The sequence below is a fragment of the Parasphingopyxis marina genome, assembly GCF_014237875.1.
GTDB lineage: Bacteria > Pseudomonadota > Alphaproteobacteria > Sphingomonadales > Sphingomonadaceae > Parasphingopyxis > Parasphingopyxis marina.
In genome coordinates this window covers 678,629-733,309 of record NZ_JACJVJ010000002.1, presented here as the reverse complement: position 1 = coordinate 733,309, position 54,681 = coordinate 678,629, and the positions used below count along the sequence as shown (strand labels likewise).

The 54,681-nt window shown below is 64.2% G+C and carries 57 protein-coding genes and 2 tRNA genes (2 of these 59 only partly in view); 37 read left to right on the top strand and 22 right to left on the bottom strand.

The window, feature by feature from the left end:
• The 3 genes from H6P80_RS12355 to H6P80_RS12345 form a co-directional block, all read right to left on the bottom strand.
• Positions 1-503: the 5' portion of a PQQ-dependent dehydrogenase, methanol/ethanol family gene (locus H6P80_RS12355; protein ID WP_185801665.1), read on the bottom strand. Its footprint begins 1,669 nt before the window's first position; the window shows 503 of its 2,172 coding nt (coding positions 1-503); it begins with the start codon at positions 501-503; its stop codon lies off the left edge, out of view.
• Positions 504-578: 75 nt separating this feature from the next.
• Complete coding sequence (gene map, locus H6P80_RS12350) at positions 579-1,406, bottom strand: type I methionyl aminopeptidase (RefSeq protein WP_185801664.1); 828 nt, start codon at positions 1,404-1,406, stop codon at positions 579-581.
• A 56-nt stretch (positions 1,407-1,462) separates the two neighbouring features.
• The gene (locus H6P80_RS12345) at positions 1,463-2,386 is read right to left on the bottom strand and encodes a methylenetetrahydrofolate reductase (RefSeq protein WP_185801663.1); all 924 of its coding nucleotides are present in this window, start codon (positions 2,384-2,386) and stop codon (positions 1,463-1,465) included.
• A 235-nt stretch (positions 2,387-2,621) separates the two neighbouring features.
• On the opposite strand from H6P80_RS12345, the gene ligM reads away from it, so the two are divergent.
• A complete protein-coding gene (gene ligM / locus H6P80_RS12340; protein WP_185801662.1) occupies positions 2,622-4,022 on the top strand; it encodes a vanillate/3-O-methylgallate O-demethylase in 1,401 nt (466 codons plus the stop codon).
• A 158-nt stretch (positions 4,023-4,180) separates the two neighbouring features.
• Here ligM and H6P80_RS12335 read toward each other — a convergent pair whose 3' ends face one another.
• A complete protein-coding gene (locus tag H6P80_RS12335) occupies positions 4,181-6,622 on the bottom strand; it encodes a TonB-dependent receptor (protein ID WP_185801661.1) in 2,442 nt (813 codons plus the stop codon).
• 447 nt (positions 6,623-7,069) lie between these two features.
• Between H6P80_RS12335 and H6P80_RS12330 the strand changes: the two genes are divergently transcribed.
• Positions 7,070-7,828 carry a competence/damage-inducible protein A gene (locus H6P80_RS12330; RefSeq protein WP_185801660.1) on the top strand — a complete coding sequence of 253 codons (759 nt, stop codon included), beginning with the start codon at positions 7,070-7,072 and terminating at the stop codon, positions 7,826-7,828.
• 6 nt (positions 7,829-7,834) lie between these two features.
• Here the strand turns inward: H6P80_RS12330 and H6P80_RS12325 are convergent, their stop codons facing one another.
• Entirely contained in the window at positions 7,835-9,409 is a 1,575-nt protein-coding gene (locus H6P80_RS12325; protein WP_185801659.1) for an alpha/beta hydrolase, read from the bottom strand.
• Positions 9,410-9,595: 186 nt separating this feature from the next.
• Positions 9,596-9,669 (bottom strand) — tRNA-Gly (locus H6P80_RS12320).
• 143 nt (positions 9,670-9,812) lie between these two features.
• On the opposite strand from H6P80_RS12320, the gene H6P80_RS12315 reads away from it, so the two are divergent.
• Complete coding sequence (locus H6P80_RS12315; protein ID WP_185801658.1) at positions 9,813-10,628, top strand: DUF1499 domain-containing protein; 816 nt, start codon at positions 9,813-9,815, stop codon at positions 10,626-10,628.
• Between the two features lie 21 nt (positions 10,629-10,649).
• On the opposite strand, the gene H6P80_RS12310 is transcribed toward H6P80_RS12315, so the two are convergent.
• The 7 genes from H6P80_RS12310 to H6P80_RS12280 form a co-directional block, all read right to left on the bottom strand.
• Positions 10,650-12,212, bottom strand: coding sequence for a methyl-accepting chemotaxis protein (locus H6P80_RS12310; protein ID WP_185801657.1), 1,563 nt, complete (start codon positions 12,210-12,212; stop codon positions 10,650-10,652).
• Between the two features lie 132 nt (positions 12,213-12,344).
• Positions 12,345-13,550: a threonine synthase gene (locus H6P80_RS12305; protein ID WP_328805006.1), complete on the bottom strand. Its 1,206-nt coding sequence runs from the start codon at positions 13,548-13,550 to the stop codon at positions 12,345-12,347.
• 116 nt (positions 13,551-13,666) lie between these two features.
• Complete coding sequence (gene rpsI, locus H6P80_RS12300; protein WP_235973879.1) at positions 13,667-14,230, bottom strand: 30S ribosomal protein S9; 564 nt, start codon at positions 14,228-14,230, stop codon at positions 13,667-13,669.
• Positions 14,230-14,709: a 50S ribosomal protein L13 gene (gene rplM, locus H6P80_RS12295; RefSeq protein ID WP_185801656.1), complete on the bottom strand. Its 480-nt coding sequence runs from the start codon at positions 14,707-14,709 to the stop codon at positions 14,230-14,232. The genes rpsI and rplM overlap by 1 nt, the downstream gene beginning before the upstream one ends.
• Positions 14,710-14,864: 155 nt before the next feature.
• On the bottom strand, positions 14,865-15,731 hold the full coding sequence (locus H6P80_RS12290) for a hypothetical protein (protein WP_185801655.1): 867 nt from the start codon (positions 15,729-15,731) through the stop codon (positions 14,865-14,867).
• Entirely contained in the window at positions 15,731-16,051 is a 321-nt protein-coding gene (gene cutA, locus H6P80_RS12285; protein WP_185801654.1) for a divalent-cation tolerance protein CutA, read from the bottom strand. Before cutA ends, H6P80_RS12290 begins: the two co-directional genes overlap by 1 nt.
• Positions 16,048-17,112 (bottom strand): COX15/CtaA family protein, encoded by a 1,065-nt coding sequence (locus tag H6P80_RS12280; RefSeq protein ID WP_185801653.1) that lies wholly within the window; start codon positions 17,110-17,112, stop codon positions 16,048-16,050. Before H6P80_RS12280 ends, cutA begins: the two co-directional genes overlap by 4 nt.
• A gap of 155 nt (positions 17,113-17,267) precedes the next feature.
• Here H6P80_RS12280 and H6P80_RS12275 point away from each other — a divergent pair, with 155 nt between their 5' ends.
• The 5 genes from H6P80_RS12275 (at position 17,268) to H6P80_RS12255 (ending at position 21,152) form a co-directional block, all read left to right on the top strand.
• Positions 17,268-17,636: a MerC domain-containing protein gene (locus H6P80_RS12275; protein ID WP_185801652.1), complete on the top strand. Its 369-nt coding sequence runs from the start codon at positions 17,268-17,270 to the stop codon at positions 17,634-17,636.
• 63 nt (positions 17,637-17,699) lie between these two features.
• The gene (locus tag H6P80_RS12270; RefSeq protein ID WP_185801651.1) at positions 17,700-18,167 is read left to right on the top strand and encodes a Fur family transcriptional regulator; all 468 of its coding nucleotides are present in this window, start codon (positions 17,700-17,702) and stop codon (positions 18,165-18,167) included.
• 65 nt (positions 18,168-18,232) lie between these two features.
• Positions 18,233-20,164: a 1-deoxy-D-xylulose-5-phosphate synthase gene (gene dxs / locus H6P80_RS12265; protein ID WP_185801650.1), complete on the top strand. Its 1,932-nt coding sequence runs from the start codon at positions 18,233-18,235 to the stop codon at positions 20,162-20,164.
• The gene (locus H6P80_RS12260; RefSeq protein ID WP_185801649.1) at positions 20,161-20,382 is read left to right on the top strand and encodes a toxin-antitoxin system YwqK family antitoxin; all 222 of its coding nucleotides are present in this window, start codon (positions 20,161-20,163) and stop codon (positions 20,380-20,382) included. Before dxs ends, H6P80_RS12260 begins: the two co-directional genes overlap by 4 nt.
• Positions 20,383-20,390: 8 nt before the next feature.
• Positions 20,391-21,152 carry an ion transporter gene (locus H6P80_RS12255; RefSeq protein WP_185801648.1) on the top strand — a complete coding sequence of 254 codons (762 nt, stop codon included), beginning with the start codon at positions 20,391-20,393 and terminating at the stop codon, positions 21,150-21,152.
• A gap of 2 nt (positions 21,153-21,154) precedes the next feature.
• Here H6P80_RS12255 and H6P80_RS12250 read toward each other — a convergent pair whose 3' ends face one another.
• Positions 21,155-22,012, bottom strand: coding sequence for a hypothetical protein (locus tag H6P80_RS12250; protein ID WP_185801647.1), 858 nt, complete (start codon positions 22,010-22,012; stop codon positions 21,155-21,157).
• A 75-nt stretch (positions 22,013-22,087) separates the two neighbouring features.
• On the opposite strand from H6P80_RS12250, the gene H6P80_RS12245 reads away from it, so the two are divergent.
• The 5 genes from H6P80_RS12245 (at position 22,088) to H6P80_RS12225 (ending at position 25,199) form a co-directional block, all read left to right on the top strand.
• Positions 22,088-22,840, top strand: a complete 753-nt coding sequence (locus H6P80_RS12245) for a TlyA family RNA methyltransferase (protein WP_185801646.1) — start codon at positions 22,088-22,090, stop codon at positions 22,838-22,840.
• Between the two features lie 41 nt (positions 22,841-22,881).
• Positions 22,882-23,427, top strand: a complete 546-nt coding sequence (locus tag H6P80_RS12240; RefSeq protein WP_185801645.1) for a TspO/MBR family protein — start codon at positions 22,882-22,884, stop codon at positions 23,425-23,427.
• Positions 23,428-23,462: 35 nt separating this feature from the next.
• Positions 23,463-23,765: an accessory factor UbiK family protein gene (locus H6P80_RS12235; protein WP_185801644.1), complete on the top strand. Its 303-nt coding sequence runs from the start codon at positions 23,463-23,465 to the stop codon at positions 23,763-23,765.
• 107 nt (positions 23,766-23,872) lie between these two features.
• Positions 23,873-24,388, top strand: coding sequence for a type III secretion system chaperone family protein (locus tag H6P80_RS12230; protein WP_185801643.1), 516 nt, complete (start codon positions 23,873-23,875; stop codon positions 24,386-24,388).
• 4 nt (positions 24,389-24,392) lie between these two features.
• On the top strand, positions 24,393-25,199 hold the full coding sequence (locus tag H6P80_RS12225) for a pyrroline-5-carboxylate reductase family protein (protein ID WP_328805004.1): 807 nt from the start codon (positions 24,393-24,395) through the stop codon (positions 25,197-25,199).
• Here the strand turns inward: H6P80_RS12225 and H6P80_RS12220 are convergent.
• The gene (locus tag H6P80_RS12220; protein WP_185801642.1) at positions 25,196-25,702 is read right to left on the bottom strand and encodes a MarR family winged helix-turn-helix transcriptional regulator; all 507 of its coding nucleotides are present in this window, start codon (positions 25,700-25,702) and stop codon (positions 25,196-25,198) included. The two genes, H6P80_RS12225 and H6P80_RS12220, sit on opposite strands and share 4 nt — an antisense overlap.
• A gap of 327 nt (positions 25,703-26,029) precedes the next feature.
• On the opposite strand from H6P80_RS12220, the gene H6P80_RS12215 reads away from it, so the two are divergent.
• Positions 26,030-26,914, top strand: a complete 885-nt coding sequence (locus H6P80_RS12215) for a branched-chain amino acid aminotransferase (RefSeq protein ID WP_185801641.1) — start codon at positions 26,030-26,032, stop codon at positions 26,912-26,914.
• Between the two features lie 174 nt (positions 26,915-27,088).
• Here H6P80_RS12215 and H6P80_RS12210 read toward each other — a convergent pair whose 3' ends face one another.
• The gene (locus H6P80_RS12210; RefSeq protein ID WP_185801640.1) at positions 27,089-28,087 is read right to left on the bottom strand and encodes an NAD-dependent epimerase/dehydratase family protein; all 999 of its coding nucleotides are present in this window, start codon (positions 28,085-28,087) and stop codon (positions 27,089-27,091) included.
• A gap of 118 nt (positions 28,088-28,205) precedes the next feature.
• On the opposite strand from H6P80_RS12210, the gene H6P80_RS12205 reads away from it, so the two are divergent.
• The 4 genes from H6P80_RS12205 (at position 28,206) to msrA (ending at position 30,531) form a co-directional block, all read left to right on the top strand.
• Positions 28,206-28,280, top strand: a tRNA-Gln gene (locus tag H6P80_RS12205).
• Between the two features lie 91 nt (positions 28,281-28,371).
• Positions 28,372-29,190, top strand: a complete 819-nt coding sequence (locus H6P80_RS12200) for an SDR family NAD(P)-dependent oxidoreductase (protein ID WP_185801639.1) — start codon at positions 28,372-28,374, stop codon at positions 29,188-29,190.
• The gene (locus H6P80_RS12195; protein WP_185801638.1) at positions 29,187-29,906 is read left to right on the top strand and encodes a nuclear transport factor 2 family protein; all 720 of its coding nucleotides are present in this window, start codon (positions 29,187-29,189) and stop codon (positions 29,904-29,906) included. Before H6P80_RS12200 ends, H6P80_RS12195 begins: the two co-directional genes overlap by 4 nt.
• 79 nt (positions 29,907-29,985) lie before the next feature.
• Positions 29,986-30,531 carry a peptide-methionine (S)-S-oxide reductase MsrA gene (gene msrA / locus H6P80_RS12190; RefSeq protein WP_185801637.1) on the top strand — a complete coding sequence of 182 codons (546 nt, stop codon included), beginning with the start codon at positions 29,986-29,988 and terminating at the stop codon, positions 30,529-30,531.
• Here the strand turns inward: msrA and H6P80_RS12185 are convergent.
• Positions 30,528-31,481 carry an L-threonylcarbamoyladenylate synthase gene (locus H6P80_RS12185; RefSeq protein WP_185801636.1) on the bottom strand — a complete coding sequence of 318 codons (954 nt, stop codon included), beginning with the start codon at positions 31,479-31,481 and terminating at the stop codon, positions 30,528-30,530. The genes msrA and H6P80_RS12185 overlap by 4 nt on opposite strands.
• 62 nt (positions 31,482-31,543) lie before the next feature.
• Here H6P80_RS12185 and H6P80_RS12180 point away from each other — a divergent pair, with 62 nt between their 5' ends.
• From H6P80_RS12180 to H6P80_RS12170, 3 genes are read left to right on the top strand one after another with little or no spacing between them, the layout of a single operon-like run.
• Positions 31,544-33,283, top strand: coding sequence for an acyl-CoA dehydrogenase (locus tag H6P80_RS12180; RefSeq protein WP_185801635.1), 1,740 nt, complete (start codon positions 31,544-31,546; stop codon positions 33,281-33,283).
• Positions 33,284-33,339: 56 nt separating this feature from the next.
• On the top strand, positions 33,340-34,305 hold the full coding sequence (locus H6P80_RS12175) for a Vgb family protein (RefSeq protein WP_185801634.1): 966 nt from the start codon (positions 33,340-33,342) through the stop codon (positions 34,303-34,305).
• Positions 34,302-34,697: a c-type cytochrome gene (locus H6P80_RS12170; protein WP_185801633.1), complete on the top strand. Its 396-nt coding sequence runs from the start codon at positions 34,302-34,304 to the stop codon at positions 34,695-34,697. Before H6P80_RS12175 ends, H6P80_RS12170 begins: the two co-directional genes overlap by 4 nt.
• Here H6P80_RS12170 and H6P80_RS12165 read toward each other — a convergent pair.
• A complete protein-coding gene (locus tag H6P80_RS12165) occupies positions 34,694-35,041 on the bottom strand; it encodes a GntR family transcriptional regulator (RefSeq protein WP_185801632.1) in 348 nt (115 codons plus the stop codon). The two genes, H6P80_RS12170 and H6P80_RS12165, sit on opposite strands and share 4 nt — an antisense overlap.
• Positions 35,042-35,132: 91 nt before the next feature.
• Positions 35,133-35,714 (bottom strand): nitroreductase family protein, encoded by a 582-nt coding sequence (locus tag H6P80_RS12160; RefSeq protein ID WP_185801631.1) that lies wholly within the window; start codon positions 35,712-35,714, stop codon positions 35,133-35,135.
• A gap of 129 nt (positions 35,715-35,843) precedes the next feature.
• Here H6P80_RS12160 and H6P80_RS12155 point away from each other — a divergent pair, with 129 nt between their 5' ends.
• The 4 genes from H6P80_RS12155 to H6P80_RS12140 are packed head-to-tail and all read left to right on the top strand — an operon-like array spanning position 35,844 to position 41,083.
• A complete protein-coding gene (locus tag H6P80_RS12155) occupies positions 35,844-37,676 on the top strand; it encodes a peptide MFS transporter (protein ID WP_185801630.1) in 1,833 nt (610 codons plus the stop codon).
• On the top strand, positions 37,676-39,088 hold the full coding sequence (locus H6P80_RS12150; protein ID WP_185802129.1) for an amidohydrolase: 1,413 nt from the start codon (positions 37,676-37,678) through the stop codon (positions 39,086-39,088). The genes H6P80_RS12155 and H6P80_RS12150 overlap by 1 nt, the downstream gene beginning before the upstream one ends.
• On the top strand, positions 39,085-40,386 hold the full coding sequence (locus H6P80_RS12145) for an amidohydrolase family protein (protein WP_185801629.1): 1,302 nt from the start codon (positions 39,085-39,087) through the stop codon (positions 40,384-40,386). Before H6P80_RS12150 ends, H6P80_RS12145 begins: the two co-directional genes overlap by 4 nt.
• Before the next feature lie 7 nt (positions 40,387-40,393).
• Positions 40,394-41,083 (top strand): NnrU family protein, encoded by a 690-nt coding sequence (locus H6P80_RS12140; protein ID WP_185801628.1) that lies wholly within the window; start codon positions 40,394-40,396, stop codon positions 41,081-41,083.
• Here the strand turns inward: H6P80_RS12140 and H6P80_RS12135 are convergent.
• Both H6P80_RS12135 and H6P80_RS12130 read right to left on the bottom strand, forming a co-directional pair.
• Positions 41,080-42,072 carry an aldo/keto reductase gene (locus H6P80_RS12135; RefSeq protein ID WP_185801627.1) on the bottom strand — a complete coding sequence of 331 codons (993 nt, stop codon included), beginning with the start codon at positions 42,070-42,072 and terminating at the stop codon, positions 41,080-41,082. The genes H6P80_RS12140 and H6P80_RS12135 overlap by 4 nt on opposite strands.
• A complete protein-coding gene (locus H6P80_RS12130) occupies positions 42,069-43,316 on the bottom strand; it encodes a dicarboxylate/amino acid:cation symporter (protein WP_185801626.1) in 1,248 nt (415 codons plus the stop codon). The genes H6P80_RS12135 and H6P80_RS12130 overlap by 4 nt, the downstream gene beginning before the upstream one ends.
• A gap of 147 nt (positions 43,317-43,463) precedes the next feature.
• Here H6P80_RS12130 and glmM point away from each other — a divergent pair, with 147 nt between their 5' ends.
• From glmM to folP, 6 genes are all read left to right on the top strand, one after another.
• Positions 43,464-44,801 carry a phosphoglucosamine mutase gene (glmM, locus tag H6P80_RS12125; protein ID WP_185801625.1) on the top strand — a complete coding sequence of 446 codons (1,338 nt, stop codon included), beginning with the start codon at positions 43,464-43,466 and terminating at the stop codon, positions 44,799-44,801.
• Positions 44,801-45,034 carry a DUF1272 domain-containing protein gene (locus H6P80_RS12120; protein ID WP_185801624.1) on the top strand — a complete coding sequence of 78 codons (234 nt, stop codon included), beginning with the start codon at positions 44,801-44,803 and terminating at the stop codon, positions 45,032-45,034. The genes glmM and H6P80_RS12120 overlap by 1 nt, the downstream gene beginning before the upstream one ends.
• Positions 45,031-45,831, top strand: coding sequence for a bifunctional hydroxymethylpyrimidine kinase/phosphomethylpyrimidine kinase (thiD, locus tag H6P80_RS12115; RefSeq protein WP_185801623.1), 801 nt, complete (start codon positions 45,031-45,033; stop codon positions 45,829-45,831). The genes H6P80_RS12120 and thiD overlap by 4 nt, the downstream gene beginning before the upstream one ends.
• Positions 45,828-46,388, top strand: a complete 561-nt coding sequence (locus tag H6P80_RS12110) for a ribonuclease HII (protein ID WP_185801622.1) — start codon at positions 45,828-45,830, stop codon at positions 46,386-46,388. The genes thiD and H6P80_RS12110 overlap by 4 nt, the downstream gene beginning before the upstream one ends.
• Before the next feature lie 184 nt (positions 46,389-46,572).
• Positions 46,573-47,712 carry a site-specific DNA-methyltransferase gene (locus H6P80_RS12105; protein WP_185801621.1) on the top strand — a complete coding sequence of 380 codons (1,140 nt, stop codon included), beginning with the start codon at positions 46,573-46,575 and terminating at the stop codon, positions 47,710-47,712.
• Positions 47,713-47,731: 19 nt separating this feature from the next.
• The gene (gene folP, locus H6P80_RS12100; protein ID WP_185801620.1) at positions 47,732-48,847 is read left to right on the top strand and encodes a dihydropteroate synthase; all 1,116 of its coding nucleotides are present in this window, start codon (positions 47,732-47,734) and stop codon (positions 48,845-48,847) included.
• Here folP and H6P80_RS12095 read toward each other — a convergent pair.
• Positions 48,844-50,283 (bottom strand): sigma-54-dependent transcriptional regulator, encoded by a 1,440-nt coding sequence (locus H6P80_RS12095; protein WP_185801619.1) that lies wholly within the window; start codon positions 50,281-50,283, stop codon positions 48,844-48,846. The two genes, folP and H6P80_RS12095, sit on opposite strands and share 4 nt — an antisense overlap.
• 170 nt (positions 50,284-50,453) lie before the next feature.
• Here H6P80_RS12095 and H6P80_RS12090 point away from each other — a divergent pair, with 170 nt between their 5' ends.
• The 6 genes from H6P80_RS12090 to H6P80_RS12065 form a co-directional block, all read left to right on the top strand.
• On the top strand, positions 50,454-50,597 hold the full coding sequence (locus H6P80_RS12090) for an aa3-type cytochrome c oxidase subunit IV (RefSeq protein WP_185801618.1): 144 nt from the start codon (positions 50,454-50,456) through the stop codon (positions 50,595-50,597).
• 16 nt (positions 50,598-50,613) lie between these two features.
• On the top strand, positions 50,614-51,744 hold the full coding sequence (locus H6P80_RS12085; RefSeq protein ID WP_185801617.1) for a Re/Si-specific NAD(P)(+) transhydrogenase subunit alpha: 1,131 nt from the start codon (positions 50,614-50,616) through the stop codon (positions 51,742-51,744).
• Between the two features lie 10 nt (positions 51,745-51,754).
• On the top strand, positions 51,755-52,048 hold the full coding sequence (locus H6P80_RS12080; protein WP_185801616.1) for a proton-translocating transhydrogenase family protein: 294 nt from the start codon (positions 51,755-51,757) through the stop codon (positions 52,046-52,048).
• Positions 52,048-53,475 (top strand): NAD(P)(+) transhydrogenase (Re/Si-specific) subunit beta, encoded by a 1,428-nt coding sequence (locus H6P80_RS12075; protein WP_185801615.1) that lies wholly within the window; start codon positions 52,048-52,050, stop codon positions 53,473-53,475. The genes H6P80_RS12080 and H6P80_RS12075 overlap by 1 nt, the downstream gene beginning before the upstream one ends.
• Positions 53,476-53,607: 132 nt before the next feature.
• Entirely contained in the window at positions 53,608-54,333 is a 726-nt protein-coding gene (locus tag H6P80_RS12070) for an aspartate/glutamate racemase family protein (RefSeq protein WP_185801614.1), read from the top strand.
• A 203-nt stretch (positions 54,334-54,536) separates the two neighbouring features.
• Positions 54,537-54,681, top strand: partial view of a winged helix DNA-binding protein gene (locus H6P80_RS12065; protein ID WP_185801613.1) — the beginning only. It continues 785 nt past the right edge of the window; 145 of the gene's 930 nt are visible here — the first part of the coding sequence; the start codon lies at positions 54,537-54,539; its stop codon lies beyond the right edge, outside the window.

The window sequence follows — 54,681 nt, the reverse complement described above, 5'->3', positions numbered from 1 at the left end:
GCGCCGGTGATCGCGTCGAGCGCGATCAGCCGTCCGTCGAGCGTGCCGACATAAAGCTTGCCGCGCCACACGGCGATGCCGCGATTGACTGCGTCGCAACAGGCATCGGGCAGGGTGGAGCGGGGGACGTCGGGATCGAAGGACCAGAGCGGTTCGCCGTTGCGCGCATCATAGGCGAAGACTTTCGACCAGGGCCCCGTGATATACATGACCCCGTCGACAACGACCGGCGTGGCCTCCTGCGCGCGCGCGTCGGGCAGCTCGGCATACCAGGCGATGCCGAGCTGGCCGACATTGTCGCGGTTGACCTGCTGGAGCGGGCTGAAGCGCTGCTCGGCATAGCTGTAGTTGACGGCCGGCCAGTCGCTGCCGTCGCCGCCGGTGGAGAGATAGTCGCCGTCGATCTTGGCCGCGCCCTGGGCGGTGCTGGAAGAGCCGGGATTATTTCCGGACGAACAGGCCGCGATGCCCAAGGCCAGTGCCAGGCCGATCCATGTGCGCATAGCGATTCCTCTCCCTGTCGCGCCAATATTGGCGCAGGAGCGGTGGCGTTGCAATTGGTACGGCGAAGGAGATGCTCAGGCGTATGGCGGTTTGTCGAGGCCGGTCGGGCTTTTCGTGAAAATCTCGACGCCGTCTTCGGTCACCCCGACCGAATGTTCGAACTGGGCGGAGAGGGACTTGTCACGCGTTACCGCGGTCCAGCCGTCTTCGAGCACCTTTACCGCCGCCTTGCCGACATTGACCATCGGTTCGATGGTGAAGAACATGCCGGGCCGCAATTCGGGGCCGGTGCCGGGAGTGCCGGCATGGACGACTTCCGGGGCGTCGTGGAACAGGCGGCCAAGGCCGTGGCCGCAGAAATCGCGCACCACGCCATAGCGCTGCGCCTCGGCATGGGTCTGGATGGCGTGGGAAATGTCGCCCAGCCGTGCGCCGGGCTTCACCTGCTCGATGCCGAGCATCATCGCTTCATAGGTCACGTCGATCAGCCGCTGCGCTTTGATCGGCACCTTGCCGACCGTGTACATGCGGCTGGTATCGCCGTGCCAGCCGTCGAGGATCGGCGTCACGTCGATATTGACGATATCGCCTTCCTTCAGCGCCTTGTCCGCGGGGATGCCGTGGCACACGACATGGTTGATCGAGGTGCAACAGCTTTTGGTATAACCGCGATAGCCGAGCGTCGCTGGGATGCCGCCGCCCGCCTTCATCCGTTCGAACACGAAATCGTCGAGTTCCTCGGTCGTGACGCCGGGAACGACATGGGGGACAAGCGCGTCGAGAATTTCGGCGGCGAGCCTTCCGGCCGCGCGCATGCCGGCAAAGCCGGCCTCGTCATGGAGCTTGATGGTGCCGTCGCGCACTACGGAATCGGCGGCGGTGATTGTCTGATAGTCGTTCATGCGCAGCTATATAACCATTGGATCGCGATTTCGCCATGCCGCATCGGCATCGTTCGCTAGCCCGTGAATTTGAGTCCGGCACCGCGCGCGGCCATCGCGAATTTTCCGTCGGCCAGCGCGTTCACCCATTTCGCCGATTTGGCAAGGCCGCCAAAGGGGAAGATATGCAGATCGGTAGGGCCGGCCTCGAGCGCTTCGGGCCTTTCCGCGAGCGCCCGGATGACGGGATCGGGGCCGGTTTCGCCCAGCAGCTTGATCAGCGAACTGCCCAGCGTCTTGCGGCCACGCCGCGATGCTTCCACGCCGCACAGCGCGGCATAGCGCAGGAGCGTCCTGACAGTGGCAGGGCCGGCAAGGCCGATGCGGATAGGCAGGTCGGGTTCGTCGCGGCGAACGTCGCCCAGCCAGTCGGCGATCGGTTCGGCATGAAAGGCGAACTGGGTCAGCACCAGCGGCTTCATGCCCGCGGCGCGGACGAGCGCGAGCTTGGCCTTCATGTCCCCGACCAGCACCGGGGCGGCGATCCGCGGATGGCCCTCGGGATAGCCGGGCAGGCCGATCTCGCGGAAGCGGTGCCGCGCGAAATGCCCCGTCGCGAGGGCGTCATATCCGCTGGATAGCGGCCCGCGCCGCTGACAATCGCCGCCGATGACGAAGGCGCGGGTAACGCCGGCTTCGTCCGCCAGGCGCCCGAGCAGCCTGTCAAGGGCGGCGTCGCTTTCGAAATGACGGGCGCCGATATGCGGAAACGGCCGGTAACCGGCGTCGGTCAGCGCGCGGGCCATCGCCACCCGCTCGTCGTCGCTGTCCCGGGGCGTCCAGATGATCGCGACCATCGTGCCGGGCGGCAGGGCAGGGCGGGCGAGATCCAGCCCGGCGAAATCGCGCGCCGATATCTCGTAGGAACAGGATGATGCCAAACGCGCGATTCGAGTCTTGGCTTCGGCTTCGGCCGGCCGCGCCATCGTCAGCGTGTCCATCGCATTACGCCCTCCGATCGTCGCATCGGGCCGGAAAATCGACGGCCCGCGCGCGGCATCCTCTAAAGTCCAGAACTTATAATTTGTATGTAACACTGCATAATGCTAACCGGGTGCCCGAGCAAGCCATTTGGGTCCGTTCGGATTCGGAGCTTTGCCGAAAGTTTTGAGCAGATTTTAGTCAACGATAACAATGCTTTGAATGGGCATGTTGTTAGGAAAGGAGCGGATTGCCATGGCGGCATCGAATCTCGAAGAAGTGCTTCAACAGTCAGGTAACACCGTCGAAATGCTGCGGAATTCGCAGCTCGGCGCCTATGTTTATCCCGTCGTCGGATCGGAATTTTCGAACTGGCGGAGCGAGCAGGCGGCATGGCGCGACAGCGCGGTCCTCTTCGACCAGTCTCACCATATGGTGAACATCTTCGCCAAGGGTCCGGACGCCGTCCGCCTGATGAGCGAGCTGTCGATCAACAGCTTCTCCAACTTCCCGATCAACCGCGCCAAGCAGATGGTGCCGTGTTCCTATGACGGCCATGTCATCGGTGACGGCATCCTGTTCCATCTCGGCGAAGAGGAAGTCGTTTTCGTCGGCCGCAACCCGACCGCGAACTGGATCCAGTTCAACGCCGAAACCGGCGGCTATGATGTCGAGATCATCTACGATAACCGCTCGCCCTCGATCCCCGACGGCAAGGCGGTTTCGCGCACCGAATATCGCTTTCAGATCCAGGGCCCCAACGCCTGGGACGTGATCGAGAAGCTGCACGGCGGCACGCTGGAGCGCCTGAAATTCTTCCACATGTCGTCGATGAATATCGGCGGCAAGGAAGTCCGCACGCTGCGTCACGGCATGGCCGGCGCGCCGGGCCTCGAAATCTGGGGTCCGTATGAGGACAAGGATTTCATCCGCGACACGATCCTGAAGGAAGGCGCCGAGTTCGGCATCATCCCCGTCGGTTCGCGCGCCTATCCGTCGAACACGCTGGAATCGGGCTGGATCCCGTCGCCGCTTCCCGCCGTCTATACCGGCGAGAAGATGAAGCCGTATCGCGAATGGCTCGGTGCCGACAGCTATGAGGCGGTCGGTTCGATCGGTGGCAGCTATGTCTCCGACAATATCGAGGATTATTACGTCACGCCTTATGCGCTCGGCTATGGTCCGTTCATCAAGTTCGACCATGATTTCATCGGCCGCGAGGCGCTCGAGGCGATGAACCCGGAAACCGAACGCAAGAAGGTCACCCTGGCCTGGAACCCCGAGGACGTCGCCAAGATCTTCGCCTCGATGGTCCATCCGGAAGGCCCGCATTACAAATATTTCGACCTGCCGCTCGCCAACTATGCCTCGTCCAACTACGACAAGGTCTCGGCGGACGGCCACGATGTCGGCTTCTCGATGTTCACCGGCTACAGCTATAACGAGAAGACCTGTCTCTCGCTGGCGACCGTCGATCCGGACGTCCAGGAAGGCCATGAGGTCATCGTGACCTGGGGCGAGCCCGATGGCGGCACCTCCAAGAAAACGGTCGAGCCGCACGAGCAGCTTCAGGTTCGCGCGATTGTCAGCCCCGTGCCGTATTCGACGACGGCGCGCGAAGAATATGCCGAGGGCTGGCGCACCGGCAAAGCCTAGGGGTCAGTATTTATTTCCCCGAAAAGGGGCGGGCGAGCGATCGTCCGCCCCTTTTTTGTGTCGGGCCCCGGGTCGCCGACAGGCAAACGGCGGCACCCAAGGGGCGCCGCCGCTGCTCTCGCCCCGCGCGTTTGCGCAGGGCCCTGTTGGCGTGGCTCCTAGAAGCCGACGATCAGCGAAATGCTGCCGGCGCGGGGCGGGCCGATCTGCACGAAGGGCGAGCTCGATGCGGAAAGCGACCCGCCGAAGCTGCCGACATAGAGTTCGTCGAACAGGTTGGTCAGGTTGAGCTGCACCGACATGTTGCCGCCGGTGGGCAGTTCCATGATGTCGTAGCGCATGTCGAAATCGACCAGCGTATAGCCGCCGACGGTCGCGCTCGGATAACCCGCGATCGGCAGGTTCTCGTCGTTGATATAGCGCTCGCCGGTATGTTTGGCCTGTAGCCCGATCTGCAGGTTGCCGAACCGGATTTCTCCGCGCGCGCCGTAAGTCAGCTGCGGCGAACCGCTTTCGCGGCGGCCGGCGGTATCGAGAAAGGTGCCCACGCCGTTCTGGATGTCGTCCTGGATTTCGGATTCGGTGTAGGATCCGAACAGGTAGAGCAGCGTGTTGGGCGTCGGGTGCCAGGCGATCGATCCGTCGATGCCATATTTGTCGACCACGCCGAGATTGCGATAGACGGTTGTGTCGAGGATCGGATCATAGGCGGAGGCGAGGCGGTTCTCGTAGCGGGTGTACCAGGCCGCGATCTGGCCCTGGAAGGTCGGGCCCTGGAAACGCATGCCGAGATCGAAACTGTCGGTGGTTTCCGGTGCGGGGCGCGCCGCGTCCGGATCGGCAAAGAACAGCGAATTATACAGCGGATCGGTCCCGGGCACCGAAAGGCCCTGCGCATAGTTGAAGAAGATCGAGGCGACGTCCGAAACGTCGTAGACGAAGCCGACATTGGGCAGCAGCCGATCGTAATTATAGGTGCGTGACTGCGGCGCGGCGGCGTTAGGATTGGCCGCTTCATAGGCGGTCGGATCCTGGGTGCCGATGCAATCGAGAAAGCCCCCGGCCGAGGTCGTGTAGCAATATTGGTTCAGGCGACGGGTGAAGAAGGGTGCGCGCAGGCCGAGCGAAACGGTGAGCGCCTCGTCGAAAAACTGGCCGCGATACTCGGCCGAAACCTGGTGCAGGATGGCGTAGGACAGGCGATCGCGCTTGTTGAGCACGAAGCCGTCGGCGGTCACCAGCGGGTCGTTGATCGGGAAGACGTCGGCGATCTCGCCGTCGGGCAGTGCCACCGAGGTCGCGCCCGTCTGGCGGTGACGGGCCCGGTCCCAGGTATAGGCGAGCCGCAGCCGGTGCCAGTCGTTGATGTCATAGGCGAGCGAGGAGATGACGCCGAACCGGTGCGTTTGCGTCTGGCTGGGATCGTGGCCGGTGACCTCGTCGAGCACATCGCCGTCGCCATTGAGATCCCGGCCGAAATAATAGCCGCCGCGGATGAAGCCGGTATAGGGCGTGCCGTTGATATCGAACGTCTGTTCGAGCAGCTCCTCGTCGCCGCCGCCATTGGCCTTCACATATTGATAGCTGGGATCGACGGTGAGGACGAGGCCCTCGGCGAGCGTGAAGCGGGAGGCACCGCGGATATTGCCGGTGTTGGACGGGTTGAAGCGGCGATCGAATTCGGCGCCGCAATTATTGTCGATATCGGCAACCCCCGAGGTCGGGGCATCGACCGTGCAGGGAAAGTTGATGTCGTAGAAGCGGTCTTCGCGCGTCGTCGGGAAGGCCTGCAGCGAGAAGGACCCGAAGAAATTGTTGCGGTTCTGGTTATAATGGCCGGCGACCGAGACGAAATCGCCATTGGTTCCGATCCGCTGATAGATACGGGCATTATATTGCTGCTTGTCGACGACGCCGTAATTGTTGAACGGATTGTCGTAATGGACATAGCTTGCCGAGAAGAAGGCGCTGGTGCCGATGCCGGTGATGTCGCCGCTGTCGACCATGCCGAAGATGCGGTAATAGGGGCGGTCGCCCGATCCCTCGGCGAGGATGTTGCCATAGCTGCCCGACGCCAGGATCGCGAAATCGTCGCTCGGCACGCGGGTGCGCAGGTTGATCGTTCCGCCGACGGCCGAAGCGGTTGGGCTGTCGACATCGGTCACGCCCAGATTGACGCTGACCGATTCGAGGATTTCGGGATCGACCTGCTGGTTGGTGTAGAGCGCGTAATTGCCCGAATCGTTGAGCGGCAATCCGTCCAGCGTCTGCGAGATACGGTCCGAGGTGAAGCCGCGGATCGTGAAGCCGCCGCCCGAAGATCCCCAGGGGTCGTTGTTCTGGAAGCTGACGCCGGGGATCAGGTTGATGATGTCGTTGATCGTCTGGCCGGGGCGCTGGGCGCGGATCGCTTCGGCGTCGAGAACCTGGCGGGCTTTGGGCGTCTCGGGAATTTCGAAGCCGCTGATCGACGTCGCGCGCGCGCCGGTGACGACGATCGGCGGCTGATCGAACTCGATCGAGCCGGTCGATTGCGCCTGGACGGTGACGGGGATGGCCAGCGCGAAGAGCGCCGTGCCGCGAAGGAGAGTGGTTTTCATATTTCAAATTCCCTGCGATCGGACGAATTTCAAGGCGATGAGCCAGCCCGCGCCGCCGCTCTTGTGCGACGCAGCAAATTTCTGGCTTCGGAACGCGGGGCTAAGGTTTGGCTGTTACACGGCCATGACAAACGGGTTAGAAAAATGCCCATAAAATATTGAATTTATTATATATTATTGCGAGTGACGCCAGAAATCGCTTTGCCCTTCGCGATCTTGCGAAAGGACAAGGAAATTGTGCGGCGCACGATATTCTGGCGGGCCCCTGCACACGATATTGCCGCCAAGCCTTACCGCCCTGCTGTGACAGGCGGGGGTAGCGGCGATGACTCCGGCTTGACCGTTTCGCGAAAACGGATCGACGCTTTGATGAAAGTTGGAAGACTCGGCGCGTGCCTCCGCAAGGCCGCTTTACCTGCCGAGCGCCGCCACGCTATGGCCGTCGCCATGAGCGAAAAACGAATCTGGACTGCCGGGATGCTCGTCATCGGCGACGAGATCCTGTCCGGCCGCACCCAGGACAAGAATGTTGCGACGCTCGCAAAATGGCTGAACGTGCAGGGCATTCGCCTCGCCGAAGTGCGTATCGTGCCCGACATTCTCGAGAGGATCGTGGAGGCGGTGAACGAGGTGCGGGCCAGCGTCGACTATCTGTTCACGACCGGCGGGATCGGGCCGACCCATGACGATATCACGGTCGATGCGGTTTCCGCCGCGCTCGGCGTCGATGTGATCGTCCATCCGCGCGCGCGAGCGGTGCTCGAAGCCTATTATGAAACGCGCGGCGGGCTCAACGAGGCGCGGCTCAGAATGGCGCGGGTGCCCGAGGGCGGCGAGCTGATCGAGAACCGCATGTCGGGCGCGCCCGGCATCCGCCACGGCAATATCTTCATCATGGCCGGCATCCCGCATATCGCGGCGCAGATGCTCGACGCGCTGACCGGCCAGCTGGAAGGCGGCGATCCCGTCATTTCCGAAACCATCGGCTGCTGGACGGCGGAGAGCGAGGTCGCCGATACGCTGGGCGCGATCGAAAAGGCCCATCCCGACTGCCAGATCGGCAGCTATCCCTTTTTCCGGGAAGGGAAGGTCGGTGCCAATTTCGTCATTCGCTCGACCGAGCGGGATGCGCTCGATGCCTGTCTTGCGGCGCTTTGCGAGGCGCTTGGAACGGCCGGCTTCGAAACCTTCGCCGGCGGTATCTAGCGGCGCTTAGCGGACGAGAAATTCGCGGATCGCCTCGACGAAGGTTTCCCCGGCGGGTTCGCCCTCGATCAGCAGATGGTTGTCGCTTTCCAGCGTGACCAGGCTCGCATCGGGAATGGCGGCCGCGATATCCCGGCCGACTTCCCAGGGGATGCGCTTGTCGCCGCGCGAATGGAGCACCAGCGTTTCGGTGCGGATTTCGGCGAGCCGGTGGCGCACGTCGATCACCGAGAAAGCCTCCAGGAAGCGCACGGCATTTTCGGCGCAGGCGGTCTGGCGCTGGAAATCGTCGAACCAGGCGAGCTGTTCGGCCTTGGCGCTCGGCATGAAGGTCGCCGAGAAGATGTGGCGATAGGCGGGGTTGTCCTGGCCCCAGCCGGATTTGGTGAGGGTGATGATGGCTTCGCGCTCGGCGGCCTGTTCCGGCGTTGCCGTCAGTCGCCAGCCGGCGGGATAGCCGCCGAACAGGATCAGTTTCGAAACGCGTTCGGGATGGCGCGCGGCATATTCGATGGACACCGCCGCGCCCTGCGAAATGCCGAGCAGGGGAAAGCGCTCTATGCCCAGCGTATCGACCACGGTTTCGAGATCGGTGACGAAGGTGTCGAGCGAAAGATCCTCGACATTCCAGTCGGACAGGCCGTTGCCGCGTTCGTCGTAGCGGATGAAGCGATGGTCCTGCGCGAGTTCCCGGAACAGCGGGCTCCACGGCGCCTCCCAGTCATATTCGAGATGCGAAAGCCAGTTGGCCGCCTTGATCAGGGGCGGGCCTTCGCCGACCGTGGCATAGGCGATATTCACCCCGTCCGGCGCCTTGCAGAAATTGATCGTCTGGCGTTCGAGCAACGCGCGGCCGCGCTCGCGGGTCGTGGCGGGTTCGGCGTCCGGGGCCGGCTCTTCGGGCGCCCATTCGATATCGGCGTCCGCGAAACGGCTCTTGATCTCGCGTATCAGGTGTGAGGCTTCGCGGTCCCGCCCCATTTGCCGATAGGCGGCGATCAGCGCATTGGCGGCGTCGCGGCTGAAAGGGCTGATCTCGATCCAGCGTTCGGCATAGTCGATCGCCCGGTCGGGCGGCATGTCCGGATGTTCGAGCAGTCGCTTGACCGCCTTTCCACGCAGCCGCTCGACCCGTTCGCGCTCATAGGAGAGCCAGGCGGCGAAATCGGGCTGGTCGGGCAGGTCGATGCCGGTCAGCAGTTCCTCGCCGAGCAGCCGCGCGCAGGTGGTGAGCGCATCGGCGCTGGCGGTGGGGTCGGCAAGCCGCGCCTCGATACGCGACAGGTCTATTTCCGTGTCGATCGCTTCGAAGCCGGCGCGCTCCCGGTCTGCCACCAGACGGACGATATCCGCCTCGTTGACGATCGGGCGCAGCTTGCTCAGCGACCAGCGGAGCGCAGCGCGGGGATCGTCGGGCAGGTCCCAGAAAATCTCGCACAGTCGTTCGCGCCGTTGCGGCCGTTCTGTGACGATCAGGAAGGCGAGCAGCGCGCGCGTCTTGCGCGAGGCGGGCAGGGCGAGGGGTTCGCCGTCGCGGGCAAGTTCGAAATCTCCCAACAAGCGGATGTCCAGCCTGGACATGGCTTCCCCCAAAAACGCTTCGCGACTCGATTTTGATACTGGCGCTCGTTTCAGCGCGGCCCTGCGCCATACCCCCTGGTGCCCGGCGATGTGCAGCCTGCGCACCAAAGGTGCCCGGGACGCCTGGCAGATTCGAAGCAGAACCCCTGTCGCATACCATCAACGCGCCGGGCGGGGGAGGGGGAATGGAGCGGGTGAAGGGAATCGAACCCTCGTCACTTGCTTGGGAAGCAAAAGCTCTACCATTGAGCTACACCCGCCCGCGCTTTGCGCCGGTGCTCCGGGCGGCGCTGTTTTGCAGATGCGGGCCGCCATGTCCATGCCCCGCCGATGGCCATGAAGCTCCCGCTATGCGCGCTGCCTCGCCGGTGGTAGAAAGGCGGCTTCTGGGAGGAGAGGGGCCATGGCCGAGAATGAGAGCATAGCCGCGACTGGCGCGCCGGAAAGCGGCGTGCGGACACCGCATCCGGCGGTCCGCTGGATCGCGAGAATCGGCGTATTGCTCGGTATCGGCGCGCCGCTTGCCGCGCTCGCCATGGCGCTGATGACCGGGGCCGGCTGGCTCGGCTGGCAGATCAGCCTCATGTCGCTCTTTTATCTGCCCTGGGTGGCGATGGCGGGCGGGCTGCTCTGCACCATTGCGCTGATCTTCCTGATGATCGGCAAGCATTGGCGGCGTGCGCTCTGGCCGGTCGTCGGCATCGTCGTGGCCGCCGCGTTCGTCGGCATCGTCTCCTACACCTTCGGCAAGGCGGCGACCGTGCCGCCGATCCACGATATCACGACCGATCTTTCCAACCCGCCGGCCTTCGAAACGCTCACCCTGCGTGCCGACAACCGCACCGCGATGCCGCCGGTTGAAGGCGATCCGGCGATGGCATGGCGGGAATGGCATGAAACGGCCTATCCGGACATCCAGCCGATCATCGTTCCGGTATCGGTGCCCGAAACGATCGCTGCGGCCGAACGGCTGGTTGAGGAGCGCGGCTGGGAACTCGCCGCCGCCGATCCCGCGACCGGCCGGCTGGAGGCGACCGAAACCGTGTCGATCTACCGGTTCAAGGACGATGTCGTGCTGCGCGTGACACCCAACCCCAACGGCCCGGGGAGCGTGGTGAACATGCGCTCGGTGAGCCGGGTCGGGATCAGCGATCTCGGCGTCAATGCGGAGCGGGTGCGGGCGTTTCTCGCCGATCTCTCGGCTGCGACGGCAGGCTAGCCCGGCTCCAGCCGTTCGCCGCTAGGCGGCGCGCAGCGCTTCGAGAAAGGCCTCGGTCGCGGTGCGCAGCGCATCGGCCTGTTCGGCCAGGCTTTCGGCGGTACGGCTGACATCGGCGCTCAGGCTGCCGGTGGTCTTGGCGGCGCTGGCGACGCGCTGAATATTCTGCTGAACCTCGTCCGTGTCCTGCGCGGCGCGGATGCTGTTGTCGCCGATATTCCGCGTTGCCTCGCGCTGTTCCATAACCGCCGAGGCGATCGAGTTGGAGATATCGGTCATGCCGTCGATCTCGCTGGTCGCCTTGGACATGGCGCTGACCGCAAGCTCGACCGCTTCCTCGATCTCGCGCAGCTGGCGGCCGACATTTTCGGTGGCGTTGGTGGTTTGCTGGGCGAGCGATTTCACTTCCTGCGCGACGACGCTGAAGCCGCGGCCGGCTTCGCCGGCGCGCGCCGCCTCGATCGTGGCGTTGAGCGCGAGCAGGTTGGTCTGTCCGGCGATCTCGGAAATCAGCGAGACGATCTGGCCGATCCCCTGGGTGCGTTCGCGCAGCATGTCCATGGCGCTGTCGCTCTGGCGCGCCGCTTCCTCGACCGTACGGTTGAGCGAAAGGCTGCTGCCGATCTGGTCGGAAATCTCGCCGACCGACGTTTCAAGTTGCTGGACCGCGGTGGCGACGTGCTGGACGGCGGTGTTCGCGCCTTCCGCGCGCTGGGAAACCGCCGCTGCGTCGGCGCCGGCTTCGCCCGATACCCGGGCAAGATCGGTGGAGGAAAGATCGAGATTGGCGATTGCCGCGCTCAGGCTGCCGGCGATCTTGACGACCGTTTCCTTGAATTGCGCCCCTAGGGCGACGAGTTCCTCATGCTGGAGCTCGGAGAGCTTTTCGCGTTCGGCGAGCAGCGCCTGCGCGCGCTCGGCCTCCAGGTTGCGGGTGTCGCTCTTCAGCGCCTCGCGATCGGCTTCGGCTTGGACCAGTTTTTCGGCCGCCATGTTCGCTTCGACCAGCTGGACGGTCTGGTCCACCACGGTCCGCCCCAGCAGCACGAGCAGGACGAGGAGGAGAGGATACATGATCCAGGGCGTGCCGCTTTCCCGGGCGGCGAGGTTGACGACAAGGTCCACCGCGATCGGCAGCGAAAAACTCAGATAGCCGGCGGGCAGGTTGATGAACATCAGTCCGCCCACCGCGATCAGCCCCACCTGCATGCACAGCACGAACAGCCGGACCTCTTCGGTTCCCTCCAGGAACAGCCCGCTGAGGAACAGGCTCCAGCCGATCGCGCCCAGAAAGGTCGTCAGGCACAGCGATATGGCGAATGTGCTGGCCCGGTCGATATTGCGCCTGATGCTCCAGTCCGAAAAATGAACGATACCGAAAAGCGCCGCGCCGCATATGAAGGCGGTACCCAGGATCAGCAGCGTGGGTTCGCCGATATCCCAGAACAGATAGGCGAGCAGCGGGGTGACCACGAGCGCGACGGGCAGCAGGTCCCGATAGGCCCGGCTCGCCGAACGCACCTGGTTCTGGAAAGACCGGTAGCGGAACGACCCTTTCTGGGCCGAAATCCGGACGGTCTCCATCAGATAAACGCGAATCGTTTCGGACAGCGTCCGGGATGGCGTTATGTGGCTGGTTTCTTGCACTGGGGGCCCTCGGCTATTGTGGCTGCCACGCTAGCTTTGGGAGGTGAAAAAGCTGTTAACCAACGGTAATCAGGCGAAGCTTTCCCAGTCGATCGGCGCATGCATATCGAGCGTGCGGGAATGGTCGGGCATCGGATATTTGAGCCCGTTGCCGCAATTGAAGATTATTGTGCGCTCGTCCTTGCCGATCAGCCCGTTTTCCAGGGCTTTCAGATAGGCCGCAACCGGCGCCGCGCCTTCGGGACAGAGCAGCAATCCTTCCTCGCCGGCGATCCGCGCGCGCGCATCGAAGATTTCCTCCTCCTCGACGGCAATCGCGAACCCGCCCGATTCCCGCAACGCGCGGAGGATGAGGAAATCGCCGATTGCCGCGGGAACGCGGATGCCTGCGGCCGCGGTCGAGGCGTTTTCCCAGCGCTCCGCACGATCCTCGCCCGCGGCGAAGGCGCGGACGATCGGCGCGCATCCGGCGGCCTGGACCGCTATCATGCGCGGGCGCTTCGGGCCGATCAGGCCGACCGCTTCCAGTTCGTCGAACGCCTTCCACATGCCGATCAGCCCAGTGCCGCCGCCGGTCGGATAGAAGATCGCGTCGGGCAATTCCCAGCCCAGCTGTTCGGCGAGTTCGAAGCCCATCGTCTTCTTGCCCTCGACGCGATAGGGTTCGCGCAGCGTGGCGACGTTGAACCAGCCCATGGCCTCTTCGCCCTGGTGCACGATCTTCCCGCAATCGTCGATCATGCCGTTGACGCGCCAGACCTTCCCGCCCTGGAGCGCGGTTTCGCGGACATTGGTTTGCGGCGTATCGTCCGGGCAGAAGACATAGCTCTCGATGCCCGCGCGCGTCGCATAGGCGGCGGTCGCGGCGCCGGCATTGCCGTTGGTGGGTATCGCGATGCGGGTAACGCCGAGTTCCTTGGCCATCGAAATCGCAACGCCCAGCCCGCGGGCCTTGAAGGACCCGGTCGGCAGCCGGCCCTCGTCTTTCACGACAACGGTGCCGCTGCCGATCCCGCGGAGCGGGACCAGTGGCGTAAAGACTTCGCCGAGGCTCGCGATATTGGCGGCATCGCGGACCGGCAGCAATTCGCGATAACGCCAGAAACCGGCGTCGCGCCCGGCGAAACTATCCGGGGTCAGTCTGCCCTTGAGCGCATCCAGGTTGTAGCGCGCGAAAAGCGGCGATCCGGCGGGCGAAAGATTGTGGAGCGTGCCGGCTTCCACTTTTTCCCCCGTCGTCGTGCATTCGAGGTGGGTAATATGGCTTGCCGTCACTATCGCGTCCCGAAATCGTTTTTAGGGCCTTAACGCCTGTCGCCGGAATAAAAAAGAACGCTCTCCCGCCGATGGGGCGAGAGAGCGTTCGAATAGCGACGAATTGAAGCTTGGCCTTAGCGCTTCGAGAACTGGAAGCTCTTGCGGGCCTTGGCCTTGCCGTATTTCTTGCGTTCCACGACGCGGCTGTCGCGGGTCAGGAAGCCGGCGGATTTCATCGTGCCGCGCAGCTTCGGTTCGAAGCGGGACAGCGCCTGGCTGATGCCGTGCTTGACGGCGCCGGCCTGGCCCGAAAGCCCGCCGCCCTTCACCGTGGCGAAGATGTCGTACTGGCCGCGGCGGTCCGAAATATCGAACGGCTGGTTGATCACGAGGCGCAGCGAAGGCCGCGCAAAATAGGCGGATTGATCGCGACCGTTGATCGTGATCGCACCCTTGCCCGGCTTCAGCCAGACGCGGGCGACCGCGTCCTTGCGGCGGCCGGTGGCATAGGCGCGGCCATGCTCGTCGATTTCCTGTTCGCGCAGCGGCACGGTTTCCACCGGCGGCTCCATCACGGCGACATCGGCCGGCGCTTCGGCTTCCGCAGGCGCTTCGGCGGTTTCGGCCGCCGGCGTTTCTTCGGTAGCGGTTTCGGTCAGTTCCTTGAGATCGGAAAGATCTTTCTTCTCGTCGGCCATTATGCGCCCACCTTGTTCTTGCGATTGCGGGAAGCGAGGTCGATGACCTCGGGCTTCAGGGCTTCGTGCGGATGCTCGGTCCCGGCGAAGATGCGCAGGTTGCGCATCTGCTGACGGCCCAGCGGGCCGCGCGGGATCATGCGCTCGACGGCCTTTTCAAGGACGCGTTCGGGAAAACGGCCCTCGAGAACCTTGTCGGCCGTCACTTCCTTCAGGCCGCCCGGATAGCCGGTATGCTTGTAATAGGTCTGCTGGGCGCGCTTGTTGCCCGTGAAGCGGACCTTCTCCGCGTTGATGACGATGACATTGTCACCGCAATCGACATGCGGGGTGAAAGTCGGCTTGTGCTTGCCGCGCAGGATCTTGGCGATCTCGGCAGCGGCGCGTCCGACGACGAGACCGTCGGCGTCGATCAGCACCCATTTCTTGTCCACATCGAACTTGTTTGCCGAGCGGGTGGTTTTCGTGAGCGCCTTCATGGCCTCAACCTCCATAGGGGGCCTGGGCCCCGGCTTGCGTTTAAAACAGAAAGACGCCGCCCATCGGGACAGCGTTTCGCCGGGCCTATTGGCGGCAAAATCCCGCTACGTCAAGCAGAGAGGGGCTTTGCTGACGGGTATTGAGATACCATGCCCTATTGCACACCATCGGCGACGGCCGCCGTATCGCGCATTTCGTGCAGCAGGCGCAGGCTGTGCGTTTCCCGATAGGCATCTTCGGCGGCGCCGTCTTCCGAGGCGATTATCCGCGTCCGTTCCATTCTGTGCACGAGGCCGCTGGAAGGCGCGGCGCGATAAACGACGCTTTCCCGTACGCCCGTGCCGTCCGTTCCCGGCGAGGAGGCGTCGAGTTCGACGCGCGCCAGGTCGTCGGAAACGATCCGGGCGGTCATCGCGGCGGCGACCGGCATCGGCCCGGCCTCGATATCGCCCGCAATTTCGGCGCGGACGGACTGGCCGGCGAGCGCCAGCATATCGCGAACGACGACGAGAAGGGTTTCGCGCTGACCGGCCTCGCCCTTGTTCTGCATCTCGGCGATGATGGCGGCCATCTGTTCGCGCTCGGCATCCGAAAAATCGTCATTCCCGGCATAATAGCCGCCAATCAGGGCGACGCCTTCGAGCACGCGCTGCCAGACGCCGCGCTGATCGCGAATGGCGCCGGGCGTGCCGTTCGGGCCGATCTCGATGGCGTAGCGCACGCCGATCATCGGCGCGGCGATGGCTTCCATGAGGCCCGCATTGTCTCCGGCGTCCAGCGGCTCCGCCGAGCGCAGCTCGACCCACAGCAGATAGCCCCCGCTGTCGCGTTCGAACCGATAGTCCCTGACGAAACGCATGCCGGCCCGCCGCTCACCGAGCGCGCTGGCGCGAACGATCTCATAGGAGAGGGTGGAACCGATGGGCGGCGCGAAGCCGAAATCGATGGTGTCGGATTGCGCGGCGGCTGGCGTCGCGATCAGGGCGAAGGCCGCGATTATGGCCGCGAAGAAAGCGCGCATCACCGGCCCTCCACCGTTTCGGCGACGATCCAGTCGATATAGGGCGGGTGGCCTTGCTCGATCGGCCAGGCGCAGATCGCCGGGACATCATAGCTGTGCAGTGCGGCGATGGCAGCGATCAAGGCCTCGGCCTTTGCCGTCTTGAACAGGGCGGGGATCTCTTCGCCGGTTTCGATTGCGCCGTCCCAGCGATAGACGGAGCGCATCGGCGCAAGGATGTTGACGCAGGCCGCCAGCCGCTTTTCGACCATCGCGCGGGCTATCCTGTCGGCCTCTTCCCGCGAGCCGAATACGGCATAGACGGTCGCGGCCGCGCTCATGGCGTGACCGTTTCACCCTGGCGGCGGCCGATCAGGTGGATGCCCCAGACCATGGTCGCGACGACGAGCGCGCCGACCCCCTGGTGCGCGGTGGCGACGACGATATTCACGCCGGTAAGCAGGGTCGCGATGCCGAGCAGGAATTGCGTGCCGAAGGCGCTGTGGATGGCGACCGAGGCGAGGCGGCGCTGTTTGCGCGCCTGCCGTGCCAGCCAGATAAGCGCGATCACCGTGACGACCGCCCACCAGCGGTGCGCGAACTGCACGACAATCGGATTGTCGGCGAAATTGCTCCACCAGGGCGAGAGCATCGGTGTGCCGCTCGGAAACCATTCGCTGCCCATTTTCGGCCAGCTGTTGAAGGCGAAGCCGGCATCGAGCCCGGCGACGAACGCGCCGAGCTTGATCTGCCCGGCGACGATGGCGAGCACGATAACCCCGCCCCATGTGAGGCGCGCGGGCCGGGCGGCGGGATCGCGATCGAGCGCGAACAGGTCGAGCGCGGTCCAGATAAGGCCACCGAAGATGAACAGCGCGGCCATCAGGTGAACCGCGAGCCGGATATGGCTGACATCGGGCCGGTCCACCAGGCCCGAGGCGACCATCCACCAGCCGATCGCGCCCTGCATCCCGCCCAGTGCCAGCAGCGCCACGAGCCGCCAGTGATAAGCTTGCGGGATCGCCTTGCGGATCCAGAACCACAGCAGCGGCAGCGCAAAGGCGAGGCCGATCAGCCGCCCGAGCGCCCGGTGCAGATATTCCCAGAAGAAGATCGTCTGGAACTGGGCGAGCGACATGCCGCGATTGACCTGCTGATATTCGGGGCTTGCCTGATAGGCGGCGAATTCGGCCTGCCATTGCTCGGCATTCAGCGGCGGAATGATCCCCGAAATCGGCTCCCAGCGGACCATCGACAGGCCCGATTCGGTGAGCCGCGTGATCCCGCCGACCACGACCATCAGGAAAACCAGCCCGGCGACCGCCATCAGCCACACGGCGATCGCGCGCGGGCGGGATTGACGTAGTGCATCCGGGGTGGCGGGGATCGACGTGCTGGTCATCGTGCTGACGCCCATATGCCTCCGAAAAGCGAAAGCCAAGCAGCCGGCTTTACGATTTGTGATATTGTATCATTGCATATTTCGTGTAATATCATATCTAGCACGCAGTCGCGCGGCGGTGATTCGCCTGCGCAAGGAAGGATTCGCACCGGGAAATGCTAGGTTTTGCGACGGAAAACGGACGGATAGACCGCTGGGCGATAGGCCTGTCGGGCCTGTGTCTCGTCCATTGCCTGTCCGGGGCGATATTCTTCGCGATCGCGGCATCGGCGGGCGGCCTGCTGCTCGATCCGATCTTTCATGAGGTCGGGCTCGTCATCGCGATCATCTTCGGCGTCATCGCCATCGGCCGCGGCGCCTGGCTGCACGGCTATATGCTGCCCGTGGCGATCAGTTCCCTGGGGGTCGGTACGATGGCCGGGGCGCTCAGCCTGCAGCATGGCGAGATGGAAATGATCTACACGATCCTCGGCGTCGCGCTGCTCGCGCTCGGCCACGACCTTAACCGCCGGGCTTTTCGCTAGGCCTCTGCCGCCGGGCTTTTCGCCGGGATTGCGAAGCGGCGCGCCTGCGCCTATTTTCAGGCTATGGCTCATCATTCGCACCATCACCACGAACTCCATGACGGCAAGGCCCTGGTCTCGGCCGCGCAAACCGCGCTCGAAGCTTCGGGCGAGCAATGGACCAAGATGCGCGCCGCCGTGTTCGATGCGCTGGCGACCTTCGAGCGTCCGGCCTCGGCCTATGATATCGCCGAAGCCGTCTCCAACGCCCAGGAACGCCGCGTGGCGGCCAACAGCGTCTACCGCATCCTCGATCTGTTCACCGCCGCCAATGTCGCGCGCCGGATCGAGAGCGCCAACGCCTATCTCGCCAACCGCCATCCCGAATGCCTGCACGACTGCATCTTCCTGGTGTGCGACGCCTGCGGGGAAACCACCCATCTCGACGATGACAGCCTGACCGAAGGCGTGCGCGCCGCCGCCAAGAAGAAGGGTTTCAACCCCGAACGCCCGGTGATCGAGGTGCGCGGACTATGCTCAGCCTGCAGCTAGGGCGGGGGTTCGACAGGCGCTTCGCCGGGGCCTATTAAGGGCGAATCCAGAAAGGTTTACCCTTGATGTCAGAGCGTCCGACCACACCCCTACTCGATACGGTCACCTATCCGGCCGATCTTAGAAAACTCAAACCCGAACAGCTGCGCGCGTTCGCCGATGAGCTGCGCGAGGAAGTCATCTCCGCGGTCTCGGTAACCGGCGGGCATCTCGGCGCCGGGCTCGGCGTCGTCGAGCTGGCGACCGCAATCCATTATGTGTTCGACACGCCGAAGGACCGGCTGGTCTGGGATGTCGGCCATCAATGCTATCCGCACAAGATCCTTACCGGCCGACGCGATCGTATCCGCACGCTTCGGCAGGGCGGCGGGCTTTCCGGCTTCACCAAGCGTTCGGAAAGCGAATATGATCCGTTCGGCGCGGCGCACAGTTCGACCTCGATCTCTTCCGCCCTCGGTTTCGCCATCGCCAACAAGATGGCGGACAAGCCGGGCAAGGGGATCGCGGTGATCGGCGACGGCGCGATGAGCGCCGGCATGGCCTATGAGGCGATGAACAATGCCGAGGCCGCGGGCAACCGGCTGGTCGTCATCCTCAACGATAACGACATGTCGATCGCACCGCCGGTCGGCGGGCTTTCGGCCTATCTTTCGCGGATCGTGTCGTCGCGCAAATTCCTCTCGCTGCGGGATATCGCCCGCAAGTTCGCGCGCGCCTTGCCGAAGCCGCTTCACGATGCGGCGCGCAAGACCGACGAGTTCGCGCGCGGCATGGCGATGGGCGGCACGCTCTTCGAAGAGCTTGGCTTCTACTATGTCGGCCCGATCGACGGCCATAATCTCGATCACCTGATCCCGGTGCTCGAAAATGTCCGCGATGCCGAGGAAGGCCCGATCCTCGTCCATGTCGTGACGCAAAAGGGCAAGGGCTATGCCCCGGCCGAAGCCGCAGCGGACAAATATCACGGCGTCGCCAAGTTCGACGTGGTCACCGGCAAGCAGGACAAGGGATCGGGCGGCGGTCCGCCCAGCTATACCGGCGTCTTCGCCAACGCGCTGATCGCCGAGGCGAAGCGCGACGAGCGTGTCTGCGCGATCACCGCGGCGATGCCGGGCGGCACCGGCGTCGATAAATTTTCCGAAGCCTTTCCCGACCGCTCCTTCGATGTCGGCATCGCCGAGCAGCATGCCGTCACCTTCGCCGCCGGGCTTGCCGCGCAGGGGATGCGGCCGTTCGCGGTCATCTATTCCACCTTCCTCCAGCGCGCCTATGACCAGGTCGTCCATGACGTGGCGATCCAGAACCTGCCTGTGCGCTTCGCGATGGACCGGGCCGGCTTCGTCGGCGCCGACGGTTCGACCCATGCCGGCAGCTTCGACATCGCCTATCTCTCGACCCTGCCCAATTTCGTGGTGATGGCGGCGTCGGACGAGGCCGAACTGACCAACATGGTCCACACCATGGCCGAATATGATGCCGGTCCCATTGCCGTCCGCTATCCGCGCGGCGCGGGCACGGGCGTTACCATTCCCGAAACGCCCGAGCTGCTGGAAATCGGCAAGGGGCGGATCGTGCGCGAGGGCAGCAAGGTCGCGATCCTTTCGCTGGGGGCGCGGCTGGAAGAGGCGAAAAAGGCCGCCGACCGGCTCGACGCGATGGGCCTGTCGACGACGGTCGCCGATCTGCGCTTTGCAAAGCCGCTCGACACCGCGCTGATCCGCAAGTTGCTGACCAGCCATGAAGTCGCGGTGACGATCGAAGAGGGCAGCGCCGGCGGCTTCGGCGCCTATGTGCTGACCATGGCGAGCGACGAAGGCATCACCGATAACGGCCTCACCATCCGCACCATGCGGATGCCCGATGCCTTCATCGATCAGGACAAGCCCGAAAAGCAATATGCGATGGCGGGGCTCGATGCCGACGGTATCGTGGAGACGGCGCTGAAGGCGCTCCGCCATAACAGCGCGGGCGTGGAGGAAGCGGGCGCGAGGGCGTGAGCAAGCCTGAGCCTTACGTCAAGAAGCACAAGGACGGCAGCCTCTGGGCGACGGGGCAGGTGATCGGCGAAGCGCCGACCGGCTATTGGGAATGGTTCCGCAAGGATGGCACGAAATTGCGGTCGGGCCATTTCGACAAGGGCGAGCAGGTTGGCGAATGGACGACCTATGACCGGGAAGGCGCTCCCTACAAGGTAACGCAGATGAAGGCGCGATAGCGGCGCTCATGGCGATCCGATCGATCCGCGCCACCGTCTATTATCATCTCGAACCGCGGGCGCGGCCGCGCGGCCTGTCGCTCGCCAACAAGTTGATCGCGCTGGTGATCCTCACCGCCGCCTTCCTCGCCATTCTCGAAACCGAAGATTCGCTGCGCGAGCCGCATGAAACGCTTTTCGTTTCGATCCAGCTCGGCTTCGGCGTCTTCTTCCTGATCGAATATGTGCTGCGCATCTGGGCGGCGGCGGACGATCCGCGCTTCCAGGGCAAAAGGCTGGGCCGCCTGCACTGGATGCTCACCCCTTCGGCGATCATCGATCTCGTCGCGCTGGCGCCGCTGTTCGTCACCTTCGCCTCGACCGGACTCTACTGGGTGCGGTTCGCGCGCATATTGCGGATCCTGCGCATCGTACGGCTGGGCCGGATGAGCCGCGCCTTCGACAGCATCATACACGCGCTCTACGAGCGCCGGTTCGAACTGTTCATCGCCTTCATCATCGCCTTCCTGCTGATGCTGTTCAGCGCGACCTTGCTTTATTTTGCGGAAGGCGAGGCACAGCCGGAAGCCTTCGGATCGATCCCGCGCTCGATGTGGTGGGCGATCGTGACGCTGACGACGATCGGCTATGGCGACGTTTATCCGGTCACCTTTCTCGGCAAGGCCTGCGCGGCGCTGATCGCGATCAGCGGGATCGGCGTGATCGCCATGCCGACCGGTATCCTCGCCGCCGCCTTTTCCGATGCGATGCAGAAGCGGGACGACGAATAGGGCTAGCCGAGCAGGCGCGCGAAGAAACCCTTTTTCGGCCCCAGCATCCGCTCCACCTCTTCCGCCACGATCGCCTGCTGCACGTCGGAGGGCGGCGGGATATGGCCCTTGCCCCAATCGCCGAGGATCAGTTTGAAGCGGCCGTCATCGCCCGGCTCGGTGGAGACGCCCAGCGTCTCGGCGAGCGGCGCGAGCTGCAGCGTCACATGGTCGTCGTGCAAATTCTGACAATAGACGATCCGGCCCTTGGGCGGCGTCTTGCGCAGATCGCCGATCTCGTCGACGAAAAACCAGGTCGAATCATGATCGGGCCTGTCCCAGCCATGCTGCGTCCAGGGGCGGATCCGGCCGAAGGTGAAATTTATGAGCACCGTCTGCGGGTTCATGACGACGCTGACATCCTCGTCTCGCGCATAGCGCAGCGCGGCCGTGCCGCCGGCGCTGTTGCCCCAGAGCAGGCGGCGGCTCGCGCCCGTCAGCGCGTCGATCTTGTCCATGATCTTCGGCAGGTCCTCGGTCAGCGGGCAATATTTGTTGCCGAGAAACCAGCCGACCCGGACGTCCTCGTGCAGATAGAGCGAGGGATCGGAAACCAGCACCTGGTTCAGCCGCTTGGGCGCGACGCGCCGTCCCTGGAAATAGGGCACGGGCTGGCGGGTGACCGGGCTTTGCGCGGCGTGGAAGCCGTAAAATGTCGCTTCGGCGTTGCGGTTCTTCACGAGCAGTGCGAGCTCGACCTCGCCATAGTCGATGATGACGAGGCCCGATTTCAGGCGGTCGAGCGCGAGAAATTCGTCGAGCGTGTGGCGCATGCAGCGCCGGCCCCAGCGGCCATAGTCGGTCTCGACCGGAAAATTCATGCTGTTCCCTTGCCCGGATTGCGCCTGCGCAGGCAATGGCTTGCGCTAAGCGCCTGTGAATCGGAAAGAGGGGCCATGGCAGGAAAGATGCGAGCGGATCAGGCACTGGTCGAACGCGGATTGGTGGAGAGCCGTTCGCGCGCCCAGGCCCTGATTCTCGCCGGGGCGGTTTTTTCCGGGGAAATGCGGATCCAGAAGGCGGGCCAGCCGGTGAAGGAGGAAGCGCCGCTGGAGGTGCGCGGGCGCGACCATCCCTGGGTATCGCGCGGCGGCGTGAAGCTGGCCCATGGCCTCGACCATTTCGGCTGGGACGTGGCGGGCGCGGTGGCGGTCGACGTCGGCAGCTCGACCGGCGGCTTTACCGATGTGCTGCTCACCAACGGCGCGGCGAAAGTCTATGCCGTCGATTCGGGCACCAACCAGCTCGCCTGGAAACTGCGCGACGACGATCGGGTCGTGGTGCTGGAGCAGACCAACGCCCGCCACCTGACGGCAGAGCAGATTCCCGAGGCCATCGATATCGTGGTTTGCGATGCGAGTTTCATTTCGCTCGCCAAGGTGCTGGAAACGCCGTTGAAATTTGCGAAGGCCGGCGCGCGGCTGGTGGCGCTGGTCAAGCCGCAATTCGAAGCCGGGCGCGGCGAGGTGGGCAAGGGCGGCGTCGTGCGCGATGCGGCGATCCATGCGCGCGTCTGCGAAGAGGCGCGCGCCTGGCTGGAAGGGCAGGGCTGGGCCGTCGCCGGAGTGACGCAAAGTCCCATTACGGGACCGCAGGGGAATGTAGAATTTCTGATCGGCGCGGAACGGTTGGAAAGCGCCGCGGGTTAAGGCTAACGATAGGGGCGAAAGCCAAAAACAGGAGTCGCAATATGGTCGGCATCGCCACCAAGGGGCAGCTGCGAATGTCCTTCCTGCGATGGGCGCTGGTTCTCGTGCCGCTCATCCTTCTGGCCGGCCTGCTGTCGGGCGCGGTTTCGGGTTCGGGCGAAAGCCCCTGGTACGAAGCGCTCGCCAAGCCCTCCTTCCAGCCGCCGGGCTATCTGTTCGGCATCGTCTGGCCGATCCTCTACATCATGATGGGCCTTGCGCTGGTGATCGCGATCCAGGCGCGCGGTTCGGGAAAGCGCGGGCTCGCCATCGGGCTGTTCGCGGCCCAGCTGGTCGCCAATCTGCTCTGGTCGCCGATCTTTTTCGGGATGCACCAGGTGAGTTTCGCCTTTTGGTGGCTGTTGCTGACCCTGGCGCTCGCACTCGCCACGACCTACGCTTTCTGGCGGGTTCGCCCGTCGGCGGCCTGGCTGATGGTGCCCTATCTCGCCTGGCTGTGTTTCGCGGCGATGCTGAATTTTTCGATAGACCGTCAAAATCCCGACGCCGAAACCCTTGTCGTCGAGGGTGCCTATACCCAGATATAGCTGTGTTAGGCAAATAAAGCACCTTGGAGGGTGATATGCAGACCGATAACAAGCTGATCGACGATTTCGTCAAGATGATAAACAGCGCCGCGGGCACGCTCGCCGGCATGGGCCGGGAGGCCGAATCCTCGCTGCGTGACAAGGCGAAGGATTTCATGGGCGGCATGGATTTCGTCAGCCGCGAGGAATTCGAGGCGGTGAAGGAAATGGCCGCTGCGGCGCGCGAGGAAGCCGACGCGCTCAAAGCCCGGGTCGACACGCTCGAAGGCGGCGGGAAAAGCCCGGCGCGCAAGCCGGCGGCTTCAAAAACGGCAAAGAAATCAACGCCTTCCAAGTAAGCTGAAGGGGCGAGCGCGGCTGCGCTCGTCCACAGCTTTCTGGCCCGCTTGGTTGCGCGAAGGCCGCCGATTCTTCACTTCGCCCGCATGACCGAAAGCGGGACGCCATGGGCATAAACGTTGACGAACTGGACGACGGCAGACTGGCTTCCGCTCCGCTCGACGTGCTCGAAGACTATTTCACGGCGCATGGCTGGCAGTCCGAGCGCAATGGCGACGAAGAGATCGTCACCGCGGTCAAGGGCAGCTGGGCCCAATATGAGATGCGCGCCGTCTGGCGCCGCGAGGACCGCGTCCTCCAGTTTCTCGCCCTTCCCGATATCCGCGTTCCCGAAGAAAAGCGCGCGCTGGTCTACGAGACGTTCGGCCTCGTCAACGAACAGCTGTGGCTCGGCCATTTCGAAATGTGGGCGGCATCGGGGATGATCCTGTTCCGCCACGCCGCCTTGCTGGATCCCACCAACCAGGCCGGGCTTTCGCTCGAACAGGCCGAGATGCTGATCGAGGCCGCGCTCGACGAATGCGAGCGTTTCTACCCCGTTTTCCAGTTCGTCCTGTGGGGCGACAAGAGCCCGCAGGAAGCGATCGAGGCCGCGCTGATCGATACCGCGGGCGAGGCCTGAGGCCGTGACCGGACGTCCGATCTGGCTGATCGGCTGCGGCAATATGGCCGGGGCGATGCTGAAGGGCTGGATCGGCGCGGGCGAAGCGCCGGGCCGTTTCCAGGTCGTCGATCCTTCGCACCCCGATCTTCCCCCCGGCGTAAACTGGCATGAAGGCCCACCTGGCGAAGGCTTTGGCGACGCCGTCGTCCAGCTCGGTTTCAAGCCGCAGATGCTCGGCGATATCGCGCCCGGCCTTGCCGGCGCCGTGGGAGCGGAAACCACGCTGACCTCGATCATGGCCGGCGTCGAACTGGCCAGCCTGCGCGCGGCCTTTCCGGATGCCGGCGCGATCGTGCGCGTCATGCCCAACATGCCCGTGGCGATCGGCAAGGGCGCGGTCGGCCTGATCGCCGAAGACCGCGCCGCGCCCGGCGTCGAGGAGATCGGCGCGCTGGCCGGCAAGCTCGGCACCGCCGAATGGGTGGCGGACGAAGCGCTCATTCATGTGCTGACGGCGCTGGTCGGCAGCGGCCCGGCCTTCGTCTATCGCTATATCGACGCGCTGGCGCGCGGCGGGGAAAGGCTGGGGCTCGATGCCGATGTCTCGCGCCGCCTGTCGCTGGCGATGGCCGAGGGGGCATCGGCGCTGGCCGCCGGTTCCGGCGAGAGCCCTGCCGCGCTGGCCGATCGTGTGGCCAGCCCCGGCGGCACGACCCGCAAGGGGCTGGACGTTCTCGACGATGGCGAAGCGCTGGCGGGCGTCATAGGCGCGGCGCTCGATGCGGCGACAGCGCGGGCGCGCGAAATGGCCGAGGAAGCGAAGCGCTAGCGGTCGTCCCGGGTCAGCGCGCGGGCGCGTTCGAGCGCGTCCTCCGGCAGCAATTTTTCCAGCACCGTCCAGAATCCGCCGACCGCGCCGGGACCGGCTTCGTTATAGGCCTCGATCATCCGCGTGCGGAAGGCGGCGAACAGCTCGGTTTCCAGCGCCTCGCCCGATGCCGTCAGCCGCAGCAGCACCTGCCGCCGATCCTGCCGCCCCTGTTCGCGCTGGACGAACCCGCGTTCCTCCAGCTCGCCGAGCACCCGGCCCAGCGATTGCTTGGTGACGCCGAGCAGCGCCATCAGATCGCCCACGGGAAGGCCGGGGCTGCGTGCGATGAAATAGAGCGCGCGGTGATGCGCGCGCCCCAGCTTGCTGCGCTCGAGCAGCGCATCGCCGCTGCCCATCAACTGGGCATGGCCGAAGAACAGCAGCTCGATCCCGCGCCGGATTTCGGCCTCGCGCAAGAAGAGCGGCGAGGCTGGAGGGGGTTGGCCAGGGCGTGTACTCATTGCCAACGCCTTCGAGGTGTGAAGCGAAATGGCCCAGTGCAAGGAGGAAAGGTGCGGGAATATGTCAATATTTCAAGCCTTTTCGACGTGGCAATGGGCCATTTCGGTCAAATCCCGCAGAGACGCCGAAATGGCTTCCATCTCAATCCGAAAGCCGCTTGGAAAGGCAACCAGCCTTCCCGGCGCATCTTTCGGATCGATATGTTCGCCATTTTGGCGCCTCGATGGCGTTGGCAATGAGTACACGCCCTGCATGTTGACCGTTTTTGGCAGCGCGACTAACCGGGTGCAACAACCGACTTGGCCCCAGGAAAGAGACGCGCTTCGATGCCCGATACCCAGCCCTATGACGATCGCGACGGCAAGATCTGGTACGACGGCAAGCTCGTCGACTGGCGCGACGCCAATGTCCACATCCTGACCCATGCCATGCATTATGCCTCTTCGGTGTTCGAGGGGCAGCGCGCCTATGGCGGCACGGTGTTCGAGCTGACCCGCCACAGCCAGCGGCTGCACAAGTCCGCCAAGATCATGGGCATGTCGATGCCGTTCAGCGTCGAAGAGATCGACCAGGCGTGCAAGGACGTGCTGGAAGCCAATGGTCTCGTCGACGCCTATCTGCGCCCGGTCGCCTGGCGGGGCCCTGAGGAAATGGGCGTCGCCGCGCAGAAAACCAAGACCCACGTCGCCGTCGCGGCCTGGGAATGGGGCGATTATTTCGCGGACAAGGCTAAGGGCATCCGCCTCGATATCGCGCCCTGGCGGCGCCCCGCGCCCTATACGGCGCCGGTCGATGCCAAGGCGGCGGGCCTCTACATGATCTGCACCATGTCCAAACACCATGCCGCCGATCGCGGTTTCGACGATGCGCTGATGATGGACTGGCGCGGTCAGGTGGCCGAAGCCACCGGCGCCAACGCCTTTTTCGTGAAGGACGGCGTACTCCACACGCCGACGCCCGATTGCTTCCTGAACGGCATCACCCGGCAGACGGTGATGGACCTTGCCAAACGCCGCGGCATCGAAGTTGTCGAACGCGCAATCTGGCCCGAAGAGCTGGAAGAGATGCAGCAATTCTTCCTGACCGGCAGCGCCGCCGAAGTGACGCCGGTGCGTTCGGCCGGCCCGTGGAACTTCGAGGTCGGCGAACTGACGCTGGGCCTGATGAACGATTATTCGAAGCTGGTGCGCGGGCAGTTGAGCAACAGTTAGAGCGTTTCCGCTTCTAAAATAGGAAAAGCTCTGTCAGCGTCGTTGTGGCGATTCGGGTAGCCAACTCGCTTGCCTGTAGGAAATTATATTACGCTCGCCGGCAATGCGGTGCGTGAAGTTTGTGAACTTCGGGGAACACCGGCGCGGAACGACCCCGGCCTGTGTCAACCAGTGTCAACCGGTTCGGTTGCCGTGATAGCTTCGATACCAGTCGACGAACTTCGGGATGCCGATATCGATCGGCGTTGACGGTTCGAAGCCGAGGTCGCGCTGGATGGCGCTGATATCGGCGGCGGTGGCGGGAACGTCGCCGGGCTGGATCGGCTGGAGGTCGCGGGTCGCCTTGATGCCCAGCGAGTTTTCCAGCAGGTCGATCATGTGCATCAGCTCTTCGGACTGGTTGTTGCCGATATTGTAGAGCGCGTGCGGGCTGGTGCTGCCGCCGGCCTTTTCCGCGTTGTCGTCCGCGGGCGGGTGATCGAGCGCGGCGACAATGCCGGCGACGATATCGTCGATATAGGTGAAGTCGCGGCGCATCTTGCCATGGTTGAACACCGGGATCGGTTCGCCCGCGAGGATCGCCTTGGTGAAGATCCACATCGCCATGTCGGGCCGCCCCCAGGGGCCATAGACGGTGAAGAAGCGCAGCCCCGTCATCGGCAGGCGATAGAGATGGGCATAGGTTTCGCTCATCAGCTCGTCGGCCTTCTTGGTCGCGGCATAGAGTGAGACGGGATGGTCGACCCGGTCTTCCACGCGGAAGGGGAAGCTGTCGTTTCCGCCATAGACCGAGGAGGAAGAGGCATAGACCATATGCGCGGTTTCGCGCGCCCGGGCGACCTCCATCAGGTTCAGATGCCCGGAGATATTGGCCTCGATATAGGCGCGCGGATGGGTGAGGCTGTAGCGCACCCCGGCCTGCGCGCCGAGATGAACGATGCGGTCGAAGCTTTTGCCGTCCAACGCTTTTTCCAGCGCTTCGTGATCGGCGAAATCGACCTTTTCGAAGGTGAAATTCTCGCCTTCGAGTTCCTTCAGCCGGTCTTGCTTCAGCTGCACGGAATAATAATCGTTGAGATTGTCGATGCCGATCACGGCCTCGCCGCGCGCCATCAGGGCGCGGCTGACATGCATGCCGATAAAGCCCGCCGCCCCGCTGACCAATATTGCCATTTCGCGCTCCTTGCTGCGGCAGCCCGCTTAGCCGCGCCGGCCAGCGATGGCCAGTGGAGGAAGCGTGCAACTAGGGGTTTCGCTGGCCGATTGGCCCGCTATATAGCGCCCCTGCTGCTGGGGCGTGGCCAAGTGGTAAGGCAGCGGCTTTTGGTGTCGCCATTCGCAGGTTCGAATCCTGCCGCCCCAGCCAAGCATTTCTCCGACACGCGCGCCATCCTTGGGCGCCTCTTTCGTTGACTCCTCAAGGCCGTCTTGGTTTCTAGGCGGCGAGAGGAAATTCCATGGCGGAACGGACTGGCCCCGAGCTGACGGGCGAAGTGGCGCTGGTGACCGGCGCGGGGCGCGGCTTCGGGCGTGCCATCGCCGAACGGCTGGCATCGGAGGGCGCGGCGGTCGCGCTGATGTCCCGCAGCCGGGGCGAACTCGATACCGTTGTCGATGCGATCGCAAGCGCGGGCGGCCGCGCGGTTGCCGTTACCGGCGATGTCACGAAGGCCGATGCCGTCTCCGCCGCCGTCGAGGCTGCCGAGGCCGCGCTCGGCCCGCTCACGCTGTTCGTCAACAATGCCGGAGTGCCGGGCCCGTTCGGCCCGCTCTGGACGGTCGATCCGGAAGACTGGTGGCGGTCGCAGGAGGTGCATATCCGCGCGCCGATGCTGTTCCTCAACCGTATACTGCCGGGTATGGTCGAGCGCGATCGCGGCCGGATCATCGTCGTGTCCGCGGTCGCCTCGCGCATGGTCGCCGCCAATCTCTCCGCCTATTGCACGGGCAAGATCGCGCAGAACCGGCTGGTCGAGGAAGCCGCGGCCGAGCTCGCCGATACCGCGGTGAAGATCTTCGCCATCGATCCCGGCTTCGTCTTCACCCAGCTGGCGCGCGACACGATGGAATCGCCCGACGCGCAGAAATGGCTGGGCGGCATGGTCGATCGGCTGCGCGAGAAGGAGGGCGAGGAACCGGCGGACCTTGCCCGCTGCGCTCAGCGCTGCGTCGACCTTGCCTCGGGCCGCTACGATGCGCTGTCGGGGCGCTATATGGAATTGCCCGACGATATCGACGCCTGGCGCGCCGAAGCCCTGGAGGAAGCCACCTCATGACCGATAGCAATGACGCGATCCTCGCCCGGCTCGAGGCGGTGGAGACGGAGCTCAGCCTGCTCAAAGACCAGCAGGCGATCCGCAAGCTGCAATTCTCCTACGGCTATTTCATGGACAAGGGCCAGTATGACCAGGTCGTCGACCTGTTCGCCAGTGATGGCGAGCTGCATTTCATGGGCGGCATATTCCGGGGCAAGGCGGGGCTCCGGCGTCTTTATTGCGACCGGCTGCGCGCTGGCTTTACCGATGGCAATAACGGCCCGGTCTACGGCCTGCTCGCCGATCACATGCAGCTTCAGGATATCGTCGACGTCGCGGCGGACGGGTCGAGCGCCAAGGGCCGCTTCCGCGCCTTCATGCAGGGCGGCAGCCATGTGACGAAGAAGACGCGCAACGAGCGCCTGCCGCTGCAATGGTGGGAAGCGGGCGTCTATGAGAATGACTATGTGAAGGAAGACGGCGTCTGGAAGATCGGGACGCTCGATTATCACATGTTCTGGCAGGCCGATTACGAGAAGGGCTGGGCGCATAGCGAGCCCTATGCCGGGGCCTTTTTCGAAAAGACCTTTCCGGACGATCCCCTCGGCCCCGACGAACTGACCGAGCGGCGCGCGGCCTTTTGGCCGGAAACGCCGATCGTGCCCTATCACTATCCGCATCCGGTGACCGGCGAGGTCTGGCAGGGATCGCTGACCGACGGGCTGAAGGAAGACTAGGGGCTGGTCGGCCGCTGTAACCTTGATCGGGCTTCGCGCGGACTTATCTCGGCAGCATCAGCGATTGAGGAGAATTCCCATGGCAACCGAACAGGCAACCCTTGCTGGAGGCTGCTTCTGGTGCACCGAAGCGGTCTACAAGGATGTGATCGGCGTGTCGGAAGTCGAAAGCGGCTATACCGGCGGCGATACCGTCAATCCCGATTACAAGTCGGTCTGTTCGGGCAATACCGGCCATGCCGAGGCGATCCGGATAACATATGATCCCGCGGTGCTTTCCTATGGCGATCTGCTCGACATCTTCTTCCACACCCATGATCCCACGACCCTGAACCGCCAGGGCGGCGATGTCGGCACCCAATATCGCTCGGCGATCTTCCCGCATTCGCCCGAGCAGGAGGCCGAGGCCCGCGCCGCGATGGCGCGCAACCAGGCCGACTGGGCCGATCCCATCGTCACGACGATCGAGCCGCTGGCGGACTGGTATCCGGCCGAGGGCTATCACCAGGATTATTGGGAGGGCGAAGGCCAGCGCAATCCCTATTGCATGGCCGTCATCCCTCCCAAGCTGGCGAAACTCCGCAAGAGCTTTCAGGGCCGGGTGAAGAGCGAAGCGGCGCGCTAGGCGGCCGCGCGGCGCAGCCGGTCGGCGATCGCGGTGCCGAGGCCCGTTTCGGGGATTGGCGCGACGGCGATGCGTGGGCGGCCCGAGACTTCGGCCTCGTGCAGGCGTTCGAACAGCGTCGCGGCCGCTTCCACGAGATTGCCGGTGGCACTCAGCGTTGCATCGCCCGCGACATCGCCGAAGCCGATCAGCCATTCGCCGTCCCGCGCTTCCGCCGCGTTCAGCCGCAGCGGCCGGTCCGGCGCATAATGGCTTTCGAGTTGGCCGGGCGCTTCGATCTTTCCTGTGTCGGACGGCGCGAGGGGCCGGCCGGCCACGCTCTCTATCTCTTCCGCCGGGATCGGCCCGGGCCGCAGCAGCCGGATCGTTTCTTCCGTCGCTGCGACGATCGTCGATTCGAGGCCATGGCCGGTCGGTCCGGCATCGATAATCAACGGGATGCGGCCGCCAAGGCTCGCCAGAACATGCTCGGCGCGGGTCGGGCTGATCCGGCCGCTGGCATTGGCGGACGGGGCGGCGAGGGGCTTGCCGCTCGCCCTCAGCAGCGCCTGCATCGCGGGATGGGCGGGAACGCGCAGCGCAATCGTGCCGAGCCCGGCGGTGGCAAGCCCGGCAATCGGACCATCGGCACGGCGCGGCAGGACGAGAGTGAGCGGACCGGGCCAGAAGGCGGTGGCCAGCTTTTCCGACGCCGTGTCGAAGGTCGCGATAGTCCGCGCTGCATCGACGGTCGGCACATGCACGATCAGCGGATTGAAGCTCGGCCGCCCCTTGGCCTCGTAGATACGCGCAACCGCTTCGCCGTTCGTCGCATCGGCGGCCAGCCCGTAAACCGTTTCGGTCGGGGTCGCGACGCACTGGCCCTCGCCGATCAGGCGCGCGGCCTCGGCGATCGCGTCTTCGCCGAAGATGCGGACCGCGGTCGCGAAGGAGGGGTTTGGCGTCGCCATCGCGCCGGGCTATAGGCCGGGCAAAACCATAGCAAGACACCATAGCAAGTCCGGGAATGTCCATGTCCTTCACGCCCCCCGTTACCGAACAGCGTTTCGTGCTTCGCCACATCGCCGGGATCGATTTTCTGGCCGACAGCGAGCGCTTTGCCGAAGCGACCCCGGATATGGTCGACGCGATTCTCGAAGGCGCCGGGCAGCTCGCCGCGGGCGAATGGGCGCCGCTGAACCGGGTCGGCGACGAGACGGGGGCCAAGCTCACCGAAAACGGCGTCGTCATGCCCGCGGGCTTCAAGGAAGCCTACCGGGCCTATGTCGAGGGCGGCTGGGGAACGATTACCGCGCCGGTGGAATTTGGCGGGCAGGGGCTGCCCTTCACCCTGGCGATCGCGATATTGGAATCGCTGGGGTCGGCGAACATGGCCTTCACGCTGTGCCCGATCCTCAGCGTCGGCGCGATCGAATCGCTTATCCACCATGGCAGCGAGGAGCTTCAGGACGCCTATCTGCCCAAGCTTTCGACCGGCGCATGGACCGGCACGATGAACCTCACCGAGCCGCAGGCGGGATCGGATGTCGGCGCGCTCAAGACGCGCGCCGAGCCGGCCGAGGACGGCAGCTGGCGGATCAAGGGCCAGAAGATATTCATCACCTTCGGCGAACACGACATGGCCGACAATATCGTCCATCTCGTGCTGGCGCGGACGCCGGGATCGCCGGAGGGCACCAGGGGCATCTCGCTGTTCCTCGTACCCCGCTACCGGCTCGATGCGCACGGCAATCCGGGCGAACCCAACGATGCGCGCTGCGTATCGCTGGAGCACAAGCTCGGCATTCATGCCTCGCCGACCTGCGTGATGTCCTACGGCGATAATGACGATTGCCATGGCTGGCTGATCGGGCCGGAAAATGGCGGCATGCGCGCGATGTTCACGATGATGAACAATGCCCGGCTGAACGTTGGCCTGCAGGGCGTGCAGATTGCCGAGCGTGCGACCCAGCAGGCGGTGGCCTTTGCGAAGGAACGCGTCCAGTCGGCCCGGGCCGGCGCGGCATCGCGCGATCCCGTGGCGATCATCGAGCATCCCGACGTCCGCCGCATGCTGCTGAGGATGAAGGCGCTGACGATGGCGGTGCGCGCGCTGGTCTATAGCGCGGCTGGGCAGGTCGACGCGGCGACATTGGGCGATGAGGATGCCAAGGCGCGTTCCGAAATGCTGACGCCGCTGGCCAAGGCCTATGGCACCGATATCGGCTGCGAGGTGGCGAGCCTCGGCGTGCAGGTCCATGGCGGCATGGGCTATATCGAGGAAACCGGCGCCGCCCAGCATTATCGCGATGCGCGGATTGCGCCGATCTACGAAGGCACCAACGGCATCCAGGCGGCGGACCTTGTCGGCCGCAAGCTCGCCCTGAATGGCGGTGCGGCTATGCGCAGCCTGCTCGACGATATCGCGGCGGGCGCGCAGGACGAACCCGCGCTCGCCGCGCTGCTCGCCGATTGCGAGGCGGTGGTGCTGTGGCTCGGCGAGGCGAGCGTCGATGATCGCCTGGCGGCCAGCTATCCGTTCCTCACTATGCTTTCGGTCGCGACCGCGGGCTGGCTGATGGCGCAGCAGCGCATGATCGCCGAAGCGGAACTTGCCGCGGGCGAGGGCGATAGCGATTTCCTCGCCATGAAGATCGCCGCCTGCCGCTTCTATCTCGACCAGATCGTACCCGAAGCGGGCGGCCTGCGCGCCGCGGCAATGGCGCCGGCGGACATTCTCTATTCGGTCAGCGAGGATGCGCTCTCGGCCTGATCCGGGCGATGACTCCGCACGTCCGTTGGGATAGAATGGCGGCGAAGGAGATCGCCATGCTCGCTCGTCTTGTCGCCGTCGTGCTTTTCGTCTTCGCCGCTCCGCTTGCCGCGCAGCAGCTTGAAACCCGTGTCTTCCAGCTTCCCGAAGGGGCCCGCCCGCACGATGCGGCGCCCGCGCCCGGCGGCAAGATCTGGTACACCGCCCAGCGCCAGGGCGCGCTCGGCATTATCGACCCCGCAAGCGGAGAGATCCGCCAGGTGCCGCTCGGCGAAGGTTCCGCGCCGCACGGCGTGATACAGGGGCCGGACGGCGCGGCCTGGATCACCGATGGCGGGCAGAATGCGATCGTCCGCTTCGATCCGGAGACCGAGGAAGTGACCGTGTGGCCGCTGCCCGAGGATATCGGCTATGCCAACCTCAATACCGGTGCCTTCGACGGTGACGGCATCCACTGGTTCACCGGGCAGAACGGCATTTATGGCCGGCTCGATCCGGCGACCGGCGAGATGGCAGTATTTCGCGATCCCGAGGGGCGCGGCCCCTATGGCATCGCCGCGGCGCCCGATGGCGAAATCTATTATGTCTCGCTCGCCGGCAGCCATCTCGGGCAGGTGAACCGCGAAACCGGCGAAGTGACAATGATCGAACCGACGATCGAGGGAGCGGGCACCCGCCGCGTCTGGGCGTCGAGCAACGGCGATCTGTGGATTTCGGAATGGAATGCCGGGCGGCTGAGCCGCTACCGGCCGTCCGACGGCAGCTGGCAGAGCTGGCCGCTCGATGGCGAGGAGCCGCGGGCCTATGCCGTTTATGTCGATGAGCGGGATATCGTCTGGGTCAGCGATTTTGGGGCAAATGTCACCCTGGCCTTCGATCCGGAAACCGAGCAATGGCTCAGCGTACCGGGCAGCGGGGAGGGCGCCAATGTCCGCCAGATCCTCGGCCGGCCGGGCGAAGTCTATCTGCCGGAATCGGGCCTCGACCGGCTGATGCTCGTGCGTTACCCGGTTGAGGAATGAAGGAGCGAATCGCCGCCGGCGCGGCGGTTTTCCTGCTGTCCTCTATGGCAGTGGCGCAACCCGCTCCCGGCGATGTCGCGCGTGGCGAACGCGCCTATCAGAAATGCTTTTCCTGTCACGACCTGGCGACGGACTCGCAGCCGCTGACCGGGCCGCATCTCGGCGGAATCGTGGGGCGCCGGATCGCTGCCATGGGCGGTTTCGCCTATTCGCTGGAAATGCGCGCCTTTGCCGGTCAGCACGAGATATGGACGCCAGCGTTGCTCGAGCGGTTCCTCGCGGACCCGCAGGCGGTGGTACCGGGAAACGAAATGGGATTTTTCGGGATAGGCGATCCGCAGGAACGGGCCGACCTGATGGCCTATCTGCGCGCCGGGGCGGAAACCCGCTAGGCGAGTTCGCGGTCGAGAAGCTCGGCGGCGTCGAGCCCGAGCCGGTCGATGCGGCGCTGGATCTCGGGCCATTCGTCGTTGAGGAAGGTTTCGCGTTCGCGGGTGCGCAGCTTTTCCGACGCGCCATTGGCGACGAACATGCCGACGCCGCGCCGGACGATCACGATGCCGTCGTCCTGAAAGGTCTGATAGGCTTTGGCGACGGTCAGCGGGTTGGCGCCTTCCTCTGCCGCAAAGGCGCGGACCGAGGGCAGGGGATCGCCATCGCCATAGCGGCCATCGAGAATGGCGGCGCCGATTTTCTCGCGCAGTTTCAGATAGACGGGCTGTTCGGCTTTGGACATCGCGCTATAGTGTAGTAAAACACCACCTCGCGTCAACCCCCTGTAAAATAAAGGCGCGGGAAGCCGACGCCGAAATTGTCGCCAAAGCGGCCTAGGCCGGCTGCCAGGCGCTCACGACATCGTCATAATCCGGCCGCGGCCGTTCGGAGAGTTCGGCCCCGGCCGTGCCGAGAAAGATGAATCCGGCGATCTTCTCCGGCGCTGCCCCGAACGCGTCGCGCACCTCGTCCGAGAACGCAGCCCAGCCGGTCAGCCAGCCGCCGACATAACCGCGCGCATGGGCGGCGGAGAGCAGGTTCATGCAGGCCGCGCCGGCCGAAAGCTCCTGCTCCCAGAGCGGGATCTTGCTGTCCTCGCGCGGGCTGTAGAGCACGACGACGAGCGAGGGCGCCTGGTGGGCGAATTGCTCGATCGCTTCCCGTTCGAGCCGTCCCGGTTGCTCTTTGTCGATGCGATAGGCGCTATGCAGAATTTCGGCGAAGGCCTCGCGCTGATCCTTTTCGATCGTCACGAACCGCCAGGGCGCCAGCTTGCCGTGATCGGGCGTGCGCATCGCGGTGGAGAGGATTTCGCGCATTTCCGCCGAATCGGGGCCGGGGGCGACCATGTCGCGCGGCTTGCCGGAGCGGCGGGTGGCGAGAAAGGCGGCGGGGGAGGAAAGATCGTTGAACATGGCCGCGGCTCCTACCATCCCGTGCAAAAAGCGCCAGTCCCCTTCACAGCCGCGATTTCGGCGCTAGTCTGCGCGCCATGACAGCCGGTGGGGGCCGGCACGCAAAAATCTCAGGGAGTGTATCACCCGATGGCTACTCAGTTCGAAACCACGGGCAAGGAGGGTAGCGAGTTTCTCGGCCACCCGACCGGCCTGTTCGTCCTTTTCTTCGCGGAGATGTGGGAGCGTTTTTCCTATTACGGAATGCGCGCCCTGCTCACTTTATACCTTGTTCGCCACTGGATGTATTCGGACAGCGACGCAGGCTTGATTTACGGTTCATACACGGCGCTTGTTTATATCACGCCGGTGTTGGGCGGCTATCTGGCCGATCGATATCTCGGACAAAGAAAAGCGGTTCTTTTTGGCGCTGTGCTTCTGGCTTTCGGTCACTTCTGCATGGCCTTTGAAGGCGGCGGAGGTCAGAATGATCCAGCTATTAACATCTTCTGGCTTGCCCTTGCTTTCATCATTGTCGGCTCAGGTTTCCTGAAGGCGAACATTTCCGTAATCGTTGGTCAACTTTATCCGCGCACGGACGTACGCCGTGATGGTGCCTACACGATTTTCTATATGGGCATTAATTTGGGTGCTGCCATTGGCGCGCTGATCTGTGGGTATCTGGGTGAAACCTACGGGTGGAAATATGGCTTTGGGCTCGCCGGTATTGGCATGCTCCTCGGTTTGATCGTGTTCGTGTGGGGGAAACCTTACCTTATTGGGCGGGGCGAACCAGAGAATCCTGCGAAATTGGAGGAAAGGGTTAGCGGCATCAAATTTGAGTGGCTGCTTTACGCGATTGGCGTTGCCGCAGTCGCTCTGGTGTGGATACTGATCCAGTATCAATCTCTGGTTGGCTTTCTACTAGCGCTGTTTGGCGTCGCTCTCATTGGTGCTGTTCTGTACTATTCAATGTATGTTTTGAATGGTGGCAAATGGGCGCTGGACAGCTTTGTCAAGGTTGCGACGGTTATCGCGTTGGGCATCGTTTTCGTCGCGTTCCTCCTATGGGCAGTGGGGAGCATTTCAGGTTCAGCACTCGGTGCATTTATGGAACAGCCCGTCCCAATCGGAAGCTTCAGCCTGCCGCTCTATGGATTGTTTGCAACGATCGGATGTGTCGGGATGTTGGCGGTGATGGGGCAACAGATCAGTACCGTTACGAAGGAAGCGAGAGATCGGATATTCGCTGCGATGTTCCTGATATTTGTTTCTGTGATTTTCTGGGCGCTATTCGAACAAGCGGGTTCATCTTTGAATCTGTTCACCGATCGCCATGTTGATCGTGGCGGCGTTCCAGCGTCGATGTTCCAGTCGATCAACGCGATCTATATCATTCTTCTGGCGCCGATTTTCGCGATAGTTTGGACGACGTTGGGACGGAAGGGCATGGAACCCTCCGCTCCCTTCAAGTTCGGGTTGGGCGTTATCCAAGTCGGTTTAGGTTTTTTGGTCTTGGTCTGGGGCGCCCAAGCCGCAGGCATCGAAAACGCCACGCCCGTATTGTTCATTTTCCTGATCTATCTCTTGCATACAACCGGAGAACTCTGCCTTTCCCCGGTTGGTCTTTCTGCGATGAACCGACTTGCACCGTCCCATATGGCATCAATCATTATGGGTACTTGGTTCTTCGCGTCTGCAACCGGGAACTTCGCGGCAGGTTTGATAGCGTCAGCTACGGGAGCGGAAGGACTTGAAGGAGAAACCGCTGGCAAGGAAGTTGTGCTCGGGGTTTATGGAACTGTTGGAATGTGGGCGGTTGGCATTGGTTTGGGAGTTCTTGTTCTTGCTCCATTCATCAAACGCCTCATGCATCTCGACACGTTGAAGGACGATAATGTCGGCGACGATATGCTTGGCCAAGCGGAACTCGGCGAGCCGGGCGCCGCTGGCGTCAACACTTCGGGAGAAGTCCGTACATGATGGCAAGGATCGGGATCGTTGCGGCGGCGCTGGTTTCGCTCGTCGCCTGCGCGACGACCAGCGGGGGAAGCGCCAGCGCTGAGAACGCCAGCAACCGGCTGAGTTACAACGAACTCTTCGATCCCGATCCTTTCCCATCTACCTACGCGCCCTATCCGGGCGTGCCCACGGTCATCACCAACGCCACCATCTATGACGGCGAAGGCGGCGAGATCGCGAACGGCATGATCTATTTCGCCGACGGCCATATCCAGTCGGTTGGCCAGTCGCTCGACATTCCCGACGGCGCGACCGTCGTCGACGGGTCGGGTCTCTGGGTGACGCCGGGCGTGATCGACATCCACAGCCATCTCGGTAACTATCCGAGCCCCGGCGTCGGCGCGCATTCGGACGGCAACGAGGCAACCGATCCCAACACCGCGAATGTCTGGACCGAACACAGCGTCTGGCCGCAGGACCCCGGATTTTCGCGCGCGCTCGCCAATGGTGGAGTGACGACGCTCAACATCCTGCCGGGTTCCGCCAACCTGTTCGGCGGCCGTTCGGTGACCTTGCGCAACGTGCCAGCGCGCACGATGCAGGGGATGAAGTTTCCCGATGCGCCCTATGGCCTGAAAATGGCGTGCGGCGAAAATCCGAAGCGCGTCTATGGCAGCCGCAACCGTTCGCCCTCGACGCGAATGGGCAATATCGCGGTCGCGCGCCAGGCCTGGGCCGACGCCCAGCGCTATCGCGAGCAATGGGAGCGGTACCGCGAAGACGGCGGCGCGCGTCCGGCCCGCAACTTGCAGAACGAGACGCTGGTCGGGGTTATGGAGGGCGAGATCCTCGTCCATAATCACTGCTACCGCGCCGACGAGATGGCCAATATGATCGATATGGCCAATGAGTTCGGCTACCGGATCTCCAGCTTCCAGCACGCGGTCGAGGCCTACAAAATTCCTGATCTGCTGAACGAAAACGGCATCTGTTCGGCGATGTGGGCGGACTGGTGGGGCTTCAAGATGGAAGCCTATGATGCGGTGTTCGAGAATATCCCGATGGTCCATGCGGGCGGGGCCTGCGCGATCGTCCATTCGGACGACCAGAACGGCATACAGAGATTGAACCAGGAAGCGGCCAAGGCGCTCGCCGACGGGCGAAGGGCCGGGATAGAGATATCCGATGCCGAGGCCTGGCAATGGCTGGCGATCAACCCTGCGCGCGCGCTGGGCATCGCCGAGCAGACCGGCAGCCTCGTTTCCGGCAAGCGCGCCGATATCGTTCTGTGGAACGGCAATCCCTTCAGCGTCTATTCGCGGCCGCAAATGGTGTGGATCGACGGCGCGCTGATGTACGACATGAACGATCCGCAGCGCCGCCCGATTTCCGATTTCGAACTCGGCCAGCCGGGCGAAGGGAGCGTGCGATGAAGATCCTGCTCGCACTCCTTGCGCTCGTCCTTGCTGCGCCACTTGCCGCGCAGAGCGTTGCGATCATCGGCGGCACCGTCGTCGTCGGCGACGGTGGCGATCCGATCCCGAACGGCACTGTCGTCCTGCGCGGCGGCCGGGTGGTCGCGGCGGGCGCCAATGTCGCGGTGCCTGCCGGCGCGCAGATCGTCGATGCCACGGGCCGCTGGGTCACGCCCGGTATCGTCGGCGGTTTCACCCGGCTCGGCCTTGTCGAGGTATCCCTCGAACCGTCCACCAACGATAGCGGCGCATCGAGCTCGCCGTTCAGCGCCGGGCTCGACATCGAACCGGCGATCAATCCTATGGGGTCCGCGATCTCGACTAACCGCACCGGCGGCGTCACCCGCGCGATCGTCGCGCCGACCACGACCAGCACGATCTTCGGCGGACAGGGTGCGATCATCGATCTGGGGGACGATATGGAGGCGGTGATGCAGCCGCGCGCCTTCCAGTTCGTCGAGCTTGGCGAGACCGGCGCATCGCGCGCCGGCGGCAGTCGCTCCGCCAGCCACGCCATGCTCCGCAACGCGTTCGACCAAGCGGCCGCCTATGCCCGCAACCCGGCCGGCTATGGCATGGGCAACAGCCGCGAAGCCCTGCTCAACAGCCGCGATGCCGCCGCGCTCGTGCCGGTGATCCGGGGCGAGGTGCCGATGCTCGTCCATGTCGAACAGGCGCGCGATATCCTCAACGTTCTGGCCTTGCGCGAAGACTATCCCCGGCTTCGGCTCGTGCTTGTCGGCGGTGCCGAGGGCTGGCGCGTTGCTCCGCAAATCGCTGCGGCGCGCGTTCCGGTGATTGCCTCAGCGCTCATCGACCTGCCCGAATCCTTCGAACAATTGGCCGCGACCCAATCGAATATCGGCCGGATGCGCGATGCCGGCGTCGAGGTCGCGATCGGCATGATCAACGATAATGATGCGCACTATCTCTATCTCGCCACCCAATATGCGGGAAACCTCGTCGCGCTCAATCGCATCCCCGGTGCGACCGGCCTGAGCTGGGGCGAAGCGTTCGCGGCAATCAGTTCGGTGCCCGCCGAGATCATGGGGCTGGGCGGAGAGATCGGTTCCTTGCGGGCCGGCCGCCGCGCCGATGTGGTGATCTGGGATGGCGACCCACTGGAGCTATCATCCAATGTCGACATGGTGATGATCGACGGCGTGGAACAGTCGCTGGTGTCGCGCCAATCGCGGCTGCGCGACCGTTATCTCAGCATCGGCGAGCGGCAGCTGCCGCAGGCCTACGAATGGTAGCGAAAGGATGAGCCCGGTCGTCCACCTCGCGATCGCCACCGCCAGCTTCGTCGGCACGCATTTCCTGTTATCGCATCCGCTGCGTGCGCCGATCGTGGCGCGGACCGGGGAGGCGGGCTTTCTCGGCCTTTATTCGCTGATCGCCGCGATCACGCTGGGCTGGATGATCTGGGTCGCCTGGACGATGCCGCCGCTCGCGCCCTATTGGGTTGCGCCGCTCTGGTTCTTCCAATGGGTCGCGCCGATCCTGATGCTGCTCGCGAGCGTCCTGCTGATTGGCGCCAATATCGGCAACCCGGCATCGCCCAACCCCAAGGGCGCCTTCACCGTGCGCCCGGCCACCGGCGTCTTCGCGATCACCCGTCATCCGATGAACTGGGCCTTCATCCTCTGGGCGCTCACCCATATCGCGCTCACCGGATCGCCGCGCAATCTGGTGATCGCCACCGGCATCCTGATCCTCACCTTTTTCGGCTCGATCCTGCAGGACCGGAAAAAGCAGGCGTTGCTCGGCGATGCCTGGCGCGGCTGGGAAACCCGCACCTCCTTCATGCCCTTCGGCGCGATCGTGAACGGCAAGATACCGTGGCGCGCGGCATGGCCGGGCGCGATTCCGGTTCTCGGCGGGCTTGCCCTGTGGGCGGGCGCGAGCTGGCTCCACCCGATGGCCGTCGGGCCGTGGTTCTGGTTCGGCTAGAGCCGCACCATTTTCATCATCGGCTCGCGATAGCGCGTCCCGGCGGTCGATCCCATCGCCGCCGCCGCATCAAGTTTGGCGAGATCGTCGGCGCCGAGCGCAATATTGGCCGCTGCCATTGAATCTTCCATCGTTGCCCGGCGTTTGGTTCCGGGGATCGGCACGATATCCTCGCCCTGCGCCAGCAGCCATGCGAGCGCGATCTGGGCCGGCGATACGCCATGGGCTTCGGCGATGGTTTTGACGACCTCAACCATCTCCATATTCTTCGCGAAATTCTCTTCCGAATAGCGCGGATCGCCGAGCCGGTAATCGCCTTCGGGAAGGTCCTCGCGGCTTGCGATCTGGCCGGTCAGGAAGCCGCGGCCGAGCGGCGAATAAGGCACGAAGCCGATGGCGAGCTCACGGCAGAGCGGTAATATCTCTTCCTCTATCTCGCGCTCCCACAGCGAATATTCGGATTGCAGAGCGGTGATCGGATGGACGGCGGCGGCCTTGCGGATCGTTTCCGGCCCGGCCTCGGAAAGCCCGATATGCCGGACCTTGCCCTCCTGGATCAGCTGCGCGACCGCGCCGACGGTTTCCTCGATCGGCACGTCGGGATCGACGCGGTGCTGGTAGAACAGGTCGATCGTGTCGATGCCGAGCCGCGTCAGGCAGCCCTCGCAGGCCCGGCGGACATTTTCGGGCGAGGAATCGGTGCCGCGAAAGCCGCTTTCGTCGAATTTGAAGCCGAACTTGGTCGCGATGACGAGCCCGTCGGGCCTGCCCTTGATCGCTTCGCCGAGCAGTTCCTCGTTGCGATGCGGGCCATAGACTTCGGCGGTATCGAAAAAAGTGACGCCGAGTTCGATCGCGCGGTGGATGGTGGCGATCGATTCCCTGTCGTCGGTTTCTCCATACATATCCTTGCCGACACCGGCCATCGGCATGCAGCCGATTCCGAGCGCCGAAACTTCGAGGCCTTTTCCGAGAATGCGGTGTTTCATGGCGCGGCTTCCGTTTCGGGCGAATCTTCGGGGCGCGTGACCGCTGCGGTCACCGCGACGTCCATCGTAACATTGCCGAGGGTGCGGATGATATCGGGCACGGCCTCGACCGCGATGAGCAGAGCCAGCGGCTCGACCGGCACCCCCATGACGAGGCCGATCGGCACGATCGAGGTCAGGAAACTCGCTTCGCCCGGCACGCCCGCCGCGCCCATCGTCGTGATGGCCGCCGTCGCAACTCCGGCAGCAAGCGCCAGCGGCCCCAGCTCGACGCCGTACCAATGCGCGACATAGATGACGACGGCGAGGTTCATCGCCGGGCCGGTGACGCGAAACAGCGCGACGGCGAGCGGCAGGACGACGCCGGAGCGGGTATCGGGAATGCCGAGATCCTCCGCGCCGCGCAGCATGGCCGGGAGCGAGGCGAGCGAAGATCGCGTGCTGACGGCCACGGCCTGCGCCGGCGCCGACGCGGCGAGGAACCGGGCAAGGCCGATCCTGCCGCCGAGTATCGCCACGGGATAGGCCGCCAGCCAAATGATGATACCGACCGCCGATACGATCAGCACATAATGGGCCAGCGCGCCGAAGGCCGATGCCCCGGCCTGTGCGCCGACGACGAAGGCGAGTGCGAATACGCCGACCACGGCAAGCTTCAGCACCCAGCCGATGACGATGATCATCGCATCGCCGACCGCTTCGAAGAATCCGGCGAGTTTCTCCTGCGGTTCCGGCGGCAGGCGGGTGATCGCGAAGGCGAAGATCAGCGTGAAGACGATCAGCGGCAGCACCGAATCCTCGGCGGCTGCGGCAAACGGATTGGACGGAACGATACCGCGCAGGAAATCGCCGATACTGGCCGCGGCGCCGGGCGGCTCGGTACCCGAGAGCGCGGCGGCGAGCGACTGGCCCATGTCTTGCGGCAGCGGGAAAATCGCGAGCAGCGCGGGCGTGATCAACGCCGCTGCGGCGGACGATGCCCAGAGCAGTACGATAAACCAGACAAGCGCCCGTGCCGTCAGCCGGCCCGCGCGTGCGGCGCGGGCCGCCGTGACGATGCCGGTGACAAGCAGCGCGACGATCAGCGGCATGATCGTCATGCGCAGGCCGTTGAGCCACAAGGTGCCGATCGCGTCGGCGAAATCGAGGATGCCGGCGATGCGCTGCGACGCATATCCGGACGCTGCGATGCCCAGGGTCAGGCCAAGCGCCAGCGCGATGAGTATCCAGACGGGGCGGCTCATTCGGCGAGCCCCGACGCGCCGGTCCGTTCGATTTTCGGGTAACGATGCAAGCGCGGCTCCCTGTCTGTGCTTCACAGCATCATGGGCGCGGGCTAGAGAGCCTTGCAAGCCTTAAAGGCACATCTTGGATAGCGGGACGAAGCCAAAGTGACGCGTAGCTATTTCGGAACCGACGGTATCAGGGGCCGCACCAACCAGCCGCCGATGACGGCGGCGGTCGCGATGAAGGTCGGTCAAGCAGCGGGCGCGCATTTCCTGCGCGGCGATCACAAGCATCGCGTGGTGATCGGCAAGGATACGCGGCTTTCCGGTTATATGATGGAATCGGCGCTGGTCGCCGGTTTCACGAGCGTCGGCATGGACGTGATCATGGTCGGCCCGATGCCGACGCCGGGCATCGCGATGCTCACTCATTCGATGCGCGCCGATCTCGGCGTGATGATATCGGCCAGCCACAATCCCTTTTACGACAATGGCATCAAGCTGTTCGGGCCCGATGGCTTCAAGCTTTCGGACGACGACGAGGCGGCGATCGAGGCGCTGTTGCAGGAACCGCCTCGACTGGCCGTGTCGGAGAATATCGGCCGCGCCCGCCGCGTCGAGGATGCGCGGGGCCGCTATATCCATGCGGCCAAGATGACCTTCCCCTCCGACCTGCGGCTCGACGGACTCAAGATCGTGATCGATTGCGCCAATGGCGCGGCCTATCAGGTCGCGCCCTCGGTGTTGTGGGAGCTGGGCGCCGATGTGATCACCCTGGGCGTCGAGCCCAATGGCCTCAACATCAACGATCAATGCGGATCGACCTATACCGATGCGCTGTGCGAGCGCGTGGTCGCGGAAGGCGCGCATATCGGCCTCGCGCTCGATGGCGATGCCGACCGGCTGATCGTGGCGGACGAAAAGGGGCGGGTCGTCGATGGCGACCAGCTGATGGCGCTGATCGGTACCGAATGGCAGCGGCGCGGCAAGCTGAAAGGCGGCGGCATTGTCGCGACCGTGATGTCCAATCTGGGGCTCGAAAAATTCCTCGAAGGCGAGGGGTTGACGTTGGAACGCTCGAGCGTCGGCGATCGCAACGTGCTGGAAAGGATGCGTGCCCGGGATTTCAATATCGGCGGCGAACAGTCGGGCCATCTCATCCTCACCGATTATGCGACGACCGGCGACGGGCTGATCGCGGGGCTGCAGATCCTCGCCGCGCTGATCGAAAGCGAGCGGCCGGCGAGCGAGGTGCTGCACCTGTTCGATCCCTATCCGCAGCTCCTCCAAAATGTGCGCTTCGAGGGCGGCGATCCGCTGAGCCATGAAACGGTCAAGCAGGTGATCGCCGAGGCCGAGGCGAAGCTCGGCGAGGCGGGGCGGGTGCTGATCCGCAAATCGGGCACCGAACCGCTGATCCGGGTGATGGCCGAAGGCGAAGACAAGGGGCTGGTTGGAACCGTCGTCGCGGATATCTGCGCGGCGGTGGAGGCGGCGGCCTGATGCTCGAGATGCGGCCCGATTGCGAACATTGCGGCACGGACTTGCCGGCCGATCGGCCGGGCGCGCATATCTGCTCGTTCGAATGCACCTTCTGCCTCGATTGCGCGAAGGGCCCGCTTGCCGGGAGCTGCCCCAATTGCAGCGGCGAGCTGCGCCCGCGCCCGATTCGCGCGACGGCCTTGCTCGCCCGCGCGCCGGCGTCCACGGAACGGAAATACAAGGCCAACGCATGAGCATGCCTGCACGGATCCTCGCAATCGCGGGATCGGACAGCGGCGGCGGCGCCGGGATCCAGGCCGATATCAAGACGATCACCCTGCTGCACGCGCACGGGATGACGGCGATCACCGCGATCACCGCGCAGAATACGCTCGGCGTGCAGGCGGTGGAGCCGGTGCCGGTGGAGATGGTGCTCGCGCAGATCGATTCGGTGGCTTCGGATATCGGCATCGACGCGATCAAGATCGGCATGCTGGGATCGGCGGCGCTGGTCCGCGCGCTGGTCAGGCGGTTGCCGGAAATCGGCGCGCCGATCGTCTTCGATCCGGTGATGGTCGCGACCAGCGGTTCGGTGCTGGCCGACGAGGATACGATCGCCGGTTTTCACGACCTCATTCGGATATCGGACGTCGTGACGCCCAACCTGCCCGAACTCTCGAAACTCACCTGGTCGCGGCTCGCCTCGGCTTATGAGATGGAGCGCGAGGCACGGCGGCTGGCGCGCGATCTCGATTGCACGGTGCTCGCCAAGGGCGGGCATCTGGAGGACGATCTCGTCACCGATATCCTCGTCCAGCCCAATGGCAAGGTCGATCGCTGGAAGGGCAGCCGCATCCACACGGCGCACAGCCATGGCACGGGCTGCACGCTTTCCGCGGCGCTGGCGACGGGGCTGGGGCAGGGGATGAGCGCGGTCGAGGCTGCTGGGCGCGCGCGCAGCTTCGTGCGCGCCGCGCTGAAAGCGGCGCCGGGGCTCGGCGAAGGCAACGGCCCACTCGGCTTTGCCGACATGACCGAGTTCTGGCCGTGATTGTCGCCGGTGTCGACGAAGCGGGGCGGGGGCCACTCGCCGGGCCGGTCGTCGCGGCGGCGGTGATCCTGTGCGCTGAGGGAATCGACGGGCTCGACGATTCGAAAAAGCTTTCGGCCAAGAGGCGGGGCCAACTCGAAATCCTGATCCGGCAAAGCTGCGTCGTCGGTGTCGGCATCGCCGAGCCGGAAGAAATCGACCGGATCAATATCCTGCAGGCGACCCTGGTCGCGATGCGCCGCGCGGTCGAAGCGCTCGAAACCGAGCCCGGCCATATCCTGGTCGACGGCAACAGGCTGCCCGACTGGCGTTACGGCGCGGAAGCGGTGATCGGGGGCGATGCGATCCATCCCTGCATCTCGGCGGCCTCGATCATCGCCAAGGAAGTGCGGGACCGGATGATGCGCGAGGCGGCGCAAAAGCACCCGCATTATGGCTGGGAAAGCAACAAGGGCTATCCGACGGCGGCCCATATCGAAGCGCTCCGCCGCCACGGCCCATGCCCGCTCCATCGGCGCAGCTTCGCGCCGGTCGCGCAGACATTGCTCGATATTTGAGTCTTTCCCGCCACACCCCAGCATCTGGAGTCCGCGCGATTTGACGGGGGCCATATCTGGTGGGGGACTCTTTTCGTTCTCCCCGCGTTAACGATTTCGTCACCTTGTTCGTTAACTATCTTTGCCTTGACCCGGGAGTCCGGCTGACTCAGGCTCCCACCTCTTTTCGCAAGGGGGCTAGCGAATGGCGACTGTAGAGAATCTGGAACGGACGAAGACGGCGAAGACGCGCGCGCGTAAACCCGCGATCGCCGAGGTCGAGGCCGACCGCATCATCGAACAGGATTGCGTCGCCGCGATGGCCTCGCTGCCCGATGCCTGTATCGACATGGTCTTCGCCGATCCGCCCTATAATCTCCAGCTCGGCGGGGACCTGTTCCGGCCCGAAGGCAGCATGGTCGATGCGGTCGACGATGATTGGGACAAGTTCGATACGTTCGCGATCTACGACAAGTTCACCCGCGCCTGGCTAAAGGAGGCGCGCCGCATCCTCAAGCCCAATGGCACGCTCTGGGTTATCGGCAGCTATCACAACATCTTCCGGGTCGGGGCCGCCTTGCAGGATGAAGGCTATTGGATCCTCAACGACATCGTCTGGCGCAAGGCGAACCCGATGCCCAATTTCCGCGGCACGCGCTTCACCAACGCGCACGAGACGATGATCTGGGCCTCGAAATCCGAAAAGGCGAAATACACGTTTAACTACAAGACGATGAAATCGCTCAATGACGAGTTGCAGATGCGCTCCGACTGGCTGATCCCGATCTGCGCAGGGCAGGAACGGATCAAGGATGGCGGCAAGAAAGCCCATCCGACGCAAAAGCCCGAAGCGCTGCTGTATCGCGTGATGCTGGCCTCGACGAAACCCGGCGACGTCGTGCTCGATCCCTTTTTCGGCACCGGCACGACCGGCGCGGTTGCCCGCCGCCTGGGCCGCAAATGGATCGGCGTGGAGCGCGAGCCGCGTTATTGCGATGTTGCCCGCAAGCGGATCGCGGAAGCGTTGCCGCTCGACGAATCCGCGCTCCAGACGATGCGCGCCAACGAAGCCCAACCCAAGGTGCCCTTCGGCGCGCTGATCGAAACCGAGATGCTGAAACCCGGCGCGTTCCTGATGGACACGAAACGCCGCTGGAAGGCCGAAGTGCGGATCGACGGCACGCTCGTTTGCGGGGACAAGGAAGGCTCGATCCACAAGCTCGGCGCGCTGCTGCAGGACGCGCCCTCGTGCAACGGCTGGACCTTCTGGCATTTCGAAAGCGGTGACGGCCTCCAGCCGATCGACACGCTGCGCGAACAATACCGGCTGGCGCATTTCCCGTAAGAACGGCTAAGCCCACGCCATGACCGACATTCCCCCAAGCGCCGAACTCTATTTCCGGCCCACCGCTTTCGTCGATGCGCCCTTTGGCCTGGACGACCAGGTGAAGCGGCTGGCGGGCGGGCTGCTCTGGTTCAGCGCCTTCGAAGTGATTGTGGTCGATGGCGGGAAACGGGTTTCCGCGCCACTGGTGCCGATAACCGAACTGGAGGGTTTTCTCGCAGGGCTCGGCGAAGGCCAGGCCCAGGCCGCCGCGCAAACCATCACCCGGATCGAAGCGCCGCGTGCGCCTTTCACCCTTGGCCAACGGACCTTGCGTTTCGACGAGCCGATTGTTGCTGCCATCCTCAATTGCACGCCCGACAGTTTTTCGGACGGCGGCAAGCATGACAGCGATCCGCAAGCCGCGGCCGATGCGGGTTTCGCGATGGCGTCCGACGGCGCGGCGCTGATCGATGTCGGCGGCGAATCGACGCGGCCGGGATCGGCGGACGTCTGGGAGGGCGACGAGATCGAACGGGTCGTGCCGGTGATCGAAAAGCTGGCGGCGTCCGGCATCGCGGTCTCTATCGACACGCGCAAGGCGAGCGTGATGGAGGCGGCGCTGGCGGCGGGCGCGACCATCGTCAATGATGTCAGCGGGCTCCGCTTTGACGACCGCGCGGTGGAAGCCGTCGCCAAGGCTGGTTGCCCGGTGATCGTCATGCATCATCCGGGCAAGCGCGACGAACTTCACAAGAACGAGGAGTATTCCGATCCGCTGGTCGAGGTGTATGACTGGCTGAAGGATCGCGTCGATGCGCTGGTCGAGGCCGGAATCGCGCGCGAAAAAATCGTCGTCGATCCGGGCATCGGCTTCGGCAAGAAGGTCCAGCATAATCTTGCCGTGCTCAACGGCCTGTCGCTGTTCCACGGTATCGGCTGCCCGATCATGCTCGGCGCCAGCCGCAAGCGGCTGATTGGCGCGCTGTCGAACGAAGCATCGGCGGACGAGCGCCTTGGCGGATCTCTGGCGCTGGTAACCCAGGGCGCGGCGCAGGGCGTACAGCTGCTCCGCGTTCACGATGTCTTCGAAAGCATCCAGGCCTTGCGCATATGGCGCGGCCTTCGCGACGCGGCGCTGGCGCCGCTGGTCTAGGCCGCGCTGTCGATGCCCAGTTCCGCAAGCTTGCGGTAAAGCGTCGAACGCCCGATCCCCAGCCGCCGGGCGACCTCGGTCATCCGGCCGCGATAATGGCCGATGGCGAGGCGGATCACGTCCGCCTCGATGTCGGCGAGCGGCCTCAGATTGCCGTCGGCTTCATACAGGGCCACGCCCGGCCCGTCGGCAAAAGCATGGATCATGTTCGATGTTTCGCCGGGGCGCCCCTGTATCAGGCGGATCGCATCGGCGATTTCCGGAAAGTCGGCGGAGGTCAGCGCCGCGCCTTCGCAGCCGATGGCCGCGCGGAAAAGCGTGTCCTGCAATTGGCGGACATTGCCCGGCCAGTCGTAACGCATCAGCAGCGAAAGCGCGTCGTCGGTCACGCCGAGCGCCTTCATGCCCGGCTGGCTAGCGATCCGCGTCAGCAGGTGGCGGGCGAGCGGCGGGATATCGCCGGCGCGCTTGCGCAGCGGCGGGATTGTGAGGCCGACGATATTGAGCCGATAGTAGAGGTCTTCACGAAAATTTCCGGCGGTCACCTGTTCGAGGAGGTCGCTGTTGGCGCCGGCGATCAGGCGGACGTCGAAATCGATCGTCCGCCGGGCACCGATCGCGCGGATCGTGCCGGTCTCCAGGGCTTTTGCGAGCTTTGCCTGCACGTCGAACGGGATCGCCGTGATCTCGTCGATGAACAGGGTCGCGCCTTCGGCCTCGGCCAGTTTGCCGACATGCCGTTCGAAGGCCCCGGTGAACGCGCCTTTCTCATGGCCGAACAGTTCCGATTCGATCAGGTTCGGCGGGGTCGCGCCGCAATGCAGGGAAAAGAGCGGCCGTTTGGAGCGCGGGCTTGCCGCATGGACGGCGCGGGCGAACACTTCCTTGCCGACGCCGGGTTCGCCTTCGAGCAAAACGGGCACGCGCGAGCGGGCGGCCTTGGCGGCGATCGCAAGCGCGGCGCGGAATTCGGGCGAGGAGCCGACGATCTCGTCGAAGGGCAGCGTCTGGGCGACCTTTTCGGTGAGCGGGCGCAACTCGCCGCGATGCTGCTGCGCATGGGTGGCGGCGTTGAGCGCCCGGATCAGCCGGTCGGGCGCGATCGGCTTGGCGAGAAAATCGGTGGCGCCCGCGCGCATTGCGTCGACCGCGATCGATACCTTGGATTGCGCGGTGATGACGAGGATCGGGAGCGTCGGATATTGGGCGGAGAGCAGGCCGATCAGTTCGACGCCATCCGAACGCGGCGACCAGAGATCGAGCAAGACGGCATCGATGGTATCGGTTTCTTCCGAACCGAGCAGTAGCATCGCATCGCTGCCGCTTTCGGCGCGCAGGCTGCGCCAGCCCGCACGCGCGGCGATGGCGGCGATCAGCCTTCCCTGGGCCGGTTCGTCGTCGATCAGCAGTAATGCGCGCGCCCGCTCTTCAGGCATCGAATTCCCCGTCCTCGATTGAACCTCGTGCCATAGACGCGGCGGAGTAAAAGCGGCCTTAAAGCTGGTCGATCACCATGATCGCCGTTTTTCCGCGCGAATCCGCTTGAGGAGGGGCGGAGCGACGGTTAGACACGGTGTCGAACCAGTTTCGGGGACAGGGATTTATAATGGTCGAAACCAATGGCGAGCGGCATCCTGACATGGATTATCCCGCGCACACGAATACCTATTCCGGCTTTCTAACCATGCTGAAATGGGGAACCGCCGGCTCCATCATCCTTGCGATCATCGCGATCGTGGCAATTACTTGAGCCGGGCGCTCCTCCTTTGAAGATAGCGGTCCTCAAGGAAACCGACCCGCAGGAAACGCGGGTCTCCGCAACGCCGGAAACGGCGAAGAAATTCATCGCCCTGGGCGCCGACATGGCGGTCGAGGCAGGGGCAGGGGCCCAGGCGGGCATTTCCGACGCGGAATTTGCCGAAGCGGGCGCGAAAGTTGGCGAAAGGGGACAGGTCCTCGCGGATGCCGATGCGGTGTTCTGCGTGCGCGGGCCCGACCCCGATTCGCTCGGCGGGGCGAAAGCGGGCGCCTGGCTGGTCGGCACGCTCGATCCCTTCGGGCAACGCGAACGCGTTGATTCCTACGCGAAGGCCGGGGTCGAGGCGCTGGCGATGGAATTCATGCCGCGGATCACCCGCGCGCAATCGATGGACGTCCTCTCCTCGCAATCGAACCTTTCCGGCTACAAGGCGGTGCTCGATGCGGCATCGGAATATGGCCGCGCCTTCCCGATGATGATGACCGCCGCCGGCACTGTTTCGGCGGCCAAGGTGTTCGTGATGGGCGTCGGCGTTGCGGGCCTGCAGGCGATCGCGACGGCGCGGCGGCTCGGTGGCCAGGTCTCGGCGACCGATGTCCGCGCTGCCACCAAGGAACAGATCCTCTCGCTCGGCGCGAAGCCGATCTTCGTCGAAGAGGTGGCGGGTATCGAAGGCGAAGGCACAGGTGGTTACGCCACGGAAATGTCAGAAGAATATCAGAAGGCCCAGGCCGAGCTGGTATCCGCGCACATCGCCAAGCAGGACATCGTGATCACCACCGCGCTGATCCCCGGCCGGCCGGCGCCGCGGCTGATATCGGACGCACAGATCGCGACGATGAAGCCCGGCAGTGTAATCGTCGACCTCGCCGTCGAACAGGGCGGCAATGTCGAGGGCGCGTCTCCGGGCGAAGTCGTCGTCAAGCATGGCGTCAAGATCGTCGGCCATCGCAACGTCCCCGGCCGCCTCGCCGCCGATACGTCATCGCTCTATGCGCGCAACCTCTACAACTTTCTCTCGGCCTTCTGGGACGAGGAAACAAAAAAGCCGGTGCTGCCCGAAGACGACGAAATCGTTCAAGGGGTAACGCTCACCCGCGGCGGCGCGGTCATCAACGAGCGGCTCAAGGGGAGCTAGGGGGCAGGCCATGGACTTCATCTCGATCCTCTCGATCTTCGTGATGGCCTGCTTTGTGGGCTATTATGTCGTCTGGTCGGTGACGCCGGCGCTGCACACGCCGCTGATGAGCGTCACCAACGCGATCTCCTCCGTCATTATCGTCGGCGCGTTGATCGCGGCCGCCGCTGGTAGCACCGCGGGCGGCGAGGCGGCGAAATGGCTCGGCCTTGTCGGCATCGCGCTGGCTTCGGTGAATATCTTCGGTGGCTTCGCGGTCACCGAACGCATGCTCGCCATGTACAAGAAGAAGGAGCGCAAATAGTGCATGAAGCCGCTCCTATCCCGGCCTGGGTAGCGCTTGCATATCTCGCTTCGGGCGTTCTCTTCATCCTCGCGCTGCGCGGGCTTTCGAGTCCCGAATCGAGCAGGGCGGGCAACCGTTTCGGCATGCTCGGTATGCTCATCGCCGTCGTCACCACGTTGGTCACGCATGAGGTCGCGAGCCTTGTCGAGATATTGGCTGCGATCGCGATCGGCGGCGGCATCGGCTTCATCACTGCCCGGCGCATCGCGATGACCGCGATGCCACAGCTCGTTGCGGCCTTTCACAGCCTTGTCGGTCTCGCGGCGGTGCTGGTCGCGGCGGCTGCCTATCTCAATCCGGGCGCCTTCGGTATCACCGATGCGGCGGGCATTCTTCTGCCGGTCAGCCGGGTCGAAATGGGCCTTGGCGTGGCGATCGGCGCGATCACCTTTTCCGGCTCGGTCATCGCCTTCCTAAAATTGAACGGCAACATGTCCGGCGCGCCGATCATGCTGCCGGCTCGTCATGTCATCAATCTGGGAACGCTGGCCGCGATCGTCGGTCTTGTCGCCTATTTCTATTTCGTGCCCGCTCCGCGCGTCGATACGCCCTGGCTGTTCTGGACGGTCACCGGTCTCGCCTTCCTGATCGGCTTTTTGCTGATTATTCCGATTGGCGGCGCGGACATGCCGGTCGTCGTCTCCATGCTCAACAGCTATTCGGGATGGGCGGCGGCGGCGATGGGCTTCACGCTTGGCAATACCGCGATGATCATAACTGGCGCGTTGGTCGGGTCGTCTGGCGCAATCCTCAGCTACATCATGTGCCGGGCGATGAACCGCAGCTTCATCAGCGTCATTGCTGGCGGCTTCGGTGCCGCGAGCGGCGGCGATGCCGCGGCGGCGGCCACCGACCGGCCCTGGAAGCGCGGCAGCGCCGAAGACGCGGCCTTCCTGATGAAACAGGCCGAAAAGGTCATCATCGTGCCGGGTTACGGCATGGCCGTCGCGCAAGCCCAGCATGTGCTGCGCGAGATGGCCGACATGCTGAAGGAAGAAGGCGTCCAGGTGAAGTTCGCCATCCATCCGGTCGCCGGCCGCATGCCCGGCCATATGAACGTCCTGCTGGCCGAAGCGAACGTGCCCTATGACGAAGTGTTCGAGCTGGAGGACATCAACTCGGAATTCGGCCAGGCCGACATCGCGTTCGTCATCGGCGCCAATGACGTGACAAACCCTGCGGCCAAGACCGACAAGTCCTCCCCGATCTACGGCATGCCGATCCTCGACGTTGCCAACGCGAAGACAGTGTTGTTCGTGAAGCGCTCGATGGGCGGTGTCGGCTATGCCGGCGTCGACAACGACGTTTTCTACATGGACAACACGATGATGCTTCTCTCGGACGCCAAAAAAATGTGCGAGGATATCGTGAAGTCGCTCGACTAGGATTTGCGCCGGGGCGGTTCGGCGCCGTTTTCCGTCCCTTATCGGACAAATAGACCGACTCGTCCCGAAGGGCGAAACCGGAACCCTTTTGCATCGTTCTCATTCACGCCGAATTGAAACTTAGGGGCCGCAATGAGAAAACTGGGACTGATCGGGGGCATGAGTTGGGCCTCCACCGCCATCTATTATGAGAAGATAAACCGGGGTGTTCGCTGGCGGCTGGGAGGGCATAGCAACGCACCGCTTATTCTTGAGAGCCTGGACTTCGATCCGATCGCAAAGGCGCTGGTCGCGGGTGAATGGGACTGGCTGGGAGACCATCTCGCCGATGCCGCGAAACGGCTCGAACGATCGGGAGCCGAAGGCATCATGCTGTGCTCCAACACCATGCATAAATTGTACGATCACGTGGCCAGCGCGGTGTCTGTGCCGGTTCTCCACGTCGCTGACGCGACCGTGGCGGCGATCAGGGCAGACGGTGTAAGCCGCGCGGCGTTGCTGGGTACGCGCTTCACGATGCGCGAGGGTTTTCTTCGCGAACGGCTGCAGGGCCAGGGCGTCACGCTTTCCATGCCGGCCCCCGAGCGGATGGCCGAGATCGATCGCATCATTTTCGACGAGCTGGTCCAGGGCGACGCGCGCGTGGAATCCAAGCGGACCATGCGGACCGTGATCGCCGAACTGCAAAAAGCCGGCGACGAAGCGGTCGTGCTGGGCTGTGCGGAACTGGCCTTGATCGTCAATCCGACCAGCAATGTACTGCCGATATACGACACGACCAGTCTTCATGCCGGGGCCGCGCTCGAATGGGTGCTCGACGAGCGCATGCCTGCCCAGGCAATGGCCGCGGCCAACTGAACCGATTTGACTCCGAAACGGATATAATCGGCGCCCTCTAAGGCCCATAATATTATCGCCGCCGATAGGGAGACGGAACGATTTGCCCTAACCGGCGAATGTTTCGTCCTTTCCTCGTTTGGCCCAAATCGGATCAAGTCCGCACTTCTCGGTCCGCTTCGGCGCGAATAAGGTGAACATAGATCGAACGGGGGGCGGGCATCATGGTCGATAACGAGAATGGGGAACCCGATATCGGCCAGGCCTCGTCGGCGTCCGCGGTCGCGATCGTCTGCGACAGCGCCGCCGCCGAGAACCGGTGCCGGCTGGTTGCCGAAGCTGCCCGGGTGCGCGTGGTTACCTCGACGG

Excerpts from the sequence above, each read along its gene's own strand:
- map (WP_185801664.1), bottom strand. The coding sequence starts at position 1,406 with ATGAACGACTATCAGACAATCACCGCCGCCGATTCCGTAGTGCGCGAC.
- H6P80_RS12345 (WP_185801663.1), bottom strand. The coding sequence starts at position 2,386 with ATGGACACGCTGACGATGGCGCGGCCGGCCGAAGCCGAAGCCAAGACT.
- ligM (WP_185801662.1), top strand. The coding sequence starts at position 2,622 with ATGGCGGCATCGAATCTCGAAGAAGTGCTTCAACAGTCAGGTAACACC.
- H6P80_RS12335 (WP_185801661.1), bottom strand. The coding sequence starts at position 6,622 with ATGAAAACCACTCTCCTTCGCGGCACGGCGCTCTTCGCGCTGGCCATC.
- H6P80_RS12330 (WP_185801660.1), top strand. The coding sequence starts at position 7,070 with ATGAGCGAAAAACGAATCTGGACTGCCGGGATGCTCGTCATCGGCGAC.
- H6P80_RS12325 (WP_185801659.1), bottom strand. The coding sequence starts at position 9,409 with ATGTCCAGGCTGGACATCCGCTTGTTGGGAGATTTCGAACTTGCCCGC.
- H6P80_RS12315 (WP_185801658.1), top strand. The coding sequence starts at position 9,813 with ATGGCCGAGAATGAGAGCATAGCCGCGACTGGCGCGCCGGAAAGCGGC.
- H6P80_RS12310 (WP_185801657.1), bottom strand. The coding sequence starts at position 12,212 with ATGGAGACCGTCCGGATTTCGGCCCAGAAAGGGTCGTTCCGCTACCGG.
- rpsI (WP_235973879.1), bottom strand. The coding sequence starts at position 14,230 with ATGGCCGACGAGAAGAAAGATCTTTCCGATCTCAAGGAACTGACCGAA.
- rplM (WP_185801656.1), bottom strand. The coding sequence starts at position 14,709 with ATGAAGGCGCTCACGAAAACCACCCGCTCGGCAAACAAGTTCGATGTG.
- H6P80_RS12290 (WP_185801655.1), bottom strand. The coding sequence starts at position 15,731 with ATGCGCGCTTTCTTCGCGGCCATAATCGCGGCCTTCGCCCTGATCGCG.
- cutA (WP_185801654.1), bottom strand. The coding sequence starts at position 16,051 with ATGAGCGCGGCCGCGACCGTCTATGCCGTATTCGGCTCGCGGGAAGAG.
- H6P80_RS12280 (WP_185801653.1), bottom strand. The coding sequence starts at position 17,112 with ATGACCAGCACGTCGATCCCCGCCACCCCGGATGCACTACGTCAATCC.
- H6P80_RS12275 (WP_185801652.1), top strand. The coding sequence starts at position 17,268 with ATGCTAGGTTTTGCGACGGAAAACGGACGGATAGACCGCTGGGCGATA.
- H6P80_RS12270 (WP_185801651.1), top strand. The coding sequence starts at position 17,700 with ATGGCTCATCATTCGCACCATCACCACGAACTCCATGACGGCAAGGCC.
- dxs (WP_185801650.1), top strand. The coding sequence starts at position 18,233 with ATGTCAGAGCGTCCGACCACACCCCTACTCGATACGGTCACCTATCCG.
- H6P80_RS12255 (WP_185801648.1), top strand. The coding sequence starts at position 20,391 with ATGGCGATCCGATCGATCCGCGCCACCGTCTATTATCATCTCGAACCG.
- H6P80_RS12250 (WP_185801647.1), bottom strand. The coding sequence starts at position 22,012 with ATGAATTTTCCGGTCGAGACCGACTATGGCCGCTGGGGCCGGCGCTGC.
- H6P80_RS12245 (WP_185801646.1), top strand. The coding sequence starts at position 22,088 with ATGGCAGGAAAGATGCGAGCGGATCAGGCACTGGTCGAACGCGGATTG.
- H6P80_RS12240 (WP_185801645.1), top strand. The coding sequence starts at position 22,882 with ATGGTCGGCATCGCCACCAAGGGGCAGCTGCGAATGTCCTTCCTGCGA.
- H6P80_RS12235 (WP_185801644.1), top strand. The coding sequence starts at position 23,463 with ATGCAGACCGATAACAAGCTGATCGACGATTTCGTCAAGATGATAAAC.
- H6P80_RS12230 (WP_185801643.1), top strand. The coding sequence starts at position 23,873 with ATGGGCATAAACGTTGACGAACTGGACGACGGCAGACTGGCTTCCGCT.
- H6P80_RS12220 (WP_185801642.1), bottom strand. The coding sequence starts at position 25,702 with ATGAGTACACGCCCTGGCCAACCCCCTCCAGCCTCGCCGCTCTTCTTG.
- H6P80_RS12215 (WP_185801641.1), top strand. The coding sequence starts at position 26,030 with ATGCCCGATACCCAGCCCTATGACGATCGCGACGGCAAGATCTGGTAC.
- H6P80_RS12210 (WP_185801640.1), bottom strand. The coding sequence starts at position 28,087 with ATGGCAATATTGGTCAGCGGGGCGGCGGGCTTTATCGGCATGCATGTC.
- H6P80_RS12200 (WP_185801639.1), top strand. The coding sequence starts at position 28,372 with ATGGCGGAACGGACTGGCCCCGAGCTGACGGGCGAAGTGGCGCTGGTG.
- H6P80_RS12195 (WP_185801638.1), top strand. The coding sequence starts at position 29,187 with ATGACCGATAGCAATGACGCGATCCTCGCCCGGCTCGAGGCGGTGGAG.
- msrA (WP_185801637.1), top strand. The coding sequence starts at position 29,986 with ATGGCAACCGAACAGGCAACCCTTGCTGGAGGCTGCTTCTGGTGCACC.
- H6P80_RS12185 (WP_185801636.1), bottom strand. The coding sequence starts at position 31,481 with ATGGCGACGCCAAACCCCTCCTTCGCGACCGCGGTCCGCATCTTCGGC.
- H6P80_RS12180 (WP_185801635.1), top strand. The coding sequence starts at position 31,544 with ATGTCCTTCACGCCCCCCGTTACCGAACAGCGTTTCGTGCTTCGCCAC.
- H6P80_RS12175 (WP_185801634.1), top strand. The coding sequence starts at position 33,340 with ATGCTCGCTCGTCTTGTCGCCGTCGTGCTTTTCGTCTTCGCCGCTCCG.
- H6P80_RS12170 (WP_185801633.1), top strand. The coding sequence starts at position 34,302 with ATGAAGGAGCGAATCGCCGCCGGCGCGGCGGTTTTCCTGCTGTCCTCT.
- H6P80_RS12165 (WP_185801632.1), bottom strand. The coding sequence starts at position 35,041 with ATGTCCAAAGCCGAACAGCCCGTCTATCTGAAACTGCGCGAGAAAATC.
- H6P80_RS12160 (WP_185801631.1), bottom strand. The coding sequence starts at position 35,714 with ATGTTCAACGATCTTTCCTCCCCCGCCGCCTTTCTCGCCACCCGCCGC.
- H6P80_RS12155 (WP_185801630.1), top strand. The coding sequence starts at position 35,844 with ATGGCTACTCAGTTCGAAACCACGGGCAAGGAGGGTAGCGAGTTTCTC.
- H6P80_RS12150 (WP_185802129.1), top strand. The coding sequence starts at position 37,676 with ATGGCAAGGATCGGGATCGTTGCGGCGGCGCTGGTTTCGCTCGTCGCC.
- H6P80_RS12145 (WP_185801629.1), top strand. The coding sequence starts at position 39,085 with ATGAAGATCCTGCTCGCACTCCTTGCGCTCGTCCTTGCTGCGCCACTT.
- H6P80_RS12140 (WP_185801628.1), top strand. The coding sequence starts at position 40,394 with ATGAGCCCGGTCGTCCACCTCGCGATCGCCACCGCCAGCTTCGTCGGC.
- H6P80_RS12135 (WP_185801627.1), bottom strand. The coding sequence starts at position 42,072 with ATGAAACACCGCATTCTCGGAAAAGGCCTCGAAGTTTCGGCGCTCGGA.
- H6P80_RS12130 (WP_185801626.1), bottom strand. The coding sequence starts at position 43,316 with ATGAGCCGCCCCGTCTGGATACTCATCGCGCTGGCGCTTGGCCTGACC.
- H6P80_RS12120 (WP_185801624.1), top strand. The coding sequence starts at position 44,801 with ATGCTCGAGATGCGGCCCGATTGCGAACATTGCGGCACGGACTTGCCG.
- thiD (WP_185801623.1), top strand. The coding sequence starts at position 45,031 with ATGAGCATGCCTGCACGGATCCTCGCAATCGCGGGATCGGACAGCGGC.
- H6P80_RS12105 (WP_185801621.1), top strand. The coding sequence starts at position 46,573 with ATGGCGACTGTAGAGAATCTGGAACGGACGAAGACGGCGAAGACGCGC.
- folP (WP_185801620.1), top strand. The coding sequence starts at position 47,732 with ATGACCGACATTCCCCCAAGCGCCGAACTCTATTTCCGGCCCACCGCT.
- H6P80_RS12095 (WP_185801619.1), bottom strand. The coding sequence starts at position 50,283 with ATGCCTGAAGAGCGGGCGCGCGCATTACTGCTGATCGACGACGAACCG.
- H6P80_RS12090 (WP_185801618.1), top strand. The coding sequence starts at position 50,454 with ATGGTCGAAACCAATGGCGAGCGGCATCCTGACATGGATTATCCCGCG.
- H6P80_RS12080 (WP_185801616.1), top strand. The coding sequence starts at position 51,755 with ATGGACTTCATCTCGATCCTCTCGATCTTCGTGATGGCCTGCTTTGTG.
- H6P80_RS12070 (WP_185801614.1), top strand. The coding sequence starts at position 53,608 with ATGAGAAAACTGGGACTGATCGGGGGCATGAGTTGGGCCTCCACCGCC.